The 57,671-nt window shown below is 57.3% G+C and carries 51 protein-coding genes and 1 tRNA gene (2 of these 52 cut by a window edge); 26 read left to right on the top strand and 26 right to left on the bottom strand.

What is annotated here, in order from left to right:
• Together tig and DX909_RS23430 are read right to left on the bottom strand one after the other, a co-directional pair.
• Positions 1 to 197, bottom strand: partial view of a trigger factor gene (gene tig, locus DX909_RS23425; RefSeq protein ID WP_128547667.1) — the 5' end (the start) only. 1,156 nt of this gene lie to the left of the window's left edge; only the first 197 of its 1,353 coding nucleotides appear in the window; it begins with the start codon at positions 195 to 197; the stop codon falls past the left edge of the window.
• Between the two features lie 108 nt (positions 198 to 305).
• Positions 306 to 387 (bottom strand) — tRNA-Leu (locus tag DX909_RS23430).
• A gap of 200 nt (positions 388 to 587) precedes the next feature.
• Here DX909_RS23430 and DX909_RS23435 point away from each other — a divergent pair.
• From DX909_RS23435 to DX909_RS23450, 4 genes are all read left to right on the top strand, one after another.
• Positions 588 to 2,834 (top strand): RelA/SpoT family protein, encoded by a 2,247-nt coding sequence (locus DX909_RS23435; RefSeq protein WP_128547668.1) that lies wholly within the window; start codon positions 588 to 590, stop codon positions 2,832 to 2,834.
• Positions 2,835 to 2,858: 24 nt separating this feature from the next.
• The gene (locus tag DX909_RS23440) at positions 2,859 to 3,377 is read left to right on the top strand and encodes a Fur family transcriptional regulator (RefSeq protein ID WP_128547669.1); all 519 of its coding nucleotides are present in this window, start codon (positions 2,859 to 2,861) and stop codon (positions 3,375 to 3,377) included.
• Positions 3,378 to 3,451: 74 nt separating this feature from the next.
• Complete coding sequence (locus DX909_RS23445) at positions 3,452 to 4,735, top strand: adenylosuccinate synthase (RefSeq protein WP_128547670.1); 1,284 nt, start codon at positions 3,452 to 3,454, stop codon at positions 4,733 to 4,735.
• 152 nt (positions 4,736 to 4,887) lie between these two features.
• Positions 4,888 to 6,123 carry a sulfite oxidase gene (locus DX909_RS23450; protein ID WP_128547671.1) on the top strand — a complete coding sequence of 412 codons (1,236 nt, stop codon included), beginning with the start codon at positions 4,888 to 4,890 and terminating at the stop codon, positions 6,121 to 6,123.
• On the opposite strand, the gene rodA is transcribed toward DX909_RS23450, so the two are convergent.
• The 3 genes from rodA to DX909_RS23465 all read right to left on the bottom strand — a co-directional run bounded on the left by rodA (position 6,124) and on the right by DX909_RS23465 (position 10,585).
• Positions 6,124 to 7,353: a rod shape-determining protein RodA gene (gene rodA, locus DX909_RS23455; RefSeq protein WP_128547738.1), complete on the bottom strand. Its 1,230-nt coding sequence runs from the start codon at positions 7,351 to 7,353 to the stop codon at positions 6,124 to 6,126. It lies immediately after the preceding gene.
• Positions 7,354 to 7,455: 102 nt separating this feature from the next.
• On the bottom strand, positions 7,456 to 9,420 hold the full coding sequence (gene mrdA / locus DX909_RS23460) for a penicillin-binding protein 2 (protein ID WP_128547672.1): 1,965 nt from the start codon (positions 9,418 to 9,420) through the stop codon (positions 7,456 to 7,458).
• Between the two features lie 136 nt (positions 9,421 to 9,556).
• Positions 9,557 to 10,585 carry an SMP-30/gluconolactonase/LRE family protein gene (locus DX909_RS23465; protein ID WP_128547673.1) on the bottom strand — a complete coding sequence of 343 codons (1,029 nt, stop codon included), beginning with the start codon at positions 10,583 to 10,585 and terminating at the stop codon, positions 9,557 to 9,559.
• A 123-nt stretch (positions 10,586 to 10,708) separates the two neighbouring features.
• Here DX909_RS23465 and DX909_RS23470 point away from each other — a divergent pair, with 123 nt between their 5' ends.
• A complete protein-coding gene (locus DX909_RS23470; RefSeq protein WP_128547674.1) occupies positions 10,709 to 11,359 on the top strand; it encodes an oxidoreductase in 651 nt (216 codons plus the stop codon).
• A 6-nt stretch (positions 11,360 to 11,365) separates the two neighbouring features.
• Entirely contained in the window at positions 11,366 to 13,276 is a 1,911-nt protein-coding gene (locus DX909_RS23475) for a D-apionate lactonase family protein (RefSeq protein ID WP_128547675.1), read from the top strand.
• Between the two features lie 226 nt (positions 13,277 to 13,502).
• Here the strand turns inward: DX909_RS23475 and DX909_RS23480 are convergent, their stop codons facing one another.
• Positions 13,503 to 16,013: a glutaminase family protein gene (locus tag DX909_RS23480; RefSeq protein ID WP_128547676.1), complete on the bottom strand. Its 2,511-nt coding sequence runs from the start codon at positions 16,011 to 16,013 to the stop codon at positions 13,503 to 13,505.
• A 53-nt stretch (positions 16,014 to 16,066) separates the two neighbouring features.
• On the bottom strand, positions 16,067 to 17,311 hold the full coding sequence (locus tag DX909_RS23485; RefSeq protein ID WP_128547677.1) for a DUF6786 family protein: 1,245 nt from the start codon (positions 17,309 to 17,311) through the stop codon (positions 16,067 to 16,069).
• A gap of 84 nt (positions 17,312 to 17,395) precedes the next feature.
• Here DX909_RS23485 and DX909_RS23490 point away from each other — a divergent pair, with 84 nt between their 5' ends.
• Positions 17,396 to 17,836 (top strand): GNAT family N-acetyltransferase, encoded by a 441-nt coding sequence (locus DX909_RS23490; protein WP_128547678.1) that lies wholly within the window; start codon positions 17,396 to 17,398, stop codon positions 17,834 to 17,836.
• Positions 17,837 to 17,877: 41 nt separating this feature from the next.
• Here the strand turns inward: DX909_RS23490 and DX909_RS23495 are convergent, their stop codons facing one another.
• From DX909_RS23495 to DX909_RS23525, 7 genes are all read right to left on the bottom strand, one after another.
• Positions 17,878 to 18,954, bottom strand: a complete 1,077-nt coding sequence (locus DX909_RS23495) for a CHC2 zinc finger domain-containing protein (protein WP_128547679.1) — start codon at positions 18,952 to 18,954, stop codon at positions 17,878 to 17,880.
• Between the two features lie 118 nt (positions 18,955 to 19,072).
• Positions 19,073 to 19,609, bottom strand: a complete 537-nt coding sequence (gene atpH / locus DX909_RS23500) for an ATP synthase F1 subunit delta (protein WP_128547680.1) — start codon at positions 19,607 to 19,609, stop codon at positions 19,073 to 19,075.
• A 4-nt stretch (positions 19,610 to 19,613) separates the two neighbouring features.
• Positions 19,614 to 20,108, bottom strand: a complete 495-nt coding sequence (atpF, locus tag DX909_RS23505; RefSeq protein ID WP_128547681.1) for a F0F1 ATP synthase subunit B — start codon at positions 20,106 to 20,108, stop codon at positions 19,614 to 19,616.
• 223 nt (positions 20,109 to 20,331) lie between these two features.
• On the bottom strand, positions 20,332 to 20,583 hold the full coding sequence (gene atpE, locus DX909_RS23510) for an ATP synthase F0 subunit C (RefSeq protein WP_128547682.1): 252 nt from the start codon (positions 20,581 to 20,583) through the stop codon (positions 20,332 to 20,334).
• Positions 20,584 to 20,622: 39 nt separating this feature from the next.
• Positions 20,623 to 21,714: a F0F1 ATP synthase subunit A gene (atpB, locus tag DX909_RS23515; protein WP_128547683.1), complete on the bottom strand. Its 1,092-nt coding sequence runs from the start codon at positions 21,712 to 21,714 to the stop codon at positions 20,623 to 20,625.
• A 19-nt stretch (positions 21,715 to 21,733) separates the two neighbouring features.
• Positions 21,734 to 21,997: a hypothetical protein gene (locus DX909_RS23520; RefSeq protein WP_229311163.1), complete on the bottom strand. Its 264-nt coding sequence runs from the start codon at positions 21,995 to 21,997 to the stop codon at positions 21,734 to 21,736.
• 131 nt (positions 21,998 to 22,128) lie between these two features.
• Complete coding sequence (locus DX909_RS23525; protein ID WP_128547685.1) at positions 22,129 to 22,383, bottom strand: AtpZ/AtpI family protein; 255 nt, start codon at positions 22,381 to 22,383, stop codon at positions 22,129 to 22,131.
• Positions 22,384 to 22,603: 220 nt separating this feature from the next.
• On the opposite strand from DX909_RS23525, the gene porW reads away from it, so the two are divergent.
• From porW to uvrC, 4 genes are all read left to right on the top strand, one after another.
• Positions 22,604 to 24,724: a type IX secretion system periplasmic lipoprotein PorW/SprE gene (gene porW / locus DX909_RS23530; RefSeq protein ID WP_128547739.1), complete on the top strand. Its 2,121-nt coding sequence runs from the start codon at positions 22,604 to 22,606 to the stop codon at positions 24,722 to 24,724.
• 74 nt (positions 24,725 to 24,798) lie between these two features.
• Entirely contained in the window at positions 24,799 to 27,150 is a 2,352-nt protein-coding gene (locus DX909_RS23535; protein WP_128547686.1) for a penicillin-binding protein 1A, read from the top strand.
• Between the two features lie 2 nt (positions 27,151 to 27,152).
• Complete coding sequence (locus DX909_RS23540) at positions 27,153 to 28,259, top strand: glycerate kinase (RefSeq protein ID WP_128547687.1); 1,107 nt, start codon at positions 27,153 to 27,155, stop codon at positions 28,257 to 28,259.
• A gap of 42 nt (positions 28,260 to 28,301) precedes the next feature.
• Positions 28,302 to 30,110 carry an excinuclease ABC subunit UvrC gene (uvrC, locus tag DX909_RS23545; protein ID WP_128547688.1) on the top strand — a complete coding sequence of 603 codons (1,809 nt, stop codon included), beginning with the start codon at positions 28,302 to 28,304 and terminating at the stop codon, positions 30,108 to 30,110.
• Between the two features lie 72 nt (positions 30,111 to 30,182).
• On the opposite strand, the gene porN is transcribed toward uvrC, so the two are convergent.
• From porN to sucD, 8 genes are all read right to left on the bottom strand, one after another.
• On the bottom strand, positions 30,183 to 31,250 hold the full coding sequence (gene porN, locus DX909_RS23550; RefSeq protein WP_128547689.1) for a type IX secretion system ring subunit PorN/GldN: 1,068 nt from the start codon (positions 31,248 to 31,250) through the stop codon (positions 30,183 to 30,185).
• Positions 31,251 to 31,311: 61 nt separating this feature from the next.
• On the bottom strand, positions 31,312 to 32,907 hold the full coding sequence (gene porM, locus DX909_RS23555) for a type IX secretion system motor protein PorM/GldM (RefSeq protein WP_128547690.1): 1,596 nt from the start codon (positions 32,905 to 32,907) through the stop codon (positions 31,312 to 31,314).
• Between the two features lie 120 nt (positions 32,908 to 33,027).
• On the bottom strand, positions 33,028 to 33,858 hold the full coding sequence (porL, locus tag DX909_RS23560) for a type IX secretion system motor protein PorL/GldL (protein ID WP_128547691.1): 831 nt from the start codon (positions 33,856 to 33,858) through the stop codon (positions 33,028 to 33,030).
• 49 nt (positions 33,859 to 33,907) lie between these two features.
• Entirely contained in the window at positions 33,908 to 34,957 is a 1,050-nt protein-coding gene (porK, locus tag DX909_RS23565; protein WP_374755875.1) for a T9SS ring complex lipoprotein PorK/GldK, read from the bottom strand.
• Positions 34,958 to 35,261: 304 nt separating this feature from the next.
• Positions 35,262 to 36,239 (bottom strand): PorP/SprF family type IX secretion system membrane protein, encoded by a 978-nt coding sequence (locus tag DX909_RS23570; protein ID WP_128547693.1) that lies wholly within the window; start codon positions 36,237 to 36,239, stop codon positions 35,262 to 35,264.
• Positions 36,240 to 36,440: 201 nt separating this feature from the next.
• On the bottom strand, positions 36,441 to 37,226 hold the full coding sequence (locus tag DX909_RS23575) for a uroporphyrinogen-III synthase (RefSeq protein WP_128547694.1): 786 nt from the start codon (positions 37,224 to 37,226) through the stop codon (positions 36,441 to 36,443).
• Positions 37,227 to 37,269: 43 nt separating this feature from the next.
• Complete coding sequence (locus DX909_RS23580) at positions 37,270 to 38,481, bottom strand: DUF4271 domain-containing protein (protein ID WP_128547695.1); 1,212 nt, start codon at positions 38,479 to 38,481, stop codon at positions 37,270 to 37,272.
• A gap of 50 nt (positions 38,482 to 38,531) precedes the next feature.
• A complete protein-coding gene (sucD, locus tag DX909_RS23585) occupies positions 38,532 to 39,410 on the bottom strand; it encodes a succinate--CoA ligase subunit alpha (RefSeq protein ID WP_128547696.1) in 879 nt (292 codons plus the stop codon).
• A 184-nt stretch (positions 39,411 to 39,594) separates the two neighbouring features.
• Here sucD and DX909_RS23590 point away from each other — a divergent pair, with 184 nt between their 5' ends.
• Both DX909_RS23590 and DX909_RS23595 read left to right on the top strand, forming a co-directional pair.
• Positions 39,595 to 40,188 (top strand): DUF6962 family protein, encoded by a 594-nt coding sequence (locus DX909_RS23590; protein ID WP_128547697.1) that lies wholly within the window; start codon positions 39,595 to 39,597, stop codon positions 40,186 to 40,188.
• Between the two features lie 53 nt (positions 40,189 to 40,241).
• Positions 40,242 to 42,107 carry a DNA polymerase III subunit gamma/tau gene (locus tag DX909_RS23595; protein WP_128547698.1) on the top strand — a complete coding sequence of 622 codons (1,866 nt, stop codon included), beginning with the start codon at positions 40,242 to 40,244 and terminating at the stop codon, positions 42,105 to 42,107.
• Here the strand turns inward: DX909_RS23595 and DX909_RS23600 are convergent.
• Together DX909_RS23600 and DX909_RS23605 are read right to left on the bottom strand one after the other, a co-directional pair.
• Complete coding sequence (locus tag DX909_RS23600; protein ID WP_128547699.1) at positions 42,104 to 43,093, bottom strand: phosphotriesterase family protein; 990 nt, start codon at positions 43,091 to 43,093, stop codon at positions 42,104 to 42,106. The genes DX909_RS23595 and DX909_RS23600 overlap by 4 nt on opposite strands.
• A gap of 13 nt (positions 43,094 to 43,106) precedes the next feature.
• The gene (locus tag DX909_RS23605; RefSeq protein WP_128547700.1) at positions 43,107 to 44,210 is read right to left on the bottom strand and encodes a tetratricopeptide repeat protein; all 1,104 of its coding nucleotides are present in this window, start codon (positions 44,208 to 44,210) and stop codon (positions 43,107 to 43,109) included.
• A 112-nt stretch (positions 44,211 to 44,322) separates the two neighbouring features.
• Here DX909_RS23605 and DX909_RS23610 point away from each other — a divergent pair, with 112 nt between their 5' ends.
• Genes DX909_RS23610 through DX909_RS23630 form a run of 5 tightly spaced genes read left to right on the top strand, consistent with a single transcriptional unit; the run spans position 44,323 to position 48,928 of the window.
• The gene (locus DX909_RS23610; protein ID WP_128547701.1) at positions 44,323 to 45,558 is read left to right on the top strand and encodes a M16 family metallopeptidase; all 1,236 of its coding nucleotides are present in this window, start codon (positions 44,323 to 44,325) and stop codon (positions 45,556 to 45,558) included.
• Positions 45,559 to 45,570: 12 nt separating this feature from the next.
• Positions 45,571 to 46,056, top strand: coding sequence for a 2-C-methyl-D-erythritol 2,4-cyclodiphosphate synthase (gene ispF / locus DX909_RS23615; protein ID WP_128547702.1), 486 nt, complete (start codon positions 45,571 to 45,573; stop codon positions 46,054 to 46,056).
• A gap of 19 nt (positions 46,057 to 46,075) precedes the next feature.
• On the top strand, positions 46,076 to 47,242 hold the full coding sequence (locus DX909_RS23620) for an amidohydrolase family protein (RefSeq protein ID WP_128547703.1): 1,167 nt from the start codon (positions 46,076 to 46,078) through the stop codon (positions 47,240 to 47,242).
• Positions 47,243 to 47,248: 6 nt separating this feature from the next.
• Positions 47,249 to 48,352, top strand: coding sequence for a mandelate racemase/muconate lactonizing enzyme family protein (locus tag DX909_RS23625; RefSeq protein WP_128547704.1), 1,104 nt, complete (start codon positions 47,249 to 47,251; stop codon positions 48,350 to 48,352).
• 3 nt (positions 48,353 to 48,355) lie between these two features.
• Positions 48,356 to 48,928 (top strand): GNAT family N-acetyltransferase, encoded by a 573-nt coding sequence (locus DX909_RS23630; protein WP_128547705.1) that lies wholly within the window; start codon positions 48,356 to 48,358, stop codon positions 48,926 to 48,928.
• Here DX909_RS23630 and DX909_RS23635 read toward each other — a convergent pair.
• Entirely contained in the window at positions 48,910 to 50,691 is a 1,782-nt protein-coding gene (locus tag DX909_RS23635; RefSeq protein WP_128547706.1) for an ABC transporter ATP-binding protein, read from the bottom strand. The genes DX909_RS23630 and DX909_RS23635 overlap by 19 nt on opposite strands.
• Positions 50,692 to 50,940: 249 nt before the next feature.
• Here DX909_RS23635 and nusB point away from each other — a divergent pair, with 249 nt between their 5' ends.
• The 7 genes from nusB (at position 50,941) to DX909_RS23670 (ending at position 56,446) form a co-directional block, all read left to right on the top strand.
• Positions 50,941 to 52,110: a transcription antitermination factor NusB gene (nusB, locus tag DX909_RS23640; RefSeq protein ID WP_229311164.1), complete on the top strand. Its 1,170-nt coding sequence runs from the start codon at positions 50,941 to 50,943 to the stop codon at positions 52,108 to 52,110.
• A 48-nt stretch (positions 52,111 to 52,158) separates the two neighbouring features.
• Positions 52,159 to 52,461, top strand: coding sequence for a YtxH domain-containing protein (locus DX909_RS23645; protein ID WP_128547707.1), 303 nt, complete (start codon positions 52,159 to 52,161; stop codon positions 52,459 to 52,461).
• 74 nt (positions 52,462 to 52,535) lie between these two features.
• Entirely contained in the window at positions 52,536 to 52,979 is a 444-nt protein-coding gene (locus tag DX909_RS23650) for a DUF1573 domain-containing protein (RefSeq protein WP_128547708.1), read from the top strand.
• 24 nt (positions 52,980 to 53,003) lie between these two features.
• Positions 53,004 to 53,321, top strand: coding sequence for a preprotein translocase subunit YajC (gene yajC / locus DX909_RS23655; protein WP_128547709.1), 318 nt, complete (start codon positions 53,004 to 53,006; stop codon positions 53,319 to 53,321).
• A 21-nt stretch (positions 53,322 to 53,342) separates the two neighbouring features.
• On the top strand, positions 53,343 to 54,092 hold the full coding sequence (locus tag DX909_RS23660; protein ID WP_229311165.1) for a YbbR-like domain-containing protein: 750 nt from the start codon (positions 53,343 to 53,345) through the stop codon (positions 54,090 to 54,092).
• Positions 54,089 to 54,721: a dephospho-CoA kinase gene (gene coaE / locus DX909_RS23665; protein ID WP_128547710.1), complete on the top strand. Its 633-nt coding sequence runs from the start codon at positions 54,089 to 54,091 to the stop codon at positions 54,719 to 54,721. Before DX909_RS23660 ends, coaE begins: the two co-directional genes overlap by 4 nt.
• Before the next feature lie 72 nt (positions 54,722 to 54,793).
• Positions 54,794 to 56,446, top strand: coding sequence for an amidase (locus tag DX909_RS23670; RefSeq protein WP_128547711.1), 1,653 nt, complete (start codon positions 54,794 to 54,796; stop codon positions 56,444 to 56,446).
• Between the two features lie 105 nt (positions 56,447 to 56,551).
• Here the strand turns inward: DX909_RS23670 and DX909_RS23675 are convergent, their stop codons facing one another.
• The gene (locus DX909_RS23675; protein WP_229311166.1) at positions 56,552 to 56,884 is read right to left on the bottom strand and encodes an endonuclease domain-containing protein; all 333 of its coding nucleotides are present in this window, start codon (positions 56,882 to 56,884) and stop codon (positions 56,552 to 56,554) included.
• Between the two features lie 231 nt (positions 56,885 to 57,115).
• Between DX909_RS23675 and DX909_RS23680 the strand changes: the two genes are divergently transcribed.
• A protein-coding gene (locus tag DX909_RS23680) for a S9 family peptidase (protein ID WP_128547713.1) crosses the window boundary here: on the top strand, positions 57,116 to 57,671 show its 5' portion. 1,661 nt of this gene lie beyond the right edge of the window; 556 of the gene's 2,217 nt are visible here — the first part of the coding sequence; it begins with the start codon at positions 57,116 to 57,118; the stop codon falls past the right edge of the window.

Genomic DNA, 57,671 nt, shown 5'->3' on the forward strand with positions numbered 1-57,671 from the left:
TCGTCCACCATGATGCTCTTTCCATACATTTTCTGGATCAGAGACGCAGGAACTTTGCCCGGGCGGAACCCTTTCAGACTGACCCGACGACCGTAATCTTTCAGCTTCTTATCGACTTCGGACTGGTAATCGTTCTTCGTGAGTCTGATTTTCAGCGAAGCATTGGTGTCGGTCGATTTTTCTAATGCAATTTCCACAAGTTCAAATTGTTATATGACAGATTTGCCGAATGATCGAACAGAAGAACCAGGCCGGCCCGCGAAGCCCATTCAATCATTCAGCAATTCCACAATTCATTTATTCCGTACGGGCGGAGGGACTCGAACCCCCATGCCTTGCGGCACCAGATCCTAAGTCTGGCACGTCTACCAATTTCGCCACGCCCGCGTAACTGTGACCATCTCCCGACGGTCAGTGACTCAATTCGGCCTGCAAAGGTACAAAGGTTTTTTTATCCTTCAAACCGGGCGCTGATCCTGCTTTAATTTTTAAAAGGAAACCTTTGTTTGACGACCCTGTTGTTCTATATTAGTAAAAAAGCGTAGCCTTCGAAGCTATAACGAGTACAACCGCAGAAGGACACCCCTATGAACACAACCGTAGAGCCGGTTATTGACCTGGAGCAGGAACGGAAGGAGATATTGAAGCGTTACCGCCGGTTATTGCGGGCCGCCAAGCCGATGCTGAAGGACAACGACGCCAAGCTGATCAAAAAGGCCTTCAATACTTCGCTCGAAGCCCACCAGAATATGCGCCGACGGTCGGGGGAACCGTATATCTATCACCCCCTCGCCGTGGCCCAGATTGCCGTCGAGGAAATCGGCCTCGGAACCACCTCCATCGTAGCCGCCCTCCTGCACGACGTCGTGGAGGATACGGAAATGACCATCGGGGACATCGACCGGCTGTTCGGTCCCAAAACGGCCCGGATCATCGACGGTCTGACCAAGATTTCCGGCAAGTTCGAGTACGGCACCTCCCAGCAGGCCGAGAACTTCCGCAAGATGCTGCTGACGCTGTCGGACGACGTGCGGGTGATTCTGATCAAACTCGCCGACCGGCTGCACAACATGCGGACGCTCGACTCGATGCCCCGCGACAAACAGCTCAAGATCGCTTCCGAAACCATCTACATCTATGCGCCCCTCGCCCACCGGCTGGGGCTGTACGCCATCAAGTCGGAACTGGAAGACCTGTATCTGAAATACGCCGAACCGGACGAGTACAAGGCCATTGCCCGCAAGCTGAGAGAGACCAAAACAACCCGCGACCGGTTCATCTCCCGCTTCATCGAGCCGATCGAGGACGATCTGAAGGAAATAGGCTATGAATACATCATCAAAGGCCGGCCCAAGTCGATCTATTCCATCTATAACAAGCTGAACAAACAGAAGAAGCCGTTCGAGGAAATCTATGACCTGTTTGCGGTCCGGATCATCATGAACGTACCGCCGGAAAGCGAAAAAGCCGCCTGCTGGCAGGCCTATTCCGTGGTGACGGATCATTATAAACCCAACCCCGACCGGCTCAAGGACTGGATCAGCACGCCCCGGGCCAACGGCTACGAGTCGCTGCACACGACGGTGATGAGCAAGGCCGGCCAGTGGGTCGAGGTGCAGATCCGGACCAACCGGATGGACGAAATTGCCGAAAAGGGCTATGCCGCCCACTGGAAATACAAGGGTGCCGAAACCCAGACCGGCCGGGGCATCGAGACCTGGATCAGCCAGGTCCGGGAGATGCTCGAATCGGCGAGCAACGAGAAAACGGCCGCCATCGAGTTCCTGGACGATTTCCGGAGCAACCTCTATAGCGAGGAGGTGTTCGTCTTCACCCCGAAAGGCGACCTGAAGGTGCTGCAGCGGGGAGCTACCGCCCTCGACTTCGCCTTCGACATTCACACGCAGATCGGCGCCCGCTGCATGGCCGCCAAGGTCAACTCGACGCTCGTACCGCTCAGCCACGTGCTGCACAACGGCGATCAGGTCGAGATCATTACGTCCAACAAGCAGAAACCCAGTGAAGACTGGCTGCGGTTCGTGGTCACCTCCAAGGCCAAGACCAAGATCAAGGACCTGATCAAGGAGGAAAACAAGCATCACATCACCGACGGCCGCGAAATGGTGCTCCGGAAGCTGAAAACCCTGCGGATCGAGATGACCAACGAGGTCGTGAACCAGCTGCGGGCCTATTTCGGCTCCAAAACGGTGAACGACTTCTTTTACCGGGTCGGGAAGGGCCACATCGACGTTCAGGAGCTGAAGAAGTTCAAGGCGGATAAGGAAGCGAAGGAAAACCGCCAGAACAAACTCAATACCGATACCCTTCAGGACGGCCGGCTGTTCGAGAAGGAACTGAAGAAAATCCACGGCGAACGGGCCGATGCGGACATGCTCCTGATCGGCGAGGACATGGACCGGATCGACTATACGCTCGCCAAATGCTGCAACCCGATTTCGGGCGACGACGTGTTCGGCTTCGTGACGGTCAACGAGGGCATCAAGATCCACCGCACCACCTGCCCGAACGCCGTCGAGCTGATGTCGAACCACGGAAACCGCATCATCAAGGCCAAATGGACCTCGCAGCGCGATCTGGCCTTTCTGGCCGGCTTACGGATTACGGGAACCGACCGGGTCGGGCTGGTCAACGACGTAACCAAAATCATCAGTAACGAACTGCATATCAACATCCGGTCGATCACCATCGACTCCCGGGATGGAATCTTTGAAGGCTCCCTGAAGTTGTACGTACATAACACCCATCACCTTGAAGAACTGATGAAAAAACTTGAAAAAGTCGATGGGGTCGTGAAAGTAGCACGGTTTGATTAATTTTGTAGAGTTAACGCGACGTTTATGCCGATAGCCAAACAAGCCAACCTGGAAGCCGCCAAGAAAATTTTCACGGCATATTTGGAAAACAAGGGGCTGAGGAAGACACCGGAACGCTTTGCGATTCTGGAGGAAATATATAATCGTGAGGATCATTTCGATGTGGACGAACTCTACATCTCGATGAAAAACAAGAAATACCAGGTGAGCCGGGCCACCGTCTACAACACGCTCGACGTGCTGGTGGAATGCGACCTGGTGACCAAACATCAGTTCGGGCGGAATCTGGCCCAGTATGAAAAATCGTACGGGTACAAACAGCACGACCACCTGATCTGTACCGACTGCCATCAGGTGATGGAGTTCTGCGACCCGCGGGTCCAGAACATCCAGAATATGGTGGGCGATCTGCTGAAGTTCAACGTGATGCACCACTCGCTGATTTTTTACGGAAGCTGCCAGCGCGACAACTGCGAAAACCGCGCCCGGGCCGGTCAGGAACGGGACCATCAGGAACACGGCGGCCGGCCGATTCTGGGATAAATCCAGGCAGGTAAGTTACCTGCCTGACTCATTTCATAGTGTTTAGTCAATCGCGTATATACAGTTCAGAACTAATGGTAGACGTATTACTCGGCCTTCAATGGGGTGACGAAGGCAAGGGAAAAATTGTGGACGTACTGGCCCCGCAGTATCAGGTGGTAGCCCGGTTTCAGGGCGGCCCGAACGCCGGCCATACGCTGGAATTCGACGGATATAAGCATGTGTTGCACCAGATTCCGTCCGGCATCTTCCGGGCCGACATCAAAAACATCATCGGGAACGGCGTCGTGCTGGACCCCATCGTTTTCCGGAAGGAAATCGACGGCCTGGGCAAATACAACCTCGACCTGAGCCGCAACCTGTTCATCTCCAAAAAGGCCTCCATCATCCTGCCGACGCACCGCCTGCTCGACGCGGCCTACGAACAGGCCAAGGGGGAAGCCAAGATCGGCTCCACCCTGCGCGGGATCGGTCCGGCCTATCAGGACAAGGTGGCCCGCCAGGGGCTGCGGGTCGGCGACATCCTCTCCCCGAACTTCCAGGCCAAATACCGGAAGCTGACCGAAGCTCACAAAACGATTCTGGAGCATCACCAGTTCGACTACCAGTCGACGCTGCCCCAGGCCGAGGAAGAATTCTTTGCCGCCGTCGAATTCATGAAGCAGTTCCGGCTGGTCGAGAGCGAATACGAAATCAACCGGGCGCTGGACACGCAGCAGAAGGTGCTGGCTGAAGGGGCGCAGGGTTCCCTCTTGGACATCGACTTCGGGTCGTATCCCTTCGTCACGAGTTCCAATACCATGACGGCCGGGGCCTGTACGGGTCTGGGCATCGCGCCCCGTCAGATCGGGGAGGTGTTCGGGATCTTCAAGGCCTACTGCACCCGGGTCGGCAGCGGCCCCTTCCCGACCGAACTGTCGGACGAAACCGGCGAACGGATGCGCCAGGAAGGCCGGGAGTTCGGCGCCACCACGGGCCGTCCGCGCCGGTGCGGCTGGCTCGACCTGCCCGCCCTGAAATACGCCATCATGATCAACGGGGTGACGCAGCTCATTATGATGAAGGTGGACGTCCTGAACATCTTCGATACCATCAGGATCTGTACTCATTACGAACTGCCCGACGGCACCCTGACCGAACAACTCCCCTATGACCTCTGCGACACGGCCGTCAAGCCGGTTTACAAGGAGTTCAAAGGCTGGAAAACCGGTCTGGCCGACTTCCACACCTACGAGGAGGTTCCTGCCGAACTGGCCGCCTACATCGATTTTCTGGAAGAAGCACTCGGCCTCCCCATCAGCTTTATCTCGACGGGGCCGGACCGGGAAGCCATCATTCACCGGGAAGCCGTCGTGTAATCTCATGGAACCGGTAATCGCCGGATAATGAACACCAAACCAGCAAAAGCCGGACGTCCGGCTTTTGCCGGTTACGGCCCGATCGCCTGAGTTCTTATAAAAACCGTCATCTTAAGGCCGGCCTGGGTTACCGCCCGGCCTGACCCTTCGTTATGAACCCTTCTCCGCTATTTAACCGTCGGGGTTTCCTGAAACGCAGTTCACTGGCCGCCATGGCCGGCCTGCTCGGCACCGAAATCGCCCTGGCCGACCGGCTGCCCCGGCATTACCTTCCGCTGGCGTTCCGCCTTGAACCGGACCCGATGACCGGCAAGCACAAGGACATGATCGTGCTCAACGACAAGCCCTGGAACATCGAAACGCCGGCTCACCTGCTCGACGACCCCGTCACCCCCGCCGAGAAGATGTTTATCCGCAACAACGGTCTGATACCGGACAGCATCGACGCGGCCGGCTGGACACTGACCATCAACGGCGAATCGGTCAATGCGCCGAAAACCTATACCCTGAACGACCTGAAAAAACGTTTCAAAACCTATACCTACCAGCTCGTGCTGGAATGTGCGGGCAACGGCCGGGCCAACTACAGCCCTCAGACAGCCGGTAACCAGTGGGGCGAGGGCGCCGTCAGCTGCGCCGAATGGACGGGCGTCCGGCTGAAGGACATCCTGGCCGACGTTGGGCTGAAGAACGATGCGGTATATATCGGGTATTTCGGCAAGGATCTGCACGTCAGCAAGGACCCTACCAAACCGGTCATTTCCCGCGGGGTGCCCATCCAAAAGGCTATGGAGGACGAAACCCTGATTGCCTGGGCCATGAACGGCAAGGACATTCCGGTGACGCATGGGTTTCCGCTGCGGCTGGTGGTGGGCGGCTGGCCGGCTTCCGTTTCGGGCAAATGGCTCCATACCCTCTCCGTCCGGAACAAGGTCCACGACGGTGCCAAGATGACCGGCAAAAGCTACAAAGTGCCGGTCAATCCGGTGGAGCCGGGCGTCGATCCGCCGGAGGATCAGTTCAAAATCATCGAATCGATGCCGGTCAAATCGGTGATCACATTTCCGAAAACCGGGGCCCTGATCGACCCGGACAAGCCGTTGACGCTCCGGGGCCAGGCCTGGGCGGGCGACCGGGCCGTGAAGCAGATGTTTGTTTCCTATGATTTTGGGGCCACCTGGCTGCCCTGCACGCTCAAAGCCCCCAGAAACCGCCTGGCCTGGCAGCAGTGGAGCACCGAGGTGAAACTGCCCCGCAAAGGGTATTACGAAATCTGGGCGCGCGCCGTCGACGACGCGGGAGTTTCCCAGCCGATGGTGATGCCGCAGTGGAACCCCGAGGGCTACTGCAACAACGCCTGCCACCGGATCGCCGTGAAAGGGGTGTAACTACCGGGTAAACATTCCCACCCGCCGGGAGTCGAGCTTCAGGAAGATGAACAGCAGAATCGAGAACGACCAGAGCGACGAACCGCCGTAGCTGAAAAAGGGCAGCGGAATCCCGATGACCGGCATGAGTCCGATGGTCATGCCGATGTTGATCATCACGTGGAAGAAGATGATGCCGGCGACCGCGTAGCCGTATACCCGGGCAAAGCGGGTCCGCTGTTTTTCGGCCAGGAGTACGATCCGGCAGAGCAGCATCACAAACAGCCCGACCACGATCAGGCTGCCCACAAAGCCGTGTTCCTCCCCGATGGTACAGAAAATGAAGTCGGTACTCTGTTCCGGCACGAAGTCGAATTTGGTTTGGGTACCCTCCAGAAAACCCTTGCCCGACATGCGCCCGGAGCCGATAGCGATCTTGGCCTGGGTCACGTTCCAGCCGGCCCCCAGCGGGTCGGCGGCCGGATTGATCAGCACCCGGATGCGGTTCTGCTGGTGCGGCTGAAGCACGTCGTTGACGAAGAAATCCACCCCGGCCACGATGGCGATCATGGCGACGGCCGACACCACGATGGCCAGCACGTTCTGGACCGACCGCTGATAATGGGGCGTCAGGAAAAAGGTAATGCCTCCCAGCGCCAGGATGGCGATGAACAGGTAGAGCTTCGGTACGATGAGTGTCAGAATGAACAGTGTCACCACCACGATGCCGATCAGCGGATAAATTCCCGGCAGACCTTCCCGGTACAGCATGATGATGAAACTGGCAAAGACGAGCATGGACCCGGTTTCGTTCGAGGCAATGATGAGCACGGCCGGCAGCGCAATGATCCCGGCACACCAGAGCTGATCCTTCAGCTTGTTCAGGTTGACGCCCGGATAGTCGATATAGCGGGCCAGGGCCAGGGCGGTGCCCAGCTTGGCGAACTCGGCGGGCTGGATGGAAAACGCCCCGAATTTAAACCACGACCGCGAGCCGTTGACGTTCGAACCGGCCACCAGAACCAGCAGAAGCGAAAGGATGGTCAGGCCGTAAATGACAAAGGCGAAAGTGTCCCAGAACCGGTAGTTGATCACCAGAATGGCGATGATCAGCAAAACCGTCGTTCCGATCCACATCAGCTGCTTCCCGGCATTGGTCGACATATCGAACAGGCTCGTCTGCGACTCGGGGCTGTAGACGGCCGCATAGACGTTCAGCCAGCCCATCAGCACACAGGCGATGTACAGCATGAGCGTCATCCAGTCGATATTCTGGGTAATTTGTGGTTCGCGCGTAACCAAGGCGATGGTAAGTTAAGACGTTCTGATTCCTGTGCGTACGGGTGGGGAGGCTTAATTTCCGGAGGTCTGACCCGGCTTCGGATTCAGCGGCTGCGGTTCGGTGCGGAGAACCGGCCGGGGCTGCGACCGGACGATCATGGGCTTCCGGGCGGTATCTTTCGGAGGTTCGGGCTTCTTCGGCGGAGCCGGCTTCTGGGGCGGCTCGATCACCGGAAGGAAACTTTTCGACTTGATGTATTCGTCGAGCCGTTTGTTGTCCACCCGGCGCTTCAGGTATCTCTCGATGATCAGCGAAGCCACCGGAGCCGCGGCCGACCCGCCCCACTTCCCGTTCTCGACAAAGACGGCAATGGCGATTTTGGGATTCTCACGGGGGGCAAAAGCCACGAAGATCGAGTGGTCGTCGCCCTTACGGTTCTGCGAGGTGCCGGTTTTTCCGCACATGACGATGCCGGGTATCCGGGCCAGGCCCATGACCGTTCCGTGTTCAACGGCCATCTGCATGCCTTCGACCACCGGCTCGAAATGCTTCGCGTCGATGCCGACCTCATGTTTCTCCAGGTATTTCGGATCGATGCCCTGGCCCGGCTTGCCGATACCGCTCACGAGGTGCGGGGTGTAAAACCAGCCCCGGTTCGCCATGATGGCGGCTACGTTCGCCATTTTCAGCGGGTTGATGAGCAGTTCGCCCTCGCCGATGCTCAGCGAGTAGATGGTGGAGAACTTCCAGCGTTTCTCTCCGTAAATCTTGTCGTAATAGTCGGCCCCCGGCAGGTTCCCTTTCAGCTCGCTGGGCAGGTCGACGCCGAGTTTCTGCCCGATGCCGAACTTCGACACCCTTTCGTGCCAGTCTTCCAGCCCCCGGGCGGAGGCCACGAAGGTGTTCCGCTCCTCGTTGTTGTAGAGCATCCGGCGGAAGACGTGGTAGAAATACGGGTTGCAGGAATACTGCACCGCCCCGTCGAGGTGAATCCCACCCGGGTGGCCGTGGCATTTCATCGGAACGCCCGCATGGGAGAAGGCCGAGGCCGGGCTGATGACGCCGTCCTGCAGGGCAATGACCGCCTGAATCAGCTTGAAGGTGGAACCGGGCCGGTAACTCGCACTCACCGGGCGGTTGATCAGCGGTTTGTAGGGGTTGCGGGCCAGCTTGGCGTAGTTCTTCGAAAAATACCGGCTGGAAAGGATATTGGGGTCGTAGGTCGGCGCCGACACCATGCAGAGAATCTGGCCCGTGGCCGGCTCGATGGCGACGACGCTCCCGACCTTGTTCTGCATCAGCGTATCGGCATACTGCTGAATTTCCACATCGATGCCGGTATAAAGATTGGCTCCGGCCACCGCCAGCGTGTCGAAAGCCCCGTTTTTCCAGGAGCCTTTCACCACCCCCCGAACGTTCTGCATCACGAATTTGATGCCCCGCCGACCCCGCAGCACCGATTCATACTGCTTTTCCAGACCACTCTGCCCAATATAATCCCCCTGCCGGTAATAGGGCGTCTCCTGCTCGTCGAGTTGTTTTTTGGACACCTCGCTCACGTAGCCCACCGCGTTGGCCATGGTGTGCGCCGGGTAGGTCCGCATGGAACTCGTCACGTGTTCGAAGCCCCGGTAATCGACAAGCGCATCCTGAATACGGGCAAAGTCCTCTTTGGAAAGCTGACGAAGAAAAAGTGACGGCTTGACGGGCGAGTAAGCTTTGGCGTTGGCCATGATGCTGTCGAACTCGGTGCGTTCGAGGTTCATCAGACGGCAGAAAGCGGCCGTATCGGGGATATATACTTTTTTCGGAGTGACGTAGAGATCGTAAACCGGCGTGTTAAAGACAATGAGCTTGCCGTTCCGGTCGTAAATCTGGCCGCGGTAAGGTATCTCGATAACCCGTTTGATGGAGTTACTCGACGATTCCAGCGAATAACTGTCATCCAGGATTTGCAGATAAAACAGACGCGAAAGATAAACCAGGCCAATCAGACAGAAAACGCTGATGATAATGTATTTTCTGTTCTCAATCATAGGGAACAATCCGGAAATTTCAACAACACGTTTTGTCCCGAATCAAGTACAAAATTAACGCTAAATGCCAAAAAACGGAGGGTCGGCAAATAAAAAAGCGGAGCCTGGTCAGGCTCCGCCGTTTGGGGCTTCCGGCTTAAAAGCCAGGTCCTTTGGCCAGGGTTTTTACCCGGCAGAGATACATATCGGCCGTAATGTACAGGGTAGACCCGTCGTCGCCCCAGGCACAGTTGGCGGTGGCCGCCCCGGTGCGGATGCGGCCCAGCAGCTTTCCCGGTCCGGCCGGCCGGTCGGGAGCCACGATGACGATACCGCCCGGGCCGCTCGACCACACGTTGCCGTTCCGGTCCACCTTCAGTCCGTCCGGGACGCCCCCCAGGTTCTGCCGCATTCCTTCCTTGCCGTCGTAAAAAATCCGTCCCGTCCCGACCGTTCCGTCGGCCTGCACCGGATAGGCCATGATGTAGGGTTTGTCCGGGTCCGACTGCCCGACGTACAGCGTTTTTTCATCGGGTGAAAAGGCGATTCCGTTCGGGCGGGTCAGGTCACCGACGATCAGCGTCACCCGGCCGTCCGGTGTCACCCGGTAGACGCCGTGAATATCCAGTTCGCGGGTCTTTTTGTCTTTTTCGCGCTCAGGCAGGCCGTACGGAGGATCGGTAAAATAAACGCTGCCGCCGGAGTGGACGGCCACGTCGTTCGGGCTGTTGAAGCGCTTGCCCTGGTAATTGTCGGCCAGGGTTTTCTTCCCCCCACCCCCATTCAGCGCCAACACCGAAATACGCCGGTCGCCGTGCTCGGCGGAAATCAGCCGGCCCTGCCGGTCGAGCGTCAGGCCGTTGCTGCCGGGCTCACCGCTGTAATGGGCCACGCCCGTATAACCGGAGGGTTTCAGGAAAGGCGTACAGCCTTCTTTCTCCGACCACCGGAAAACCGTATTCTGCGGCACGTCCGAGAAAAGCAGGTAACCGCCCTCCTTCACCCAGACCGGCCCCTCCGACCAGTCGAAGCCGGTGGCCAGCACCTCGATTTTAGCGTCTTTGGCCAGCAGCTGGTCCAGTTTCGGATCCAGACGTTCGATGGAGCCGATGGTCGGATACGTAACCTGCGCACAGGCCGAGTAGACCAGGGCGGAGAAAAAGAATGCGGAAAAGGTCGATTTCATGGGAGATTGGTTTTGGGCCCAAAGGAACGAAAGAAGTCACATTGAGTAGTTTTTCTGAATAAACTGGTAAAAAATAAAGAGTCGCTTATAAATTAGCAAGCCTAACAGAGAAAGGCCCCTGCGATGACCCAACCCAACCCCAGAACGGCGCTTGTCGTCGGAGCCACCGGACTGATCGGCAGCCTGCTGACCAACCGGCTGGTGGAATCGTCGGCGTACGAAAAGATCAAGGTGCTCGTTCGGCATTCGCTCGGGTGGCAACATCCCCGCCTTCAGGAGGTTCAGTATGATTTCGACCACCCGAACGGTTTACTGACCCAGGCCGACGACGTCTTCTGCTGCCTCGGCACGACTATGAAAAAGGCAGGCTCCAGAGAAGCATTCCGAAAAGTGGACTACCAGTATCCGCTCGACGTTGCCCGGCTGGCGCTCGCCAACGGTGCCCGCCAGTTTCTGCTGGTTTCGGCCATGGGAGCGGATTTCAATTCGCGGATTTTCTACAACCGGATCAAGGGCGAAGTCGAACGGGATATCGGTGCCCTCGCCTACCCCACCTGCCTCATATTCAGGCCCTCCCTCCTGCTCGGCGACCGCCGGGAATTCCGGCTGGGCGAACGAATCGGCGCCGGGCTGATGAAACTGCTCAACCCGCTGCTTCCGGCCCGTTACCGGGGCATCCGGGCCGACAGCGTGGCCAATGCCATGCTTGAAATGGCCCGGAAGGGTCTTTCCGGCCACCATATCTTCGAATCCGACCAATTGCAGGAATACTGATTTTCTATGTACTCACCCAACGTGATCCGCTACGGCCGGGAAGAACCCCTGCCCGTGGCGCACACCCTCCGCGCCGGTCCCCTGACGATGCTTTATGAGAACGGCTTCCTCCGCCGGATCCGGTTCGGCAGCCACGAGGTGCTGCGGATGATCTACCACGCCGTTCGCGACCATAACTGGGCGACGGCACCCTGTACCATCGAGGAAGAAACCATCGACCAACAGGAGGATTCATTCCGGATCCGGTATTCCTGCCGCTGCGCGACGGGTCCCATCGACTTTCGCTGGCACTGCGAGATCATCGGAGAGCCGGACGGAACGCTCCAGTTCAGCATCGACGGGCAGGCCCATTCGGAGTTCCGGCGGAACCGGGTCGGCTTCTGTGTGCTGCATCCGGTGCAGGAGTGCGCCGGGGAGCTTTGCCTGCTCACTCACCCGGACGGCAGCCGGTCACAGGCGGTTTTTCCGGTGACCATCAGCCCCCACCAGCCTTTCCTGAACATCCGCGAGATGGAGTGGCCGGTCGCCGTGGGCGGCTCGGCGGTCCTGTGGTTCGTCGGCGACGTCTTCGAAACCGAAGACCAGCGCAACTGGTCGGATGCTTCCTACAAAACCTACTGCACCCCGCTTTCGCGGCCCTTTCCGGTGACGCTGCAACCCGGTGATCGGGTTCAGCAGACGCTCGAACTGCGTCTGAAAATACCGGCAGCTCCTGGCTTATTTTCTGCGGAACCGGTTTCCGCGGTAACCATTGAAACCGGCTCGAAAGCCGTTCCGATACCACCCATCGGCCTGAGCGTCGGGCGGGAGCCGTTCGACGAGGATGCGGTTTTATTGCTGAAAAAAGCTCATATTCATCACCTACGCGTCGAGATCGACTTACGGGAGCCGAACTGGCCGGCCGATTTCCGGAAGGCCGTCGGAGAAGCCCGGGCCGTCGGTGCCGGACTGGAGCTGGTGCTGTTCTTCAACCAGCTGGCCAGCTTCGAATTATACGGCTTTCTGAAAGAAATCACCGACCACGATCTGATCTATTCCGTCCTGCTCCTGAGCAATTTTGCCAAAACCACCCCCGCTTCCCTGATCGAACAGGTGGAAGGGCCCTTGCGGCAGGCGCTGCCCCAGGCGCTGATCGGTGCGGGCACCAATGCGTTTTATACGGAACTCAACCGCTTTACTCCGCCCGCCGGCCGGCTCGACTTTTTCAGTTATTCCATCAACCCGCAGGCCCACGCTTTCGACAACCGAACGCTGGTGGAAAACCTCGAAGCCCAGGCCGACTCGGTGCGCGACACCCACGGCTGGATTTCGCGGGTTCATGTTTCGCCGGTGACCTTCCGCCCCCGTTTCAACCCGGACGCCACCGGCGACGACCCGGTTTCGGACCCGACCCGCATGCCGTTTGCCGTCGACCCGCGGCAGATGTCGCTGTTCGGGGCGGCCTGGACCGTGGGCAGCCTGAAACGCCTGATTCAGGCCGGGGCCGATTCCATCACGTATTTTGAAGCAGTCGGCGAAAAAGGAATTTTACAGGGCAGTTCGGCGAGCCGGTTTACCGGCCAGTTTCATGCCGCTGCGGGAACCGTATTCCCCGTATACTGGGTTCTGCGGGCGGTCAACGAATTTCGGAACGGCAGCTGCCTGCCCACCACGAGCAGCGACCCCCTGCGGGTGGAGAGCCTCCACCTGACCGACGGCCACCGTAACCGACTGATCCTCTGCAACCTGACAAGTGAACTGCAGACGGTCATCCGGCCGGTGCCTGGACCGGTGTCGGTGCGGGTGCTGGATGAAAGCGTTTCCGTCGAAGCGGGCCTGACGCCGGCCGTCTACGCGTACAAGGCCGGAAAGGAACTGGAGACCGGCGCAGAAACACTAACTCTGGAACCTTACGCCGTCTGGTTTCTGGATTTTTAAGGATTGACCACCCCCCAACCCCCTCCTTAACAAGGAGGGGGAGTGGCTTTGCAGGGGTTTGCCATCCCGACGCAGGAGGGATCTTGTGCCCGAATAACCGATCGCTTTAAGTGCTTACCCATAAGATCCCTCCTGCGTCGGGATGGCAAAACGCTTCCCCAAACAGCGTCTGAGAGGGCCGGGTCGCCGGAGCAAGGCTTCGCTTTGGCGGAATCAAAACCACCCTCTACTTATCGAGCAGTTTTATAAAGAACCCGCCGACCACGGACCGGGCCTGAAAGCCAACCTGCCGTCCGTTCGTGGTTTCGTGCCAGTCGCACAGGGGTACCCGGCTGGTCGTTTCATTGACGTACCTGTACAGAGGTTGAATGAAGGCGCCGAAATCCTTCTGGTTCTCGGTCAGGGTGGCGGTCCAGATGATCCAGTCGCCCTTCGTGTAGGTTTTCCGGCTGTCGAGCGGCAGGCCGTAGGTCTGTTGTTTCGTCAGGTAATATTTGATTTCCTTCCGGGCCACCTCTTTCGGGAAAATATCCGTTTTCAGAAGCTTGTCCCACACCAGGTTGTATTTCTGGCTCCAGCTGCCCTGCGGTTTGTCGAAGGTCAGGGCGTAATGATCCCCATCGGCGGCCATCTCCATCCACTTCTTCGCCAGGCTGCGGGCCTGGTTCAGGTTACGTTCGGCAATGTCGGCCTGCCCCAGCATGCCGGCCAGCTTTCCGTAGGCCGCAATGCCCATGATGGCTTTCACCGAGAGATTGGCGTTGCGCGCCAGATGACCGGCAAAGTCGTCGGTGCAGAGCTGGTTGGCCGGGTCGAAGCCTTCCTTCAGCAGAAAATCGACCCAGGTGGTCAGCGTCTGCCAGTGCTTGCGGGCGTATTCGGCGTTGCCCTCCGCCTGCGCAATCGCTGCCGTCAGAATCAGCATATTTCCCGATTCTTCCACCGGCATGTCTTCCCCGTAGGTCTGCCCGTTCGCCAGCGGGTACGTCCCGACATCGTGGGCCGCGAAGGGCTTCGTCCACTTGCCGGTTTCCGAATACTGGAAGATCGGTTCGAGCATCCCTTTCAGCAGGGTCGGATTGTACCGCAGGAACAGGGGCGCCGACGGATAGGTTACGTCCACCGTACCGATGGACCCGTTGCTGAAGTTTTCCTTGGAGAAAAACAGCACCTCGCCGTTCGGCCCTTCAACGGTTTTGTGGGCGGCAATGGCCTGCCGGTAAGCCAGCTGACAGAGTTCGGCATATTCCTTACCCCCGGCTTTCAGGGCTTCGTTGTACAGGTCCTGGTCGAACTGACGGCATTTTTCCATCAGCCGGCTATATTCCCGTTCCGCATCCTCCAGCATTTTCCCGGCGGTCATTTTCGGATCGCGACGCCACCAGGCCCGCAGGTTGCGTCCGAAATACTGGACCGAGTACAGATCGTCGTAACCGAGCGTGGTATGAACCGTCCGCGGCTGGCCGGAAACCGTTCCGAGGTCGTTTGAGAGGGCCATCATCTGATCGGAAGCCGGAGCGGCCGGGCGGGCCGGGAACGAAGTGCCGCCGACTTTTCCTCCCTGTGCAAACTGGCTGAGCAGATCGGATTCGGTGCCGAAAGCCGCTCCCGTCATCTGTGGGGAAGACAGAAGGGCATAACCCCAGTCGATCCGGACATCGTCGCCCTTGCGGCCCAGAATGTTCTGGGTGGTCGTACCCAATGACAGGGCCACCGATTTACGGGCGGCCGACGGGTCGCCCAGCACCAGCACTTTATCATCCACTTCCTGGTCAGGCTGATGGACGGCCAACAGGCCGGATGCGCCGGTCAGCAGCTGCACCTGATGCGGTTTGCCGTCGGCCGAACGAACCGTGTAGGTAAGGTAGGTGACCGGCCGCGTCAGGGTTTCCAGTTCATCGGGCAGCAGCGGGGTAGTGAACGTCACGGTCAGGCTGGCCGGCCCGGCTTTGAAGGTATAGGCCGATTGGGTTGCCGTGACGGTCAGAGACTGCTGCTCGGCTTTGGCGATGGCCTGGGGCAGTTTGACGATCTGCTCATCCACCAGCCCGACATCCACAAAGGAGTTTCCCTGCGGGTTTCTGCAATGCACCGCCAGCAGGTTCGGGCCCGGTTTCAGAGTAGCCAGCGCCACGGGGTTAATGGGCCGCACCTGGTAATCGCTGACACCGCCCTCGTTTTCATAGGCTTTGACGCCGTTCAGGTAGACCTCCACCCCGTCGTTGTTGCTGAGCAGCAGCTGCGGTTTTTCGAAGGAATTGCCGTTCAGCGTGAAGGTCCGGCGGAGCCAGACGTCGGTTTTCCACTCGGTTCGGGGGGTAGCCGGGTGCCGGTCGCTCTGATTGCCGAACGGGGCCTGACCGGCTTTCCAGGCGGCGGCATTAAAGTCCGGTTTTTCCCAGCCGTCCGCCGGTTTTTCCAGCACATAGGCGGCTTCGTAAGCCGTTTTCTGGGCCGTCGGTACGAGGGTGTTCAGCCGGGTGGCCGGGGCGCCCATGAACTGGTAGGTTTTGCCGTCGACCCGGATCAGGCCGTCGAGCGGTTGGGCACGGCCGGTCCAATGGCGGGTTGGGGAGTCGTTGAGCCGGTCGCTGAACGACCAGATGCTGGTATACGGATCAATCGTCACCAGCGGCACGGCGGGCGGCCGCTGGGCAAACGAGCTATGGATCAGACCTACGCAAAAAAGAAAGACGACGGCCTTTCGGTTACGTCGGGAAATGGCTGGAAAAATCATCGTGTCGGTTTAATTATCTATTGGTTAAAAGTAAGGGGAACATTCGGTTGAAATTAGGGAAAGGCACCCGTAATCTGGTCAAGCGGACTCCCGAGCCACTGTCGGGCAATGAGGTCGAGCTGGGTCGGATTGCCCTGAATATGCAGCGTCGTGTGGGTGTGGGTCAACCGCTCACCGGGACCGAGCGCGGCCGCCGGGGAGGAGCTTTCCAGTTCATAGAATCGGCCCATCTGCGGCTGGCCGGGTTTCATCGGCCCATCGTTGTAGGAGTTGACCACGTCCCCGCGATACGGCTGCTCCTGAATCTCCCAGGCCGAATTGACGTAGTCTCTTTTACCGGGATTGAACGTAAAGGTCACCAGCGTCAGCGTCCGGGTCGTCGGGTCGTAACTGCCGATCCAGTTTCTGGCCCGTTCCGGCGCTACCCCAATTTTACCCCGGTGGTTGGCGTCCGCCCGAAAAAAAGCCACGCTGTCCGTCACCACCAGTCGGTTCTGCGGGATTTTCCCAAAATAGGCATCGTTGATGGCCGGCCCGGCGCCGGGCCGAAACGGAATGACGACCGTGGTTTGGGGGGAAGCGTTGAACATCCCCAGAATCCAGATGGAAACGAGACCCTTCTCCTTCGTCCAGGCCGTTTTGCCCCGATTGAACAGGGTATTGACCGATTCGATCCCGACGATTTTCAGCGATTCGCTCATCGGAATACCGGACGCCCCCAGCGCCTGGTTGATCTGTTCAGGCCGCAGGAGTCGGATTTCCCGTTCCACGCCGAGGTCGAACACCGTCCCCGAATAGTTGGACACCCGGAAGTCCCGGCGGAAGCGGGCGGAACGCTGGTCTTTGGATTCGACGGTAAACGGTTCCGAGTCGATGGGCGCAGGCGTTTGCCAGTCGTCGCCGTTGAACGCTTTGCCTTTCTGGAAAAACAGGCCGAACTGCCCGCCTTCCGGCCCCAGCCAGAAGCGGTCTTCCCCGCCGAAGGCGTTCATGTGGGGCAGAAGTTTACCGGAACCGATCAGTTCATGGTTGATCCAGCCGTAACTCGTCTCGCCGTCGGCCGTGCTGGTCATCACCCGGCCCTGATAGGCCGGACAGATCAGCACCTGGGCGTCGCCGTCTTTCAGGGTGACCAGATCGGGATGAAATTTTTGCAGGAAAGCCGCATCGGCGGAGAAGGAATTCCTTCGGGTGGTATCGGTTTTGGCGGTCTTTTCCTGATCGGAAGAAGAGGTTTGGCAGGCAACGGCTCCCGCCAGCAACGGCAAAAAGGCAATTCTGCCTATTTTTTTCATCATCTGGTTTAGGATTCGTGATAAAATACCGAAATTTAACCACATCTTTTTCACATCCCGAAACCTTAAGCTAATCTTTATCCGGTTATGTCGCTCCCTGCCCATGTCCGACCGGCCACTCAGCAGGATGTCCGAACCCTGTATCGGTTCATCTGCGAACTGGAAGAAACGCAACTCGATGCGGTAGCATTCCGGGCCGTCTATCAGCGAAATCTCTCCGACCCGCGGGTCGTTTATTTTGTTGCCGAAGTGGAGGGAGAAGTGGTCGGGTTTGTCAGTTGCCATATCCAGTACCTGCTCCATCATGCCGGGAAAGTGGGTGAGATACAGGAGCTTTACGTATCGCCCGATTTTCGGAACCAGCACATCGGCCGTCAGCTGGTAGCTGCGCTGGAAGAGATGGCGCAGGAAAAGCAACTGGTAAATCTGGAGGTAACGGCCAACCAGAAACGGACGCATACGCACCGGTTTTACCAGCAGCTCACCTTCCGTCCCTCCCACTACAAGTTCGTCAAGGAGGTCCAATAACCTTTTCCCGACAATTTCCTGATTTTCAAAGGAGAGCGCAGTTACTGCCTATTTCGCCGGGTGTAATACTCATTGACGTCCTTGAAGCCTTCCTTGACGGTTCGGATCTGGGTGGAAATGCGGTGTCGAGTGAACAGCTCCGAGAATTCCTGAGCCGCCTTCTGTCCGGCCGTGTCGTTGTCGAAGATGAAGCAGACCTCGAACCGCTGGAACAGCTTGATCCACTCTTTCTTGAACATTGTGGCGCTGCCGAGGCTCACGGCGGGAATTCCCTCCTGCACCAGCGTCATGCAGTCGAACGCGCCCTCGGTCAGATAGACCATGCGGCCGGTTTTCAGCACGCTCAGGACGTCGGCATTGAACAGTTCGACCGGCACCCCGCTCAGGAACTGATACCGCGACACCTTTTCCGGCGGACTGCCGATCACCCGGCCCTGCAGGTAGACGATGCGCCCTTTGCGGTAATAGGGGATCAGGATCGGGTGGCGGTAAAAGATCAGGTTGCCCTTTTCGTTGAACAGGCCGCTCTCCTGAAGGTCGAGCAAACCATAGTTGTTGCGGAGATAAGCCTGGGCGGTGTCATATTCGTTGACCGTAAACAGGCGAAACTGGCGCAGGGTAATGTCTGAGAACCCGCGGCTCAGGAGGTACTCCCGGGCTTCCCGGCCTACCTCGTTGTCGGGTTGGCTGGAGCAAACGCGTTGAAAATCCTCATAAATATCGCTGTGGAGAGGCTTGTACACATAGGTTTTGGTGTCGGGCGGCAGGCCCTTCAGTTCGTTTCCGGCGGGTTTGAGCAGCGGCTTTTTCCGGGGGGCCGCCGGTCCGTCGGTACGCGGAAAGGGTCGCGGCTGATAGTCCGGCAGGTATTGGCCGGCCAGGTCGTGGAGGGCGGTCCGGTATTCCTGACCGGTTACTCCGGCGTAGAAGTTGACCACATCGCCGTGCCGTCCGCAGCCGAAGCAGTAGTATGAATTATTCTGCGGATACAGGACCAGCGAAGGCGTCTTTTCCGCATGGAAAGGGCAAAGAATCTTCCGGTGCTGATGGAGTTCATATCCGAGGTCGCGGATGACCTGCAGAATATCGATTCCCCGTACCTTCGTCAACAGGTCCATTCGATCGGCTCGACAGTTTGATTAAAGGTAACATTTTTAACCCGATCACGCACCTATCCTAAAAAAGCCGCCCCCCAAGCGGGAAGCGGCTTTTCCAATAGCTAACTTAGCTTTATACTTAATTCAGGAAATTCAATCGTAATTCGTTCAGCTGGCTCCGGATCGAGGCATCGACCTGACGGTCGCCGACTCGCAGGACATAGCCGCCAATCAGTTTGGGCTCTACTTTTTCTTCCAGTTCGACGCTTTTCCCGGTCGCTTTGGCAACGATGTCGATAAACTGCCTGCGAAGTTCGTCGGTCAGTGGAAGTGTCGTCGTGACCTGGGCTTTCTGAATGCCTTTCAGATCATTGTACTGCCGGATAAATTCGTCGGCAATGGAGTCCATGATTCCTTCCCGGTGCTTCTTCGTAATGATGTTAAAGATGGTGAAGGACAGCGGACTGACGCGCTCTTCAAAAATAGCGCGAAGGATATTCAGTTTCTTATCATGACGCAGGATCGGGCTTTTCAAAGCCAGCATCAGCTCCCGGTTTTTGTTGACCGTCTGCCTGAAGAAGGCCATGTCCTTATAGACTTCTTCGACCTTGTTTTTCTCCTGCGCCAGATCGATCAGGGATTTTGCGTATCGGAACGCTACTGTAGACTCGGCCATAACGTTAGTTCAGTCGGGCTTCCGCCACCATGTTCTTTACCAGTTCTTCCTGCGATTTCTTATCGCTCAGTTCTTTGCGCAGGACTTTCTCGGCAATTTCGAGCGAGAGGCCGACCACCTCCCGTTTCACCTGGGCGATCATGGCCGTCCGTTCCGACTGAAGCGCTTCGCGGGTTTGTTCCATGATGCGTTTTGCCTCTTCACCGGCTTTCACCTGGGCTTCACCGACGATCCGGTCACGGGTTTCGTTGGCACTGCGGATGATGGCGTCACGCTCGGCGCGGGCCTCCGCCAGCAATTTCTGGTTGTCGGACTGAAGTTTAGCCATCTCCGCCCGGGTCCGTTCGGCCATGTCGAGGGCGCTCTGGATATCGGCTTCGCGCTCTTTCAGGCTTTGGGTGATGGGTTTCCAGGCAAATTTGGTAAGGATGAAGAACAGCAGGCCGAAAACGACCACCATCCAGAATAATAAGCCAATATCAGGAATAAGCAGATCCATGAATTTTCAAATTATGATTTATGAATACTCTCGATAAACCAATGCTTCGACGCTCCGGAAACCGGCCGGTAAAGCCGGGGGAACGATACCGCCGGGGCGGTTTTAATTTCTTTTTGGAGGAACCCGCCGGACGACTATTTCGATCCGGCGGGCCTTTCCAAGGGGGTGGGTAGTGGGCCGGCGCCTAATGCAGCCGGCTACCCGAACGCTGGTGGTCGGCCGATTACCCGAGGGAAATCAGCAGACAGATAACAGCCGCGAACAGGGCCACGGCTTCGATCAGGGCCGCGATGATCAGCATGGCGGTTTGGATACGACCGGCAGCTTCCGGCTGGCGGGCGATCCCCTCCATGGCCGAACCACCGATGCGACCGATACCCAGACCGGCGCCGATAGCCGCCAGACCGGCGCCGATGGCAGCACCCATTACGTCAAAACCGTACTCGGCAACCGCCTGTAATAACAGAGCTAACATGATAAATTATAGTATAAAGTGAAACAAAAGAATGCGGAATCAGTGTGCTGCCGGGCCTTCGTAGCCAACCCCGTGGTCAGGCTCGTGGTGGTCTTCGATCGCGCTGCCGATGTACATCGACGAGAGCAGCGTGAAGATGAAGGCCTGCAGGAAGGCAACCAGCAACTCGATCAGGTTCATGAACAGAGAGAAAATCACAACCAGCCAGCTGACGCCCCAGCCCATGCCTTCACCGCCCAGGTTATTGGCAATGAAGATCAGCCCCAGAAGGCTCAGGATGATGATGTGACCGGCCGTAATGTTGGCAAACAACCGGACCATGAGCGAGAAAGGCTTCATGAACACCCCGACGATCTCGACCGGAATCATGATCGGAAGCAGCGCGACGGGTACGCCGGTCGGCTTGAAAAGGTGCGCCCAGTAGTGCTTGTTGCCGCTCAGGTTCACGATCAGGAAGGTGATCACCGCCAGCGTCATCGTGACGGCGATGTTCCCGGTCAGGTTGGCACCACCGGGCAGCAGGCCCAGCAGGTTGTTGACCAGAATGAAGAAAAACAGCGTCAGCAGGAAAGGCAGATACCGTTCGTACTTCGGACCGATGTTCGGCTTGGCCACCTCGTCGCGAACGAACAGGATGATGGGCTCCAGGAACGACTGAAGGCCCTTCGGTGCCTTGCCTTTGTTCTTCTCGTATCCGTTCCGAACCGAGAAAAATACCAGAAGCAGGATGACGGCGCTCAGGAGCAGGGAAGCTACGTTTTTGGTGATCGAGAAGTCGTACACCTTCACGCTCTTGTCCGGTTCTCCCCCGGCACCGGCCCGGTAAATATGGTTGTGTTCCTTTACGTACCCGTTGTAGGTGGATTCGTGGGCAAAACGGGAAGACGAGAACACCTCCAGACCGCGGTCCTGCGTGTACAGGATGACCGGCAGCGGCAGGGTCAGCCCGTGGGCAAATTCCCAGCCGTGATCGTCTTTGATGTGGTGCATGATCATTTCACCCACATTGAACTCTTTCTTCGCTTCGCCTTCGGCGTGTCCGTGTTCGTCGTGCTGGGCCGTAACCACAGCGAACGTACTCAGAAACAGCGCAATACTCAGGAAAATTTTATGAAACAGCGAACGTATCATATGACGTAAAGTGGCGGTCTTACAAATCGCGACGCAATTTACGACTCAAACCGTAGATTTCAAAGATTGTATAACATATATATAGTACAAGAAAATTAAGTATAAAGACTTTGCGGTCGGTGACGCCCCGAAACAGAAAGAAGCCGACAAAGGCCAGCCCCAGAATAAGCCGGGCCACGATGGAGGCCATATAAAACGGCACGAACTTTTCCCGATTGTTCTGAAAACCAGCTTCCATCAGCCGGTGGAGCAGGAAGGATACGCTCAGAAAAAAAACGAGCATACTCTTCCAGGAGGGATGCAGCCAGGGGGTCGGACCACTGCGTTCGGCTACAAAAAATCCAATTGCCAATAAGATGGTAAATACGACGCTTCGGATCATGGGCAAAAGCCGGTCGGATTCCGGCGCTTCGTTTATGGCTTGGGCAGACCCCGGATAAACAGATACAGGGAAGCGCCGATAGCCACCAGCGACAGGACAATGGTCCAGAGGGGCTTTTCATTCCCCTGCCATTCATCCAGTTTAACACCGCCCCACACGCCCAGGCCGATGGTGCCAAGCATCTGAAAACCAAGAGATGAGTATTGCGCGAAGGCGTTTGTCTTCCGGACCCCCTCGTCCAGTTTATTCCGGAATTCGGGGTCGTCTTTCGGGTTTTTATCTTCCATGGGTCAACCTATTTTCGTATTTTTGTTGATGTGGCACGCATTTCGATACGGATTTAATAACGGCTGCGTTAGTACTGTGTTGGTTCTGCGAAGGTAGAAAGCCTCCGGCCGGTTACCAAGTTTCTCTTTTTCGATAATGCAACGAAGGTTGTTCAACCGTTTTAGCCTCCCCCACCCTGCGGTTTCCTCCGGATTCGGCCGAATCGTGGCTTGTCTGGTCATGGCGGCTCTCACCGGCGGATGTTCTCAATATAGCACCAAAAAGCTCCCCGTTGCCTTCCATAACCTGACGGCCCGCTACAACGCCTACCTCATCGCCCGCGACCGCATTCGCGAACTGGAACGCTATCAGTTCAAAAAACGGCAGGAAAATTATAACCAGCCGCTGCCGATTCTGTTGCCTTTCGACTCTACGCAGATCGAACCGCTGCGAGCCCAGCTGGACGACGCCATCAAGAAGGCATCCATTGTTGCGGAACGGCACCAGAACAGTAAGTGGCTCGATAACAGCTACCTGCTTTTAGGAAAGGCCCGGCTTTTTCAGGAAGACTATGCCAATGCCATGGAGGTGTTCAAGTATGTGAATACCAAGGGGACCGGCGAGGATGAAAAACACGAAGCCCTGATCGGCCTGATGCGGACCTATATCGAGGTCGGCGATTACGCCAACGGCCTCAACGTGGCGGAATACCTGCGTGCCCAGCCGCTCAACAAAGACAACACCCGCGACTACTATCTGACCAAAGCCTATCTGCACCAGAAAAAGGGGGAATATGCCGTGGCGGCCGGCCTGCTCGATGCCACCTTCCCTTTCCTGAAAAAAGGGGAGCCGACGGCCCGCCTGCACCTGATCGCGGGGCAGCTGTATGACCTGATCAAAAAACCGGAAGCCGCCGTGGCCCACTATAAGTCGGTTTTACGGACCCGTCCTTCCTACGAACAGTCGTTCTTCGCGACCATCTACTCCATCCAGGGCGGCCGGGCCGGCAGTGAGCGGTTCAGCCAGATGCTGAACGACCGGAAGAACAACGACCTGAAAGACAAGATTTACTATACGATGGGGATCCTCGAAGCCCGGAACGGGCGGTATCCCAAAGCCATCGAATACTGGCGCAAATCCGTCAGGGAAACGACCACCAATACCAGCCAGATTCCTTACACCTACCAGGATATGGCGAAGGTCTACTTCGAAAACCTGCATGACTATCCCCGCGCCAAAGCTTACTACGACAGCGCCCTGGCCCTGCTGCCCCAGCAGTCGGCCGATTACAACAGCCTGCTGGGCCGGAAACGGACCCTGGACGAATTTGTGCAGTACCAGACGACCATCCGGACCGAAGACAGCCTCCAGAAGCTGGCGCAGCTGAATCCGGCCGCGCTGGATCGCCTGCTCGACGAGACCATCGACCGGCAGGTGAAAAAGGAGCAGGAAGAAGCCGCCCGGATGCAGGCCCTGGCCGCTCAGTCCGTGAAGATGCCGGCCACCAGCTCCGACATTCCGGCCGATCAGAAGTGGTATCTCTACAACCCTGTCAACATCACCCAGGGACGGGCCGAATTTGCCCAGCGCTGGGGTAACCGGACGCTGGAAGACAACTGGCGACGCAGCCAGAAGGAAACCTCCACCCAGACGGCGGTGGCCGATGCGCCCGCCCAGTCGGCGGCTACGCTGAATGCATCCGGCACCGACCAGGCCCGGCCGACGGCCCTCTCGAATGATGAACGGAAGGGCCGGAAAGAAGCTCTGTATGCGACCGTTCCGCTGACTCCCGATGCCCAGCGGCTATCGGAACAGCGGCTGGAGGAGGCTTATTACCACCTCGGCAAAATTTATAAATTCCAGTTCAATCAGCCGGAAGAGGCCATTTCCACCTTTGAAACGCTGCTGACCCGCTTCCCGACCACCCAGACCAAACCGGAGGTCTATTACCTCCTGTGGGTGTCCGGCGAACAACTGGGCCGGTCGACGGCCTGGAAAGATAAGCTGCTCGCCGAATTCCCGAATTCCTCCTACGCCCGGCAGATCGGCAAATCGTCGGAAACCAATACCAATGAGGCTCAGTCGCAGCGGACCTACGCAGAGATTTATGCGCTGTATAAAGCCGAAAACCTGACCGAAGCCCTCAGCCGGGCCGAAGCCGCCATGCCCGCCGTGACGGGCAGCCTGATCGAAGACAAGATGGCGCTCCTGCGGGTCATCCTGATCGGCAAGGTCAAAGGGGTGGAACCGTACCGCCAGGCGCTCAATGAATTCATTCGCGACTACCCCGCCAGCCAGCTGATTCCCCGGGTGCGGGATTTACAGGCTGCCGTTGAACAACCATCCGCCAAACGGAGATAGTGTTTTTGGGTAAAAAGTGTACATTTGGTAACAACGGGATCTTGTCTTATATATCGTAAATCTGTTAACCCCTTATGTTTGAGTTACAACCGGGTACGTACCGACGCCTGATTGCGAGACTCTGGAAACTTACCCTGGCAGGCCTACTCCTCCTGGTACTCTATATTCTGGCGGTTAGTTTTAATTTTCTCTGGCTTTTCGGCGGAATGCCCAGCCTGAAAGCCCTGGAGAATCCGCAGAGCCAGCTGGCCTCGGAAATTTATACGGAAGACGGCGTTCTGCTGGGTAAGTACTACCTCGAAAACCGGACGCCTATCGAAATATCGCAGGTTTCTCCCAATGTTATCTCGGCCCTTCTGGCGACGGAAGATGCCCGTTTCGTCAAGCACTCCGGCATCGACGCCCGCAGCATTTTCCGGGCCGTCAACGGGATTCTGACGGGCAGCTCCAGCTCCGGCGGGGGCAGTACGCTCACGCAGCAGGTGGCGAAGAACCTGTTCGAAACCCGGACCGAAAAGTTCAGGGGCCTGCTTGGCGGTATTCCCTATATCCGGGTTCTGATCGATAAGACGAAAGAATGGATTCTGGCCGTCCGGCTCGAACGGAACTATACCAAGCAGGAGATCATGATGATGTACCTGAACACGGTTTCGTTCGGGAATAACACGTATGGGATCAAAACGGCGGCCAAAACCTACTTCAACAAGGAACCCTGGCAGCTGAACGTCGAGGAAGGCGCCCTGCTGGTCGGGATGCTCCAGAACCCGTCCCGGTTCAATCCGCGCTCCTATGAGGAACGGACGCTCCAGCGCCGGAACGTGGTGCTTTCCCAGATGCGGAAATACGGGTTTCTGACCGATCAGCAGTTTGCCCTGTACAAGCAGAAACCCATCCGGCTGGACTTCAATATCGAGAATCAGAATACCGGCCCGGCGGCTTATTTCCGCTCCGTCATCCGCGATGAAATCCAGAAGTGGCTGGATGATTATAACGACTCCAATCCGGAAAACGAACTGGACCTGAATACCAGCGGATTGAAGATCTATACGACCATCGACTCCCGGATGCAGAAAGCCGCCGAAGAAGCGGTCTATGAGCACATGCGGGAGCAGCAGCGCAAGTTTTACGAACACTGGCGGGGCCGCAACCCCTGGACTCAGAAGGTGGGCGGGGCCTATCGCGAAATTCCGGGGTTTATCGAGCGGGTCGCCAAACGGACTCCCCGCTACATCGCCCTGAAGAAAGAGTACGGCGACGACGAAAAAGCCATCTGGCAGGAAATGCGGAAACCGGTCAAAATGAAGGTATTCGTATATGGGGGCCGTCGGAATGAGAAGGATACGATCATGAGCCCGCTCGATTCCATCAAATACTACAAGCGCTTCCTGAACGTCGGGTTCATGTCGATGGACCCGCGCAACGGTCACGTTAAGGCCTGGGTGGGCGGGGTCAACTTCAAATACCTGAAATTCGACCACGTCCGTCAGGCTAAACGGCAGCCGGGATCGACCTTCAAGCCGTTCGTGTACCTGACGGCCATCGACAAAAACTTCCTGACGCCCTGCGACCGGGTGACGGACCAGCCGGTCACCTTCGCGCCCTATGAAGATCATGGAGGGCCGAGGTCCTGGACACCCCAGAACTCGACGGGCCGCTACAGTTACCAGCAGCTGTCGCTCCGGCAGGCGCTGGGCCGCTCCGTCAATTCGGTGAGCGCCTACCTCATCAAACAGTCGAAAGCGGCTTCCGTGATCGAATACGCCCAGAAGCTGGGGGTGGAAAGTAAACTGACCGAAAACCCGACCCTCTGCCTCGGTACGAGCGACGTCTCGGTGTATGAGATGGTGGCGGCCTACTGCACCTTCGCCAACGGCGGCTACCGGGTCAAACCGCTCACCATCCTGAAGATTACGGACAAGAACGGCAACCTGCTGAAGGACTTCTTTGCCGAAAACAAGCTGGTGATCAACGCCAACACCGCCTATCAGATGCTGTATCTGATGCGGGGGGCCGTAGAGGACCCGGACGGCACTTCCCAGCGGCTTCGGACCCAGTACAAACTGCTGGAAGGCGGAAACGAGATTGCCGCCAAGACCGGTACGACTTCCAGCTACTCCGACGGCTGGTTCATGGGTATGACCCAGAACCTCGTTTCGGGACTTTGGGTAGGGGGCGACGACCGAAGCATCCACTTCCGGGATATGTCGCTGGGACAGGGCGCACGGGTTGCCATGCCGGCCTGGGCCATGTATATGCAGAAAGTCTACGCCGACCCGACCCTGAAGCGGTCGCACCCCCGCGAGCCGTTCCGGAAGCCGGACGGTTTCAACCTGTCACTCGACTGCGGCCGGTATTACATCGACTCGTCGCAACGGTATATTCCACCAAAAGTCGTGGAATCTGAAGAGGAGGAGATCCTGAACTGACCATGAAGGTTCTTCTGGCTCCGGATAAGTTCAAAGGCTCTCTGACCGCCCGGCAGGTCTGCGATGCCATGAGCGAAGGCATCCGGCTGGCCATTCCGGACGCGGAGATCATCGCCCTGCCGATGGCCGACGGGGGTGAGGGAACGGCCGAGGTGCTGACCCAGGCCACCGGCGGGCAGTGGATCAGGGTTCAGGTTCAGGACCCGCTCGGCAGGCCGGTAGAAGCCGACTACGGACTTTCCAACCGCACAGCCTTCATCGAAATGTCTCAGGCTTCCGGCCTGCGGCTCCTGCAAAGGGCCGAACTCGATCCGCTGAACACCCATACGTTCGGAACGGGCCAGTTGATCCGGGATGCCATGCTACGGGGTGCGAACCATATCGTCCTGGGAATCGGCGGAAGTGCTACCAACGATGCCGGAACCGGTATGGCCGCGGCCCTCGGCTGGCGGTTCCTGAACTCCGGGGGCGAAGAAATCGCCCCGAATGGCGGCAATCTTCATCAGATCCGGACCATCCTCCCCCCGGCCGAACCGCTGGCCGCAACCGTCGAGGTGGCCTGCGACGTCACTAATCCCCTGTACGGACCGGACGGAGCGGCCTTCATTTACGGCCCGCAGAAAGGGGCCGGGCCGAAAGAAGTCGAACACCTCGACCGGGGCCTCCGCCATTTCGCCGACATCATCCTTCGGCAGTTCGGCGTCGATCTGGCTCACCGGCCGGGAGCCGGTGCCGCGGGGGGGCTGGGTGCCGGTGCCCTGTTTTTCCTGCATGCTACCCTAAAGGAAGGCGTCCGGCTGGTCATGGAACAGACCGGCTTTTCAGCCCGTCTGACGGGGGTCGATCTGGTCCTGACGGGCGAAGGCAAAATCGACCGGCAGACGCTTCAGGGAAAGCTCATCAAGGGCGTCGCCCTGAACGCCAGCGAGGCAGGCATACCGGCCGTAGCCCTTTGCGGGACGCTGGAGGCCGAACCCGATGAAATAACCGCCCTGGGGCTTCGGGCGGCCTTCTCCGTTCTGAACCGCCCCCAGACGCTCGACGAAGCCCTTTCTTCGGCTTACGAGGCTGTGCGCCGGACAACTTTTAACGTCATCCGGTTGTTATAGAAACACCGGTTTTCCGGACAATGTATTCCTTCCCAATGTTTTATGGCCGAGTTTGACTATAAAAGTGAGTTAGCCAAAATACCGCACGAACCGGGCGTTTACCGGTATTTCGATGCCGGCGGAGAAGTGATCTACGTGGGTAAGGCCAAAGACCTGAAAAACCGTGTCAGCAGCTATTTCGTCAAGTCGAACCAGCACGACCGCAAAACCCAGCGGCTGGTCAGCCAGATCCGGAAAATCGAGTTCACCATCGTCAATACCGAATTCGATGCGCTGCTCCTCGAAAACCAGTTGATTAAGCGTTTTCAGCCGCGTTACAATATTCTTCTGCGCGACGACAAAACCTATCCGTTCATCTGCGTTACGAACGAGCATTTTCCGAGGGTGATCACTACCCGGCGGATCGACCGCAAGCTGGGCACCTTTTATGGCCCCTATGCCACGCTCAGGCCTATGTATACCCTGCTGGATCTGTTCAGCCAGCTGTTCACGATTCGGACCTGCAACCTGAATCTGGCTCCTGAAAACATTGGTGCCAAAAAATACAAGGTCTGCCTGGAATATCACATCGGCAACTGCAAAGGCCCCTGCGAAGGGCTGATCGACGAACCCGCCTATCTAAAGGACATTGATCAGGTGCATTCGATCCTGAAAGGGAATCTGGCGCCGGCGCAGGCTTATTTTAAGGAAAGAATGCTGGAATCGGCCAATACACTCGCCTTTGAGCAGGCGCAGTACTACAAGGAGAAACTGGACGTTCTGCAAAACTTTCAGAGCAAATCGACGGTCGTCAACCCGAAAATCGCCGATGCCGACGTGTTCACCATTGCTTCGGACGAGTCCTGTGCCTACATCAATTTCATGAAGGTCGTCAACGGCACCATCACCCAGACGAATACCATCGAAATCAAGAAGAAACTGGATGAGACGGATGCCGATCTGCTGGCGATGATCATTGTCGAGTTCCGGAACCAGTACGGCAGTGAAGCGAAAGAAATTATTACCAATATCCCGCTGGATGTAGACCTGAAGGCGGAAATTACGGTACCGCAGATCGGCGACAAGAAGAAACTGCTCGACATGTCGATGAAGAACGTCCTGTACTTCCGCCGGGAACGGGCCGAACGTCAGGCCGCCGAGTCGACGGCCAGCGCCAGCAAGAAAGACCGGGTGCTGATCCGGCTCAAGCAGGACCTCCAGCTGAAAGCGCTGCCTCGCCGGATCGAGTGTTTCGATAACTCCAATATCCAGGGCACCAACCCGGTTTCGGCGATGGTGTGCTTCATCGACGGCAAATCGTCTCCGAAGGATTACCGTCATTTCTCCATTAAAACCGTCGTCGGTCCGAACGACTTCGCGTCCATGCATGAGGTGGTGACGCGCCGGTATTCCCGGGTTCTCGACGAGCAGACCGGCCTTCCGGACCTGATTGTCATCGACGGGGGGAAAGGGCAACTGAGCGCGGCCTGCGACGCGCTGAAGGCGCTCGATCTGTATGGGAAGGTGCCGATCATCGGTATCGCCAAACGGCTGGAGGAGATCTACTTCCCGGAAGACAGTCTGCCGCTGTATATCGATAAAAAATCAGAATCCCTGAAGCTGATCCAGCGCATTCGTGATGAAGCGCACCGGTTTGCCATTACCTACCACCGCGACAAGCGGAGCCGGAACAGCCTGATTAGTGAGCTGGAGAACATCGAAGGCATCGGCAAAAAGACGGCGGCCAAGCTGCTGAAGTATTTCAAGGGCGTCAAAAAGATCAAGGAAGCGCCCATCGAGGATGTAGCTACCGTCGTCGGCAGTGATAAGGCGCAGAAAATCAAACAGTACTTCGAAACGATCGAGCAATAGGGCCCGGCAATACTAAAAAAGCAAAACCCGCTGAAAGACCTTCAGCGGGTTTTTATGTTTATCATCCCTGGATTAATATTCCCAGAGACCGTGTTCGGCTTCCATCAGTTCCTGCTCCGTCTGATACGATTTCATCAGACCTTCGCGCTCGCTGCCGTACAGACCGATCAGATCGCGGTCTTTCGGGTTGGAGACTTTATAGATTCTTCCGTAGAACAACCGCAGGTCGAAGGCGTCGGCCAGGTTTTTATGCTGCGCCTGGTTCTGGGCGTTGTACCAGATAAATTTCTTCGGGTCGCTGCGGAACAGCTTATCCAGATCTTTATACTTAAAGTAAGCCACCGGAACTTCCAGACCGGACGGGTTCTTGTCGGCCGGGATCACGATGCCTACGGTCTGAATGTCGTAGTACAGCCGTGAACGTTTGCGGTCGAACACCCAGTCTTCCTTGATGTCGAGTACGCTGAATTCGTCGGCAAGACGCTCGTTCCCATTGAAAGGCGAGGTCGTGGCTGCCACCGCCGTCGTATCTACCTTAGGCGGTTCGGGAGCCGGGGTCGTTTTGGCCCCTTTCTTACCTTTCGCATTTTTGGCGGTTGCGGTTTTCTTCTTCGGAGCCGGGGTTCCCCAGCCGTCGTCGGCCGGTTGTGCCTTGGCGGCATTTTTCGGTGCCGGAGCGCCCCAGCCGTCGTCGGCCGGTTTCTTGGCAGCCGCTTTTTTGTCTTTCGGCGCATCGCCCCAGCCGTCGGTAGCCGTCTTGGTTTCGTCACCGAAACCGGCCGCTTTTTCTTCGGCCGTCAGGGTAGTTCCCTGCTCGGGCGGAGCCAGCTTTTCGGCAAATTTTTCGATGGCCATCGGCGTGTTTACCGAATCATTCGGATAGGCGGTCAGAACGCCGGCTTTCACCGCATCAAGCAGATATTTGGTAATCTGATTGTTTTTCGAAAACATGGCCTGGTTCTGCTTCTCGTTCAGATCGACCCGACGCCACAATGTTTTCTTCATCATGATGTCGTTCTCATTGATCTCGCGAACCGACAGCGGATTGGCCTTGCTGTTCTCCTTTTCCTGCGCCTGAGCCGCCCCACCTGCCATTGCTGCCAGTATAGCAGCCAAAGCTACGCTTCCCACCTGTTTCATGACCTTGTGCTTTTGCGTTTTTCTCTTCACAATAACGAATTGCGATTACCTATTGATACGATTAATACAACGGTATCGTAAAATATTTTTGGGTCACGGGCACATCGCTCACTTCACCCCGGAAGTTCTGACGCTGAACGCCGTCTACTTCGATGACATACCGCATACCCGGCTGCGCTTCGGAAACCAGCGAACCGATGTTTCCACCGTTCGGTCCCAGCGTAACCGGACCGGCAATCCGGCGGCTACCCTGTGCCAGCGATACCGTAAATCCGGAAACCCGGAACTTGGCGTCCTCCGGCATGAAGTTCTTGAAGCTTTCATCCGGAATGGCCCGAACCTGAACATTCCGAACACTGGAGATCGGCATACCGCGACGTTCGTCGATTTCGGCTCCACCGGCAAAAACCTTCAGGGTCGGACGCGGCACCCGGTTAACCCGGAAGTTCTCCGTACCCAGAACACTGCCTGCGTTGCTTACGTTCAGGCTGACGCTGGCCGAACTGGGGACGATGGTGATTTTACCGCGCTCACCGCTGGTAAGGACAGCGGCCCCGTTCGCCGAGAACGAAGGATTCCAGAGGGCACCCAGCTGCGGGCTCTGAATGCTCAGCTTGTTCGCACAGCCGAGGTACAGGGGCGGCAGGGTAGCCGTTTCAATTTCGTAAGACGGTTTAGCCACAAAATACTCTTGGCTGAAACGAACCGTCGTGTCGCGGCCGCTGGGCGTTTTGAAGCTGATGGCGCCGGTCAGCGCCCGTTTGGCCAGACCGTTCTTGTCATAAGCTCCACCCTGCGCCGTAAACTCGATGACCCCGCGACCACCGTCGACCCGCACCGGAGCGCCGTTCAGGCTCATCCGGGGCGTGATTCCGCTGGAGGAAGCGGCCAGGAACATTTCACCTTTAAATTTCGTACCGGCAACCACCACTTTCGACTCCATGCTGAGCATCGCCAGAATCTTGTCGAACTTGATGTCCTGCGCACCGACCTTACTGGCCAGATTATCGAGCACTTCTCCTTCCATCCGTCGAATCTCCGACTGCTTCTGGCTTAGAACCGCCAGAGCGGCCGGCACCGGGGTTTGCTCGAAGTTCAGTTCGGCGAAGTCCTTGTTCTGCTGTTCCTTCGAACGGCTGGCAATCGGATCGTCTTTCGCGTCGACGGCCAGCGGGGTATATTTGGCGGTGGAATACCTGGAAAGCTGCTCGACATACCGGTTCATTTTCTGCTGCAGATCGTAGGCTTTTCCGTTTTTCTTGCCTCCGATCATCAGAATGCCGACTTTGTCTTCTTCACTGGGATTTTTGATATTTCCCTGCTCATCCACGCCACCGCCGGCTTCATTGATCAGCTGCTGCTTTACGGCATCGAGTTCCGTGATAATGGAAGACGTCAGGGTACGAACTTCTTCCGCCTGCTTTACGACGGCGAGGTCGGCGGCCCGGTTTCCTGATTTTTCAACGGTAGTCTTAATGGATTCGAAGGTTGCCTGGTTAATGCGGTTCGCCGAACCAGTAGAGGTTTCAAGGCTACTGTTCAGCAGGATAAATTTCTCCAGCAAGGCCGAGCTGACTTGTAAAGCCAGCATTGCGGTCAATACCAGATACATCATCCCGATCATTTTCTGACGGGGTGTCTCTTTTGCGCCTGCCATTATTGTATGGTAATGTAACTTGGAATGGTACTATGTTAGGTCTGGTGTTTAACGTTTAAGGTTAACGCTCCGGATCGAACGTTGACCCCGGGTTAACCTTAAACCGAAACGAATATCGTCTTATTTACCGTTACCGTTGCCCCGCATGGCGGTCAGCATGCTGCCATAGATATTGTTCAGCGAAGCGAGGTTGGTGGTCAGCTTGGACATCTCGTTTTTGAACTGCTGGGTATCCCGGCTGGCTTCCGTCATGTTTTCCATGGCGCTGGTCAGGTTGGCATAGAAAGCGTTCATGGCTTTCAGGTGCTTATTGGTATCCTGCAGCTCGAGTTCATAAACGGCGTTCAGGGCCCCCATGCTCTGGGTAATCTTCTGAAACTGGGTGCGATATTCCTTCGCATCCTGCGTGGCGTCGGCCATTGCGTTCATGGAAGTGACGGCCACCCCGTAGGATTTGTTCATCTCATTGATGGCACCGGCCGCCTGGCGGACGTTCTGCGTATATTCGTTGGTTGCGATGGTAGCGTCTGAAACGTCGCGCATTTTCCCGACCGTATCGGTGAAGCTGCGCAGGCCGGTTCCGAGCCGCTCAAAAATATCGGGCGTTACTTTAGCATCGGCCAGCATCTTGTCCATGTTGGCCGTCAGACCGTTGCTCTGCAATGCCGGACGGCGCTGCGGCAGTTCGCCTTCATAGTCGTCGGCCAGTTCGGGATACACCCGGCTCCAGTCCGGTTCGCGCTGGGCGGGCTGGGCAAACGTCTGCAATGCGTACAGGGCGAAGATGACGGCTTCTACGGTCAGACCGATGGTCAGCATCTGTCCTCCTCCTTCCCAGTGTTGAATCTTAAAAAGTGCACCCAAAACGACGACCGCTGCTCCTGCACTATAGGCAGTCGGAAGAACCTTATCAAAGAAAAAGTTTGAACCGTTACCGTTCTTTTTTGCCATGATCAATTCAAATAATTAATAAAAAGGTAGTATGTATTAAGTGTAGGAATTACCGGCCGGCAGTCACACGAGCGCCTTTGGAAGCCGTCCGACCCATCAGGTTGTCCATCACACAGCGGAAACCGATATACGAACGTTTTTCATTTTCGAGTTCATAATACCGGGTACCGGTTTCAAGGTAGTACGAGATATCTTTCCACGAACCGCCACGAACGACTTTCCGGGGTTCGTCGGCATTCTGGTTGTCGGGGTTCATATCCCAGACGATGGCGGATGCGTTTTCGGCATAGGCGTCGCGGGTCCATTCGGCTGCGTTACCGGCCATGTTGTAGAGACCGTATTCGTTGGGATTGTAGGCGTTGGCCGGAGCCGTATACGGGTAGCCGTCGGCATCATAGTTCCCGCGCTGCGGCTTGAAGTTCGCCAGGTAGCAGCCCTTGCCGTTGGCAACGTACGGGCCACCCCAGGGATACTTGGCCGAGTTGCGGCCACCGCGGGCGGCCCATTCCCATTCCGCTTCGGACGGCAACCGGAAACGGGGCGATACGAACTGCCCTTCCTTGGTCCGATAGTCGTTGTAGAGGTTGGTTCTCCAGTTACAGAAGTACTGCGCAGCCACCCAGCTTACGCCCACGACCGGGTATGTATCGAAGGCAGGGTGCGAATAGTAATACTCCAGCATCGGGTCGCCGTTATGGTAGGTGAAATCCCGCTTCCAGACCGTCGTATCAGGGTAGTATTTGGTCATGATTTCCTCTTCGCCCAGCACCGAGACCGAGTCGGTCAGGAGGGCATTGACGAACTGACGGTACTCATGATTGGTGATTTCGGTATCGTCCATGTAGAAGGAACTGATCGTCACCCGGCGGTTCATATTCACCTGGGTGGCCGCCAGATCCTCGTCGGCCTGCCCCATCATGAACGAGCCCGACGGAACCAGCACCATGCCGAACGGTGTGGTTTGTTTCCACCCCTTCCGGCCGGCAGCGGTGACTTCCCCGTTGGTTACGCCCACGTCCTGGCCCTTATCCTTTCCTCCGCCAAACTTCGATTTGATAAACCCGCAACCCTGCATCAGCAGAATCGTTGCCACTACCATCACCCCTCGGGCTGCGTTGCCGGTAAACCACTTGTTACTCATAGTTGTAGGGTACGTTAAAATCTGTTTCTCGTGCAAACCAGTCTTAGAACGAAAATTAAGCCTATTATTGTATACGTGTAAACGAATTGCCAAAACATGCCCGGTTTTACAAAAAGTACAAACTGATAGCCAATCAGTTATAACACAAAGCACGACAGACTTTCAAAATTATCATTTTGCCTCCAAACAGCCTAACAATAATTACGCCAATTTGTTGGTTTTGAGCCGCCGGCAGAAAGTCTTACCTCCGGCGGTTACATCATCAGTACCGGAAACGGGGAGACCGGACGATCGGCTTGCGACCGGAGCGCGGCTCGGGCAGCGAATACGAGAGCAAAACCTCGTGAGAGGTAGGGCTTTTCGCCGTTCGGTTGCTTACGACCAGATCGATCGAATACCCGAAACGAAGCGCATTGTTTCGCAGCAGACTGATCCCCAGCGTTGCGTTTACGGCGTCCCGCTGCCGGAAGCCGATGCCGGCCCAGTACCGCTTGTCGTACATGGCCAGCACATTCACTTCAAACGACGAACCGTCGAGGTTGAAATTCGTCGGATTGAATTTATACAGTACCGAGGGCATGAAGTCCAGGGCGTAATTCCATTCGTAACGGTAACCGGCCGTCAGGTAAGCGGTTCGGTAGAGCGGGTTGAGCGCCTGCTCGGAACCCAGCTTGAAACCCGGCTGGGTGAGGTGCTTCATACTGGCTCCGACGTAGTAACTGGCGGCATTGTAATACACCCCCGCGCTGAAATCCGGCTGGGCCTGATTGAACCGGCCGGCCTGAATCAAAGGATCTTCCGGGTCGTTGGGCCGAAACCGGTCGTAATTGATGGACCGGTTGTGGAGGCCTCCCTCCGCACCGATCGACAGGGTTCCTTTTTTCAGCTGCAACCGAAAGGCGTAGGCCACCTGGACTGCCTGAAACGACTGCGGTCCGAAGGTTTCGTTGAGGGCATACAGCCCCACCCCGCTCCGGATGCTGTTCAGGGGCATATTGAAGGAAAAAAGCTGAGTGCTGGGGGCACCGCCGTCGTCGAACGTTCCCTGATAACCCATGTACTGCGTCCGGTGAACCAGCTGAAACCGCGACACGCCTTCGGAACCGGCGGCTGCGGGGTTGTAATACACCGGATTAAACATGTACATACTGAACTGGGGATCAATGTCCTGTGCCTGAACATTCCGATCCGCCAGAATACCGGCTACAACCAGCAAAGCAACGTAAAACTTACGATTCATAAAAAGTCAGGGCATTCTTTCTTCAGGTTAATTCAGCGGGTCCTTTCCGGGCCGACCGGCCGGGCAGGCTTCTGATTCAAATGTGGCTTCGCCGGTGCCTAAGCGTTGTGGCATATTACCTATTAAACGGAGATTTCGCAAAATTATTGGTATAAAAAAGAGGCTGAACGGTGGGTTCAGCCTCTTTGTAACTTCGGTTTCTTAAAGATTGTTGGCTTTTTTGATATACAGTTCCAGCGCCCCGGCCATCGAGGGCGCATTGGGCAGGGGAGCCTCGATATCGAGAATAAACCCGGCTTCGGTCACGGCCCGGGCGGTCGTCGGTCCGAAAGCGGCCATCCGGATGCCGTTCTGCTTGAAATCCGGGAAGTTATGCAGCAGGGAGTTGACGCCCGACGGGCTGAAAAAGGCGATGATGTCGAAAGAGGTAACGTCCAGGCCGGAGAGGTCGGAAGGAACCGTTTCATACATGACTGCTTCGGACAGGTGCAGGCCGCTGGTGTCCATGAAATCCGGAATGTCGTTGCCGCGGATATTGGAACAGGGGAAGAGAAATTTCTCGCTCTTGTGTTTGCGGATCAGGTCGAACAGGTCGGCTGCGGTTTTGTTGCCCGTAAAGATTTTCCGCTTCCGGATCACGATGTATTTCTGGAGGTAATTGGCCGTCTGTTCGGTAACGCAGAAATACTTCATGTCGGCCGGCATTTCCAGCTTGGCTTCCTGACAGATCCGGAAGAAGTGATCGACGGCATTCCGGCTGGTGAAGATGATGGCCGTGTGATCGAGAATATTGATCTTTTGTTTCCGGAAGTCTTTATATGAAACGCCCTGAATCTCAATGAAGGGCCGGAACTCGATTTTCAGGCTGTACTTACCCGCAAAATCAAAATACGGCGAGTTGTTGTCGGCAGGTCGGGCTTGAGTCACTAAGATGCTTGCAACTTTCGTCAGCCGTTCCTGGTCATACTTAGCGGTAATCTCACTCATCGAATGTACCTCACGTTTGGTGTTTAAAACAATGTGCCGCAGGCTACAGAGCAAACCGTATCCCGATGATCAGCGGTATGAGTTCAACGATACAAAGGTAGGAAAATAAATACAGATTTTTGATAGCGGCCCGGTTTGCAATCACCGCGTAAAGCAGCGCCAGACGCCCTACGTAGAAACCCACCAGCGGGATCAGCAGCCAGGTGCTTTGCCAGGCACCCGTAATGGCCGCATTGGCCGCAATCGTCGCCACCCCGACGGCCCCGGCCGAAAAGAAGAGCAGCGACGACTGAATGACCTTGAAGAAGTGCAGGTTTACGATCTCCTCCAGTTTGTACAGCCCTCCGATGGCAAGCAGAAACACGTACTTCGACAGCAACATCAGAAAGGCCAGACCGCTGAGTTCAAAAAAGGTGGTGATCAGGTCGCCGAAGCCCTGCCCCTTCAGAAAAAGGGCCCGGGACGAAAAAATGTCGATGTTCTTACTTTGGATGAACAGGTACAGGTAGGCGATGATAAAGCTCAGGTTCAGCACGAAGAGCAGGTTCACCCGGCTGACCGGACGATTGATCATAAACAGCTCGTCGCGGGTGTTGACCGACAGTAGATCGGTGAGGCTGAAAAACCGCAGAAAGGCCCGGTGATGGAAATTGAACAGGAAAGCGTTTACGGCCACAATGAACAGCAGCACCAGCGTGAAGAAATCCGGATAAACCGACAGCCGGCGAGGGAGAATCGTCAACGGGGAGCTGGTGGTGACCACGGCCTTCTGGGCCGCCGTTTTCCGGTGGCCGACGTACACCATCTTATCCTCCACCCCCGGACTCCCATAGAGCGTGATGAAGAGTTCCGGCTTGCGGTAGACACGGTAGAGGCTGTCGAGGTTAATGACCTGCCAGGTGTCGGCGGGCAGCTTCCGGCGCAGAGCCGCGTCGATGAACAGATACCCGTCCTGCCGCGTCGAGATCAGCAGGCTGTAGCGCCGGTTGCTCTCGACGTCCAGAAAGAAGCTGACCGAAGTAACCGACTCGTGCAGTTCGTCGATGTAGGGAATGTAGGTTTTATAGGCCGCATCATAGACCATCCAGTCGTTGCGGAAGTCGTGGACCGGGAAGAATTGCTGGTCGGGACCGATGCCCTGGGCGGAACTTCGGACCGCCGGCAGGGTCAGGGCCAGAAGCAGGCTGAAAAGGGCGGGGACGCGCAAAACGGCTGAAAGGCTGAAGGGCTGCGTGTTCGATGGAAACAATTTCATGGTCACGACAGCCTTCCGGCCTTTCAGCCTTATCATTCTAATCAATTCGTTCAGTTTCTACCCAATGCCTTCAGCATCGTCTCACCGATCAGTGCCGGCGACTCGACCACGTGAATCCCGCATTCGGCCATGATCCGCATCTTGGCGGCCGCCGTGTCGTCGGCGCCCCCGATGATGGCGCCCGCATGGCCCATCCGGCGGCCTTTCGGGGCCGTCTGGCCGGCAATGAAACCGACGACGGGCTTGCGGTTACCGTCGGCCTTCACCCAGCGGGCGGCCTCGGCTTCCATGCCCCCGCCGATCTCACCGATCATGACGATGGCTTCGGTTTCGGGGTCGTTCATCAGCAGTTCGACGGCCTCTTTGGTGGTCGTCCCGATGATCGGGTCCCCGCCGATACCGATGGCGGTAGTCTGTCCAAGGCCCACTTTAGACAGCTGATCGACGGCTTCGTAGGTCAGCGTACCGGACTTGGAAACGATGCCGATGGTTCCCTTTTTGAAGATGAAACCGGGCATGATCCCGACCTTGCATTCTTCGGCGGTCATGACCCCTGGGCAGTTGGGACCGATCAGCCGGACGTCCTTTCCGGAAATATATTCTTTCGCAACCATCATGTCCTTGGTCGGGATGCCTTCGGTGATGCAGATAATCACTTTGATCCCGGCGTCGGCAGCTTCCATAATCGCATCAGAGGCAAAAGCGGGCGGCACGAAAATGATCGAAACGTCGGCACCGGCCTGTTCGACAGCCTCTTTCACCGTATTGAATACCGGCCGGTCGAGGTGGGACTGACCGCCTTTTCCCGGGGTAACACCGCCCACGACATTCGTGCCGTACTCAATCATTTGCTGGGCGTGGAAGGTACCCTCCGACCCCGTGAAGCCCTGTACGATGACTTTGGAATTCTTGTTTACTAATACGCTCATGATGATTGTAAAGCTGTGCTGCTATGCGTTTGAAAGAATATTCGTTTGGACCGGCGCAAAAGTAGAGCGAAATGGCTAAAGAACAAAATAGGCCCATTCCTGACGCTCCGGCCGAGGGGTCGGCCGGGTGGTTTGAAACCGGCGTTTATCTTGCCTTTTCCTCCGAAAAATTGTTATTTCCAGTATGAATGTATCAAATATGGTGTCGGATGCCGTGCTTGCCTTCACGGGTGTCTGGGTGTTTTGGCGGTATTTTCAGGGCCTGAGTTGGTATAATCGCTTGCTGTGGGGGTTTTTCCTTCTGACAATCTCGGTGACGGCGCTGGTGGGGGTGCTGAAGTTTGCGGGTATCGAAGCCGTCCGGCCCCTGCACCGTTCCCTCGAAATCCTGGCCGGTACGCTGGGGGTGGTCTGTGTGGTGGTGGGCGTCTGGGGCCTGGTCATGCGCCAGAAGATTTCACGTACCGGTTTCATGGTCACGGTCGCTCTGGGGCTGGCCCTGTTCGTGATCCTGCTCAATCCCCGGATCACGGCCTTCGATACGGTAGTATCTTCGCTGGCGATGGTCGTCATTCTCCTGATCGCTTTCCTCGGCGTTCTGCGCCGGGACCCCCGTTCCTCCTGGATCGTCTTTGCCGTCATGATTCTTGCGCTGGCCACCCGGCTGGTCAAACTGGAGAACCTGCCCATCCATCCCATTGATTTCTACCATTATACCCTTTCCCTATCGCTTCTCTGCTTCGGCAAGGCGGCCGAAAGCGTGGGGCAGCGGGCGTAGGCGAATGCGTTTTTCCGCACCGGCGTTCCAACTTTTTTGGCTAACTTGCAGACATGGAGAACTTCGTCGTCTCGGCCCGGAAATACCGTCCGGCAACCTTTGATACGGTCGTCGGGCAAGCCCATATCACCACCACCCTCAAGAACGCCATTCGGACTAATCATCTGGCGCAGGCCTTCCTTTTCTGCGGTCCCCGCGGAGTCGGAAAGACAACCTGTGCCCGGATTCTGGCCAAGACCATCAACTGCCGGAACCTGAGCCCGGAGGTAGAGCCGTGCAACGAGTGCGAATCCTGCGTCAGCTTCAATCAGAACTCCTCCTTCAATATCCACGAGCTGGATGCGGCCTCCAACAACTCCGTCGAAGACATTCGGAATCTGATCGATCAGGTGCGGTATCCGCCCCAGTCGGGAAAATACAAGATCTATATCATCGACGAGGTTCACATGCTGTCCCAGGCGGCTTTCAACGCCTTCCTGAAGACGCTGGAAGAGCCTCCCTCCTACGCCATCTTTATTCTGGCGACCACCGAAAAACATAAGATCCTGCCGACGATCCTGTCGCGCTGCCAGATTTTCGACTTCAACCGGATACAGCCGCGCGACATCGCCGACCACCTCGCCGGCATCGCCCGCAAAGAGAACATCCGGAGCGAATACGAAGCCCTCGAACTGATTGCCCAGAAGGCCGACGGCGGTCTGCGCGATGCCCTCTCGATGTTCGACCTGAACGTGACGTTCTCGACCGACCGCGCCGTTCGGTACCGGGAAGTTCTTGAAAATCTACATATTCTCGACTACGACTACTATTTCCGCCTGACCGACCTGCTGCTGGAAGGCAACCTGCCCCAGAGTCTGCTGCTGTTCGATGAAGTCCTCCGGAAGGGATTCGACGGGCATCAGTTCATCGTCGGGCTGTGCGAACATTTCCGGAACCTGATGGTCTGCAAGGATGCGGCCACGGTGCAGCTTCTTCAGGTGACCGAAACCGTCCAGCAAAAATACCTTCAGCAGGCCGCCGGAGCGCCCCTGAGCTTTCTGCTTTCGGCCCTGAGCGTCGGCAGCCAGTGCGACCTCAATTACAAGGCCGCCAAGAGCCAGCGGCTCCATGTCGAGGTCTGCCTGATGAAGCTCGCCCACCTGGCGAACGTCCTGGACCTTTCCGCCCTCCCCGTACCCCTGAACGGCCGGACGCAGAGCGAACCGGTCGAAAAAAAAAACGGCAGCTTAGTTCATAGCGACCCCGCCGGAGAACCGCGCCCGCCGTCCGCCCCGGCTCCTCAGCCGCCGGTGGAAAACCGACCCCCGCTGACTGCCGAGCCGGATCCCGTGTACGAGCCGGCCCAGCCCGAGCCGGTCGGTTCCAACGGAAGCGGGGCCGCCGTGGCGGTAAAAACCGCTCCGCCGGTCCGGACGATTCCGGAAATTCCCAAGCCGGTGAGTACCAAACTGCGTACCACGGCCAATCTGACCGATCTGGCCAAACCGGTTCCGGTCCGGAAAGCGAACGCCGAGGTGGATGTGGCGGAAGCGCCGGTAAACATCAAAGAAGACAAGGCTTTCATTTTCGAGCAGTTGCAGGCTTCGTGGCAGACCTTCACCCGGCTTCGTGAACAGCAGGGCGGCTCCAGCACCGAACAGATCATGCTTAACCGGGAGATCCATCTCGACGGAACCACCATTCATATTACCCTCGATAACTCCCTCCAGGTTGACCTCCTGAACGACCTGCGGCAGGACCTGCTCACCTACCTCCGCCGGCAGCTTCAGAACAGCCAGATTCAGTTGCAGCACAAAGTAGCGGCTCAGGAAAATCGCCGGATGATCTATACCCCCCAGGACAAATTCAACTATCTGGCCGAGAAAAACCCGGCCCTGCTCGAACTCCGGAAAACGCTGGGGCTGGACGTCGATTATTAGGAAAGAGCGAGAACCGTGGCGGGATTGGTTTCGAGGATCTGTTTCCAGTCGGCTTTGGTAAACCCACGCCCGTTAAGTTCGGGCATCAGCTTTTTGAACAATACCGTATAATCCCGGCCGACCGGCCCCCCGTCTGGTTGAGCAGGGTCATACCAGCCGGCATCATGGGAGAGCAGGGTCCGGTGCAGCAGCCGGTTTTCCTTCATCAGCAGCAGCGTCTCCGCATACTGAGCCACGTTCTTTTCGTCCAACCCGTCCAGACTGACCCAGGCTCCCTCCCGCACCGCCCGGGCGTAATGCACCATGTTCTGCCCCTGCGCGTGTACCCAGACGAAAGCATCCGGTTTCACCCCCTCCCGCTTCAGGACCTCGATCTGCTCGAAAGCCGGCACGTAGGGGCCGGTATGGGAGTAGATCGTCAGGCCGGTTTGCTTGTGCGCCCGGGCGGCCGCCGTGACGATTTTCCGGTGCAGGTCCGACAGGGGGCCGGGATTCACGCTGATCTTCATGAAACCGGGGCGGATGCCCGTACCGTCGATGCCCCCTTCAGCCTCGGCCACCCACCGGTTGGCCAGCTGATCGGCGGTTTCGGTAAAGGCGTGGCGGGGGAGGTATTTGTTGTCCGAAGCTCCGTAATAACCCGTATTGGTCAGAATCCGAATTCCGGACTGTTCCGACAAGTCCTTCAGTAACAGCGGGTCGCGGCCCAGATAAGCCGGCGTGCATTCGACCAGCGTCCGGACGCCCGACCGGTGCAGTGTTTCCAGATAGGGCAGCATTCTGGTTATTACCTTCGCCCGGTCCCACCGGTCGCGGGTGATCCGGTCGGCGCCGATGAAGTCCACCAGAAGGTGTTCGTGAATGAGGGTCAGACCCAGGTCCGACGGACGTACCGGCCCGGTGACGGTCTGTACGGTTTTCCGGGGCTTCAGAGAGGGTAACATTCCGGCGGCCAGGGCCGACCGGAGAAACGTACGACGCTGCATGGCAGAGCGGGTTTCAGGATTTCAGAAAATTCCGGGCCTCCCGGATCGTCGATTTATATTCCGCCAGATCGAGTACTTTTTTGTAATAAGTCTTCGCCTGGTTGCGGTTGCCGGAGCGGGCGGCCTGCCGGGCCAGACCGGCGTAGGCATGGGCTGAAAATTCTTTGGTAAATACGTCGTTGACCGGCAGTCGGATGGCCGCCTGATAATTCTCGGCGGCCTCCCTGAGGTCCCCGGCCTTTTCCTGGATCATGGCCTCCAGCACTTTCACCGGCAGCGCCAGAAATTTCTGGGGCATTTCTTTCAGCCGCGCAATATAAGGCAGGGCCTCCGATCCCCGGCCCGCCAGCACCAGCCCCTCGGCGCAATGCATGTTGAAGACCGGGTTCTGCGGGTATTTGTCGGCCAGCTGTCGGAACAGGGCGGCCCCTCTTGCAAACTGACTTTCGTGTTTCAGGTAAATCTGGCCGAGATACAGGCCGGTTTCCGTCCTCGTAAAAATACCGCGTTTTGCGCCGATTTCCATCTGTTTCAGGCCCAGCGGCATATCGCCGTCCTGAAAAAAGATCATGACCGGCTTGACGATGGGGTGATCCATCGGATACCGCTCGACGTAGTAATTATACAAACCCGTCGTAAAATAGAACTCCGGGTTCTTCTCCATCAGTTTAAAGCCGGCTTTCAGGTAGGAATACGCCTTCCGGGCCTCATTGACGGCTTTCATGTTCTCGTTGTCGTAGTGGTATTTCATGGCCAGATACCCGTGCGAGGCCATCGAGAAGAACACGCCTTCCGGGTCGTTTTCGTTCTTCTCCAGAATTTTATCCGAAAGCGCCACGCCCTGGTTGAGGTAGTTCATATACTGATTCATGGCGGTCCGGTTTTCCTTGATGGGCAGATACTGCCAGTACAGCTGGAGCGACTTCAGAACCGGAAGGACGGGATGATTGGGGTATTTGGCCCTCACCTGACGGACGATCGGGTCGATCTCGTCGAATTCGTAATTATAAATTTTGTCGGTAGCTTTCAGAATCAGTTGCTGGGTGGCGGTGTCGTCGATCAGCTGCGCCGATGCCGCCGGCGGCAGCAACCAAAGCAGCAGGAAGAATTTTTTCATGCGTGGATATGTTGGCCCTTCAGAGGAATGTTCTTTTTTGAAGAATACGGTCAGACCGCTACTTTTGTTATTCTCCGGACGCTTAACGGTCCTCTCTCCGAAAAAGTTTACTATGATTCGTTACGAGCATTTTGTGTTAAATAACGGCCTGAAGGTGTATGTCCACGAAGACCCGACAACCCCGATGGCCGCCGTCAATATTTTGTACAATGTCGGGTCGCGGGATGAGGATGCAAATAAAACCGGTTTTGCCCACCTGTTCGAGCATTTGATGTTCGGCGGTTCAAAACACATTCCGAGTTACGACGAACCCTTACAGAAGGTGGGTGGAGAGAACAACGCCTTCACTTCTCCCGACATTACCAATTATTACATCACGCTGCCCTCGGCCAACCTCGAAACCGCCTTCTGGCTCGAATCCGACCGGATGCTGGGCCTTTCCTTCGACCCGACGGTGCTGGACGTGCAGCAGAAGGTGGTCATCGAGGAGTTCAAACAGCGGTATCTCAACCAGCCCTACGGCGACGTCTGGCTGAAACTCCGGCCGCTGGCCTTCAAGGTTCACCCCTACCGCTGGGCCACGATCGGCAAGGACATCAGCCACATCGAAAACGCCACCATGGACGATGTGAAGGGCTTTTTCTATAAATATTATCTGCCCAACAACGCCATCCTGGTCGTGGCCGGGAACGTGACCGTCGAGCAGGTGAAACAGCTTTGCCGGAAATGGTTCGAGCCGATCCCGGCCGGAGCGCCCTACGTCCGAAATCTGCCGCAGGAGCCGGAGCAGACGGAAGCCCGGTTTCTGGAAACCGAAGCCGAGGTGCCGCTCAATGCCATTTATAAAGCCTTTCATATGCCGGGGCGGTTTACGGACGCCTATTACCGGGCCGACCTGCTGAGCGACGTGCTGGGCCGGGGCAAATCGTCCCGACTGTACCGGCGGCTACTGAAGGAGCAGCATCTGTTCACCAGCATTTCGGCCCACGTGCTTTCGTCGCTCGACCCCGGTTTGCTGATCGTCAGCGGTTCTCTGAATCAGGGCATTAGGCCGGAGGAAGCCGATGCCGCCATTGAGGAGGTGCTGAAGGAAGCGGTCGAGCAGTCCATCCCGGAGGAGGAAGTGTCCAAGGTAAAGAACCAGACCGAAGCCACGCTGGTCTTCTCGGAAGTCGAACTGCTGAACCGGGCCATGAATCTGGCGTTTGCCGCCAATGCCGGCGACGTCGGGAACGTCAACCGCGAAGCCGACCGCATCCAGGCCATCACCCCCGACGACCTCCAGGCCATCGCCCGGCAGGTGTTACGAAAAGAAAACAGCTCGACCCTGTACTACCGGGCCGCCTAACCGACAACCATGATGAAAATACGCGTTGGGCAGGGGTATGACGTACATCAGCTGGCGGAAGGACGGGACTTCTGGCTGGGCGGCATCAAAATACCGCATTCGCACGGGGCGCTGGGACACTCGGATGCCGATGTGGTCTGCCACGTCATCTGCGACGCGCTGCTGGGAGCCGCCGGCCTGCGAAACATCGGCTACCACTTTTCCGACCGGGATCCGCGCTGGAAAGGCATCGACAGCAAAATTCTGCTGACTGAGGTGATGCGGATGATCCGGGAAGCGAACTACGAAGTCTCCAATGTGGACGTGACCGTCGTGCTGCAGGAACCGAAACTAAACCCGCACATCCCGGCCATGAAAACCTGCCTGTCCGGGGTCATGAGCATCCCTGAAGAAGATATTTCCATCAAGGCCACCACCTCCGAACACATGGGTTTCGTGGGCCGGAAAGAAGGCATTGCCGCCCACTGTGTGGCCCTGATTTATTCTGAACCAAAATAATATTCCGACTCTTTTAACCATGACGCTTCCTTTCCCGCGATTCGACCTGACGACCCGGAAACCCATCGGCCTGCTGGTCGGGCTGGCCCTGCTGGCCGCTCCGGCCCTGGCCCAACCGAAAGTATCGACGCCCAGCGGCCCCATCGACTTCGAAGAATATGAGCCGGTATCGACCCTGAAGGTGCCGGAACACAAAGTAACCCGGTCGAAATATCCCTTTATCGACGTGCATAACCACCAGTTCGAGATGAACCGGGGCGACCTGCGCAAGCTCATCAGCCAGATGGACAGCCTGAACATGGGTCTCATGGTCAACCTGAGCGGCCGGGGCTTTACGTCCAATGCCGGCGAAAGCACGAAGTTTCTCGACGATGCCCTGAGCAACATCCGGCAGACCGACCCCAAACGGCTGGCGATCTTCACCAACATCAATTTCGAGAACGTGGGCGAACCGGGCTGGACGGAACAGGCCGTGAAGATGCTGGAAAGCGACGTGAAGAAAGGCGCCCGGGGACTTAAGATTTATAAAAGCCTCGGCTTCAACGTAAAAGACGTCAAGGGGCAGCGCGTACGGGTCGACGACCCCCGGCTGGACCCGATCTGGGCCAAGTGCGGAGAACTGGGCGTGCCGGTGCTGATCCACACCGCCGACCCCAAATCCTTCTGGGACCCGATGGACCGCTTCAACGAACGCTGGCTGGAACTCAAACTGCATCCGGGCCGCAAGCGCGCCGAAAACAACCCGGTTCCCTGGGAGCAGCTCATCGCCGAGCAGCACAACGTGTTCCGGAAACACCCGAAAACCACCTTTATCAACGCCCATATGGGCTGGTATCCGAACGATCTGGTGAAGCTCGACAGCCTGATGCAGGCCTTCCCGAACATGCTCGTAGAGATCGGGGCCGTGATCGCGGAACTGGGCCGGCAGCCGCGGGCTTCCCGGAAGTTTTTCGAGAAGTATCAGGACCGGATTCTGTTTGGCAAAGACAGTTGGGTACCCTCCGAATATTCGACCTATTTCCGGGTGCTCGAAACCGACGACGAATATTTTCCCTACCACAAAAAATACCACGCCTTCTGGCGGATGTACGGCATGGCGCTGCCCGACGAAGTGCTGAAGAAGGTGTATTACAAGAATGCGCTGCGGATCATCCCCGGCCTGGACAAGTCGCAGTTTCCGAATTAAGCCGGTATGCTCACAATCTCCCGCATCGAGGTATTCAAATACGACATCCCGCTGAAGGCCCCCATCGCCATTTCGCTGGGGGTGATCGAACACGCCCGAAACCTGCTCGTCCGGATGCATACGACCGACGGGCTGACCGGCTGGGGCGAAGGCTCACCCTTCTGGATGATCGTTGGAGAAACGCAGGAGACCGGCTTCGCGGCCGCCCGCGACCTGGCCCGGCTGCTCGTCGGACGGGATGCGCTCGACATCGAAGGGAACCTGCAGAAGCTGGACGCTTACCTGCCCGGCAATCCGACCGTCAAAAGCGCCTTCGACATGGCCCTGTATGACCTGGCCGCTCAGGCCGCCGGCCTGCCGCTGTATGCCTTTCTGGGCGGAGCGAAGCACCGGCTGGTGACGGACGAAACCATTTACCTGAACCCCCCCGAGCGCATGGTCGAGGATGCCCTCCGCATCCGGGAACAGGGCGGTATTGCCATTAAGGTCAAGCTGGGCACCCACGCGAAGGACGATATCCGGCGGGTCGAAGCCATCCGCGAAGCCGTAGGGGAAGCCATCCCGATCCGGACCGACGCCAACCAGGGCTGGGATTACGTCACGGCCGTTCAGGTGCTGAAAACCATTCAGGACTGGAACGTGCAGTACTGCGAACAACCCGTGAAGCATTGGGCGCTGCCGGACCTGAAGCGCATCCGCCGGCGGACGACGGTGCCGCTCATGGCCGACGAGTCCCTGTTCAGACCGCGCGACGGCCTCCGGCTGGTGCAGGAAGAAGCCGTCGATTATTTCAACATCAAGCTTTCCAAAAGCGGAGGCATTTATAACGCCCTCAAGATCAATGCGATTGCCGAGTCTGCCGGGATTCCCTGTATGATCGGCTGCATGTCGGAATCGCGGCTGGCGATTACGGCCAACGCCCACTTTGCCTCGGCCCGCCGGAACGTGATCTTCTACGACCTGGATGCGCCTTTCGAACACGCCGAAGACCCGGTTACCGGGGGAGTCACCTACCACGGTTACGAAATCGAACTGCCCGACACGCCCGGCATCGGGGCCGGATGCGATGAAACGTATCTGAAAGGGGCCGAAAAACTGGAAATCCGTTAAAAAATGGTCACCGTAACGACCGCCCGCTCCGAACAGGACCTGACGGGCATCCGGGAGCTTCAGCGCAGAAACCTGCGAACCGTCCTGACCGCCGACGCCATGGAAAGCCAGGGCTTCCTGACCATCGAGCATGACCTGTCGCTCCTGCAGCGCATGAACGCGGCTGAACCTGCCGTCATCGCGCGGGACGGGCAAACGGTGGCCGGCTATTGCCTGGCCATGCTTCCCTCCTTTCGGTACGAGATTCCGGGGCTGGTTCTGATGTTCGATATGCTGGACGGTCTGTCTTTCGATTCCCGGCCGCTCAGAGAACGGAATTACGTCGTCGTGGGGCAGGTCTGTGTGAGCGAAGAATACCGGGGCATGGGGCTTTTCGACCGGATGTACGCGCATTTCCGAGATACCTTACAACCTCGTTACGAACTGTCCGTCACGGAAATAGCCGTCCGGAACCGGCGGTCCCGGCGGGCACACGAGCGGGTGGGATTTCAGAAAATTCACACTTATTTCGACCCGGCCAACGGCGAAGACTGGGATGTAGTCGTCTGGGATTGGGGTCAGACCTCTTCGGTCTGAAGCTGTTTTTCGTACAGTTCGCGGTAGACGCCGTTGGCGGCCAGCAGTTCCTGATGCGTGCCTTCCTCCACGACGGCGCCCTCGTCCAGCACGATGATTTTATCGGCCAGCTTGACGGAAGAAACCCGGTGAGAGATTACCACCGAGGTCCGGTTTTCCATGATCCGGTGGAGGTTGTTCAGGATGATGTTTTCCGTGTTGGTATCGACCGCCGACAGACAGTCGTCCAGAATCAGGATTCTGGGGTCACGGGCAATGGCCCGGGCGATGGAAAGCCGCTGTTTCTGTCCACCGGACAGCGTAACGCCCCGTTCCCCGATGCGGGTATCGAAGCCCTCCGGGAATTCGGAGATGTTCTGATACAGGTCGGCGTCCTTCACGGCCTGCACCACCTTCTCCTGCGCCATTTCGGGCATCCCGAATTTAACGTTGTTGGTGATGGTTTCCGAGAACAGGAACACCTCCTGTGGCACGTACCCCATCTGCCGGCGGATGGAAGCCAGTTTGTAATCCCGGAGCGGTACGCCGTCGATCCGGATTTCGCCGGAAGTGGGGTCGTACATCCGCGTCAGCAGGTTGGCGAGCGTACTTTTCCCGGAGCCGGTCGTGCCGAGGATGGCGACGGTTTCTCCCGCTTTCACCTTCATGCTGAAATCCTTCAGCGCCACGATGCCCGAATCCGGATAAATGAAGCGTACGTTTCGGAATTCCAGGTCGCCCTGGATTTCGGTATCCAGATTTTTCTCGGAAACGATCTCGGTCCGGACGGACAGAAATTCGTTGATCCGCTGCTGCGAGGCCGCGGCCCGCTGGGTCTGGCTCGTGGTCCAGCCGAGGGCCATGACCGGCCAGGTCAGCATGTTGACATACAGAATGAACTCCGTGATATTGCCGGGAGTGAGCCGCCCGGCCAGGATTTCCTGCCCGCCCACATAGACGACCAGCACGTTGCTCAACCCGATGAGAAGCATGATCAGCGGGAAAAACAGGGCATCGACGCGGGTCAGATGGAGCGACTTCGCCTTATAAACATCGCTTTCGGCGGTGAAATTGGCGGCCGAGTCTCCCTCCCGCACGAAGGCTTTCAGCACCCGGATGCCCGAGAAGGCTTCCTGAACGTAAGTGGAAAGCCGCGACAGGCTCTGCTGAATTTCTTCCGACCGGCGGATGATGATGTTATTGACGATATAAATCGCGATGGAAAGCACCGGCAGCGGCAGCAGCACATACAGACTCAGCCGGGCGTTGATCGAAACCATGTAGGAAATGACCAGGATGAACAGGGTGATGAGGTTCAGGCCGTACATGATGGAAGGGCCAACATACATCCGCACCTTACTGACATCCTCCGAGATGCGGGCCATCAGGTCACCGGTATTGTTCTTGCGGTAGAAGCTGAGGGGCAGGGTCTGGTAGTGTTCGTAGATTTCGTTCTTCAGATCGTATTCGATGTGCCGCGACATGACGATGAGCGTCTGCCGGACCAGAAACAGAAAGAAGCCTTTCAGCAGGGCCATCACCAGGATCAGCACCCCGTACAGCAGAATACTGAAGGCGAAAACATCGTACAGATTACTCTGCAGCCCACTTCCGTTGTACAGAAAATAAACGTCGAGGGTTTCCTTGACGAGGTCGAGGGCATACCGCACCAGCTGGGCCGGAATGATTCCGAACAGGTTGGAAATTGCCGTAAAAACGGCACCCCAGATGAGGTACCATTTATATTTTACCAGGTATTTGTTCAGGTGAGCGAGAGCTTTCACAAATCAGAAGACGTCTTTCGATGGAACCAAAGCGGTAGCTACTGGCAGGGTAACAGAAAACGTTTCGGAATAGTTTGACGGCTTCCGGCCGTTCGTACAATTTCCCGCAGGGAAAGAAACCCGGACGGCGAACCCGCACCGGTAATCATAGTTCGGGACATTTTCCGTATTTTTGCCCCTGAATATACCATTTGAAATTGCCAAACTAAAGTTCTTTGTTTCTTGCCGAATCATCGGACACCGATCAGAATGCTAAACAGACGTTTGTTGCGGATCAAAGTGATGCAGGCATTGTATGCACTGCGACAGGCTGAGCTTTCGGCTCAGCAGCTGGCCGTCGATGCCATTGCCGAAACGTTTCAGCCGGACCTTAACTCCATGGAACCGCAGAACCTGCAGCAACTGGAGGGGTATCGCCGGCTGGCGACCGTGTTGTTTGAAGAGGGGTTGAAGGAAGGTCAGCCGAAAGACGAGGAAGATACTCCGCGCAAAGTCTGGAAAGCCGCCAACGACGCGCTGGCATTCTACCGGAATGCCCTGACCAAAGACCGCCAGCGGGCGCTTCAGATGATGCTGGAAGCCGTCCGGACTCTGGACGATTCCTACATCCGGCTGCTGACGCTGCTCATCGAGCTGGCGCATGTGGCCCGAATCGACCGGGAACGGCCCTACGAAAACCTGTCGAGCCGGGCCATCGCCCGGGAATCGGGCCTCGACCAGAATCGAATCGTTCGGGCGCTGGAAGAATACGAGCCGCTGCGCCGGGAAGCCCTCCGCCGGAAAATCAACTGGGAAGAAGAGGTGCCGCTGGTCCGGAAGATCTACAACGACGTTCTGAAGCAGGACGACACCTACCGGACTTATTGCGAAACCGCCCGTCATTCGGCCGACGAAGACCAGGAACTGGTGCAATACGTGCTGCGTACGCTGCTGCTCAAGCACGACCCGGCCAAAACCTGGTTTGAAGAAAATGACATTGCCTGGTCGGAGAACGCCGAACTCGTTCGCGGCATGACCATCAAAACGCTCAAGGCCGTGCAGTCCATGGAAGGCCTGAAACTGATGGACCTGAGCGACGACTGGGAGGAAGACCAGAACTTTCTGGAGACCTTATATAAAAAGTCGCTGGAAAACGACGAGGAATACGAAAAACTGCTGGCCGATCAACTCAAAAACTGGGACGTCGAGCGGGTAGCGCTGCTGGACCGGATCATTCTGAAGCTGGCCGTCTGCGAGCTTCTGAACTTCCCGAACATTCCGGTGAAAGTGACCATTAATGAATATATTGAGCTTGCCAAACTGTACAGTACGCCCAAAAGCGGTAAGTTTGTCAACGGAATTCTCGACAGTCTGTCCGAGAAACTGAAAGCATCCGGCCAGATGCGGAAAAGCGGCCGGGGCCTGCTGGATAACAAGTAGACCGGTTCGGCGCGGACGGGCCGGCACAAACCGAAAATTAAAAACAGTATGAGCAGAACCACCACAACCCTGATTGCTTTCCTGACCGGCTGCGCTACCGGCGCTACCCTGGGATTGCTCTATGCCCCTGAAAAAGGTGCCGTCACCCGCGACCGGCTGATGTACCGCCTGTCGAAATACCGGGAACAGCTCCGTCAGCTGATCGACGACATCCTGGATTCGGCCGACCTGCCCGACAGCTTCGCCAAGGCCGAAGGCCAGCGGGTCGTGAACGACGCCCGCGAAAAAGCCGAGCGGCTGCTCGAAGACGTCGACCGGCTGATGGCACAGATCAAACAGCAGGGCTCCTGACAGGTGGAGAGAACCGGGAGGCAGGCGTTTTCCGGCGCCTGACCCCCTTCATCGACTCTGGTTTATAACGACTTATGAAAAAAATAGGAATCGGTCTGTGGCTGCTTTTCGCCGTCACTGCCTGTAATCAGAACCGTCAGGACTCCACGAAGGAACTGGCGGGCAAAATGCCGAAAATCGTCTTTGCCGATAAAGGCGTGTACGATTTCGGGGACGTCACCGAAGGCGATACCGTCGAACGGAACTTTGCCTTCAAGAACGAGGGCGAGTTTCCGCTGATTATCAATAACATTCAGACCTCCTGCGGCTGCACGACCCCCGAATGGCCCAGGAAACCTATCGGTCCGGGTGAGAAATCGTCCATCCGGGTCCGGTTCAACAGCCAGGGCAAGCGGGGCGAGCAGAATAAGACCGTCACGGTGTATGCCAACACCGACCCGGCCTATACGGAACTTACCTTTCGGGTCATGGTCAATCCGCGGGCGGATTCGGCCCGTACGACCGCAGCAGCCCAGTAGTCCGACAATTTAACCATGCAAATCATGTCCTTTCTCTCTATTTTAGTGCAGGCCCCCGCCGGGCAATCGGGTCAGATGATCTGGAATATCGTCCTGTGGGTGGGCATTTTTATCGTGTTCTACTTCTTCATGATCCGTCCGCAGCAAAAGAAGCAGAAGGATCAGAAGAGTTTCGTCGATAACCTCAAGAAAGGGGACAGCGTCGTGACCATCGGCGGGCTGCACGGCAAGATTTATGCCGTCGAGGGCAATACCGTCACCCTCGAAGTAGACAAAGGATTGAAACTGACGTTCGAAAAGACGGCGATTTCCCGCGAAGCCACCGTTAAAGTGCAGTCCTAACGCCCTTCGGCCGCTACGATTTTGTCGCTGACCACTGCCCAATCCCGTCCGTTTCATGCGCCTACGCTGGTCTGGTGCCTGCTGGTCGCGGCCGTCATCTGGGTGCTGAAGTCACTGAACAAGGATAATTATACGGTCACGGTGCAGTATCCGATCCAGTTCTTTTACGACCGGACGGCCTACGTCCCGACCTCTCCCCTGCCGAAAACCGTTACCGTGAGCGTGACGGGCAACGGCTGGAACCTGCTCCGCAAAACCTGGCTGCCCTTCCGGTCGAAACCGATCATCTACCGCGTGGAGAGCCCCCTCCGGACGAAAGCCATCAATACGGCTTCACTGGCGGCTTCTCTCACCGATCATGCCAAGGACGTTCGGATCAACTTCATTTCCGGCGATACGCTGGCTCTGAATTTCGACCGGCTTTCGGTGCTGGAAGTTCCCGTCGTCATCGACAGTGCGGGCATCGACCTGGCCGACCGGATGGTCGTCGCCAGCCTGATCAACGTTTCGCCCCGAATCATCCGGTTCGAGGGACCGGCCCGCCTGCTGCGCGGGATGCCCGATACGCTGAAGGTAGCGATTCCCGCCCGGCGGCTTTCCGGCAATTTCGACGAGGAACTTCTCCTGAACATCCCCCGCCACCCGCTCATTCAGGCCAGCGCCGACCGCGTTATGGTCAGCTTCGAGGTCGCCGAACTGCTGCAGCCGCTGCCTGATCCGAAAGCCGCTACGAAACCTCTCCCGACCGTGAAAGCCGCTTCAAAAAAATGAAAACCGGCCCGAATCGCCCCCTTCTCATCGGCGTCACCGGCGGCATCGGCTCCGGAAAATCGACCGTCTGCCGGATCTTCGAAAGCCTGGGGGTTCCCGTTTACCTCGCCGACGAGCGGGCCAAATGGCTGACCGGCCACGACGCCATCCTCAAAGCCGACATTATCCGGCTGCTCGGCTCCGACGCCTACACCCCGACCGGACAGTATAACCGAAGCTGGGTGGCTGCCCAGGTATTCGGGCAGCCCGAACTGCTCGGGCAACTCAACGCCCTCATTCATCCCCGGGTGTATGCCGACACCGAAACCTGGGTGCGGAGCCATGCGGAGTTCGCCTATCTTATCAAGGAAGCCGCTCTGCTGCGGGCCGCCGGCGACGGTAACTCCCTCAACAAACTGGTGGTCATTCATGCACCGCCGGAACTGCGGGTCCAGCGCATCCGCAAACGAGACCCGCACCGGTCGGAGGAAGAAATCCGCAACATCATCAGCCGGCAGGTCAGTGACGAGGAACGGCTCGCGATGGCCAATTACGTCATCGAAAACGACGAAACCCGGATGCTGATTCCGCAGGTGCTGCGACTTCACGAAGAATTTGTCGGAATGAGCGGCCTGGATTTGACGGATTGAGCAGGTTTGCACGGAATTTTCCCTTAAATTGAAAACCGTGTCCATCCGAATTTTCGAGTTGCTGCCCTTTCCATGAAAAAACTTTTTCTCCCTGCCGCCTGCCTGCTCAGCTTTCTGGCGGGCGCCTTCATCACCGACGACGATATCCGTAAACCCCTGACCGGCGACCTGGCCGAAGCGGCCGCCCGGGTCATGGGGCTGGAGTTCAACCCGGCCGAGCGCGACTCGATGCTGGAAAACCTCAACCGCTTCCGGGAAGACTACGAGGCCATTCGGAAAATCGACCTGCCCAACGATCTGGCTCCGGCCTTGATTTTCAATCCTTTGCCTACCGGCTTCAAACTGCCGACCGGCCCCAGTTCGTTCAAGGCCGGTCCGGTGGGCACGGTGAAAGTCCCGGCCGACCGTAGTGAACTGGCCTTTTATACCGTCGCACAGCTGGGCCGGCTGATCCGGACCCGCCAGATCACCTCCGAAGAACTCACCCGGTTTTTTCTGGAACGGCTGAAGGCTTATAGTCCGAAACTGCTCTGCGTCGTCACGCTAACGGAAGACCTCGCCCTCCAGCAGGCCAGACGGGCGGACTCCGAAATTAAAGCGGGCAAATATCGGGGTCCGCTCCACGGCATCCCCTACGGCGCCAAAGACCTTTTTGCAAAAAAAGGCTATAAAACCACCTGGGGTTCAGTACCCTTCAAAAATCAGACGCTTGATTACGACGCCACCGTCATCCGCAGACTGGAGGAAGCCGGGGCCGTCCTCTGCGCCAAGCTGACCCTGGGCGAGTTGGCGATGGGCGACGTCTGGTTCGGCGGAATGACCCGCAACCCCTGGGACCCGACCACCGGTTCGAGCGGGTCGTCGGCGGGTTCGGGTTCCAGCGTGTCGGCGGGGCTGCTTCCCTTCGCCATCGGCACCGAAACCCGCGGCTCCATCGTTTCTCCTTCGACGGTCAACGGAGTCACGGGCCTGCGGCCGACGTTCGGTCGGGTCAGTCGCCACGGGGCCATGGCGCTGAGCTGGTCGATGGACAAGATCGGGCCGATGTGCCGGAGCGTCGAAGACTGCGCGCTCGTGTTCAACGCCATCTACGGCCCGGACGGAAACGACCCGACGGTGATCGCGGCCCCCTTTCGATATGCTCCGCTGACCTCCCTGAAAGGACTGAAAATCGGTTATCTGAGAAAGGCCTTCGACGCTGACTATGCCAGCAAAGCCAACGACGGGCAGACCCTGGAAACCCTCCGGAAGCTGGGCGCGGAACTGGTCCCGTTCGACCTGCCGGACCTGCCCGTCGGCCGGATCGGCTTTATCCTGACCGCCGAAGCCGCAGCGGCTTTCGACGAGCTGACCCGTTCGGGAAAGGACGACCAGATGGTGCAGCAGTCAAAATACGCCTGGCCGAACACCTTCCGTTCGTCGCGGTTCATCCCGGCCGTCGAGTACATCCAGGCCAACCGCATCCGGGCCCGGCTGATCGACGAGATGGAGCAGAAAATGAAGGCCGTCGATCTCTACATCACGCCCACTTTCGGCAACGCCAATCTGGCCCTGACCAACCTGACGGGCCATCCCTGCGTGGTGCTGCCGAACGGCTTCACGCCCAAAGGCCGCCCGACCAGCATCACCTTCATGGGCCGGCTTTTCGACGAAGGCCGGCTGCTGGCTGTCGCCAAGGCCTACCAGGACGCTACGGCCTGGCATACGAAACACCCGGCGCTTTGAGACCCCCCCCCGGCCCCCTCCTTGGTAAGGAGGGGGTGGCTCCGCAGGATTAAATAGTAGCAGCGCACTCCCCCTCCTTACCAAGGAGGGGCCTGGGGGGGTGGTTCATTTTCTGAAACAATTCCGAATCCTCTCCAGCACCTCGAAAACGTTTTCTGCAATTTCCTCATTCCGGACACGCAGCACCGTTATGTCAAGGGTGGCTAAAGCCCGGTCCCGTTCCTGGTCGTTTGCCTGGTTTTCCGGCGCGTCATGTATAAAACCATCCACCTCAATGGCAAGGCGTTCGGCCGGACAATAAAAATCAAGGATAAAATAGCCGATGCTGTGCTGCCGCCTGAATTTACGCCCATCCAGTTGACTCCTGCGTAACCGGAACCACAGCGCTTCTTCCGCAAAGGTTGATTCGTTCCGCAACTGCTGCCGGATCGGCTTCAATACATTAAGGTTATTCAGTTTCATTTTTAAGGTTTATCCCTTAAGACGGTATTCCGGTCCAAAAGCCACGCAAACCACCCCCCAGCCCCCTCCTTGGTAAGGAGGGGGAGTGCGCTGCTACTATTTAATCCTGCGGAGCCACCCCCTCCTTGGTAAGGAGGGGGCTGGGGGGTGGTAGACCCTGTCCGATTTTTCCGTATTTTTGATGATACTTCATCATATTGTGCATCTATGATTCGCAAGTCCATTTCCAGCGGGGTGCTGTTCCTGCTGCTGATTGCCGGTACCGCCTTTTCGCAGGAGAAGCAACGGTTTCGCGACCTCGGTCAGGCCCTCGGGGCCACCGGCCAGCTGACCGGTTCACAGGGACCGGCCAGCGTCAACTGGATTGACGGGGGCAACCGCTTCTCCTTCATCGCGCAGGGCAACGTGATCAAATCCTTCTCCCCGGCCGACCAGCGGGAGGAGGTGATTTTCGACGGGAGCCGGCTCCAGTTTCCCGGCACCGACCGACCGTTCGCGTACGAGTCGTTCCAGTGGTCGAAAGATTCAAGGAATCTGCTGTTCAAGACCAACTTCCGGCCCGTCTGGCGCCGGTCGGGGGTGTCGGATTATTACGTCTACTCCCTGGCCGGTAAAAACCTGAAGCTGGTGGCAAAGGATGCGCAGACCGCCGAACTGTCGCCCGACGGGTCGAAGATCGGGTATGAGCGGGGCGGCAACCTGTTCGTGTTCGACTTTGCTACCCAGAAAGAAACCCAGCTGACGCGCGATGCGGCTCCCTTCT

It is taken from the genome of Larkinella soli, from assembly GCF_003703975.1.
Taxonomy (GTDB): Bacteria; Bacteroidota; Bacteroidia; order Cytophagales; family Spirosomataceae; genus Larkinella; species Larkinella soli.

Bases quoted from the DNA above. Each gene is read 5' to 3' on its own strand.
- porK (WP_374755875.1), bottom strand. From the start codon at position 34,957: ATGGTAGTGGCAACGATTCTGCTGATGCAGGGTTGCGGGTTTATCAAA.
- DX909_RS23485 (WP_128547677.1), bottom strand. From the start codon at position 17,311: ATGATGAAAAAAATAGGCAGAATTGCCTTTTTGCCGTTGCTGGCGGGA.
- DX909_RS23570 (WP_128547693.1), bottom strand. From the start codon at position 36,239: ATGAATCGTAAGTTTTACGTTGCTTTGCTGGTTGTAGCCGGTATTCTG.
- yajC (WP_128547709.1), top strand. From the start codon at position 53,004: ATGTCCTTTCTCTCTATTTTAGTGCAGGCCCCCGCCGGGCAATCGGGT.
- atpH (WP_128547680.1), bottom strand. From the start codon at position 19,609: ATGGCCGAGTCTACAGTAGCGTTCCGATACGCAAAATCCCTGATCGAT.
- DX909_RS23645 (WP_128547707.1), top strand. From the start codon at position 52,159: ATGAGCAGAACCACCACAACCCTGATTGCTTTCCTGACCGGCTGCGCT.
- DX909_RS23520 (WP_229311163.1), bottom strand. From the start codon at position 21,997: ATGCTCGTTTTTTTTCTGAGCGTATCCTTCCTGCTCCACCGGCTGATG.
- DX909_RS23495 (WP_128547679.1), bottom strand. From the start codon at position 18,954: ATGGACCTGTTGACGAAGGTACGGGGAATCGATATTCTGCAGGTCATC.
- atpE (WP_128547682.1), bottom strand. From the start codon at position 20,583: ATGTTAGCTCTGTTATTACAGGCGGTTGCCGAGTACGGTTTTGACGTA.
- atpB (WP_128547683.1), bottom strand. From the start codon at position 21,714: ATGATACGTTCGCTGTTTCATAAAATTTTCCTGAGTATTGCGCTGTTT.
- DX909_RS23470 (WP_128547674.1), top strand. From the start codon at position 10,709: ATGACCCAACCCAACCCCAGAACGGCGCTTGTCGTCGGAGCCACCGGA.
- DX909_RS23525 (WP_128547685.1), bottom strand. From the start codon at position 22,383: ATGGAAGATAAAAACCCGAAAGACGACCCCGAATTCCGGAATAAACTG.
- porN (WP_128547689.1), bottom strand. From the start codon at position 31,250: ATGAAACAGGTGGGAAGCGTAGCTTTGGCTGCTATACTGGCAGCAATG.
- ispF (WP_128547702.1), top strand. From the start codon at position 45,571: ATGAAAATACGCGTTGGGCAGGGGTATGACGTACATCAGCTGGCGGAA.
- DX909_RS23650 (WP_128547708.1), top strand. From the start codon at position 52,536: ATGAAAAAAATAGGAATCGGTCTGTGGCTGCTTTTCGCCGTCACTGCC.
- sucD (WP_128547696.1), bottom strand. From the start codon at position 39,410: ATGAGCGTATTAGTAAACAAGAATTCCAAAGTCATCGTACAGGGCTTC.
- DX909_RS23575 (WP_128547694.1), bottom strand. From the start codon at position 37,226: ATGAGTGAGATTACCGCTAAGTATGACCAGGAACGGCTGACGAAAGTT.
- DX909_RS23490 (WP_128547678.1), top strand. From the start codon at position 17,396: ATGTCGCTCCCTGCCCATGTCCGACCGGCCACTCAGCAGGATGTCCGA.
- porW (WP_128547739.1), top strand. From the start codon at position 22,604: ATGGCGGCTCTCACCGGCGGATGTTCTCAATATAGCACCAAAAAGCTC.
- atpF (WP_128547681.1), bottom strand. From the start codon at position 20,108: ATGGATCTGCTTATTCCTGATATTGGCTTATTATTCTGGATGGTGGTC.
- DX909_RS23435 (WP_128547668.1), top strand. From the start codon at position 588: ATGAACACAACCGTAGAGCCGGTTATTGACCTGGAGCAGGAACGGAAG.
- DX909_RS23465 (WP_128547673.1), bottom strand. From the start codon at position 10,585: ATGAAATCGACCTTTTCCGCATTCTTTTTCTCCGCCCTGGTCTACTCG.
- DX909_RS23440 (WP_128547669.1), top strand. From the start codon at position 2,859: ATGCCGATAGCCAAACAAGCCAACCTGGAAGCCGCCAAGAAAATTTTC.
- DX909_RS23580 (WP_128547695.1), bottom strand. From the start codon at position 38,481: ATGAAATTGTTTCCATCGAACACGCAGCCCTTCAGCCTTTCAGCCGTT.
- porL (WP_128547691.1), bottom strand. From the start codon at position 33,858: ATGGCAAAAAAGAACGGTAACGGTTCAAACTTTTTCTTTGATAAGGTT.
- DX909_RS23480 (WP_128547676.1), bottom strand. From the start codon at position 16,013: ATGATTTTTCCAGCCATTTCCCGACGTAACCGAAAGGCCGTCGTCTTT.
- DX909_RS23620 (WP_128547703.1), top strand. From the start codon at position 46,076: ATGACGCTTCCTTTCCCGCGATTCGACCTGACGACCCGGAAACCCATC.
- DX909_RS23630 (WP_128547705.1), top strand. From the start codon at position 48,356: ATGGTCACCGTAACGACCGCCCGCTCCGAACAGGACCTGACGGGCATC.
- DX909_RS23670 (WP_128547711.1), top strand. From the start codon at position 54,794: ATGAAAAAACTTTTTCTCCCTGCCGCCTGCCTGCTCAGCTTTCTGGCG.
- DX909_RS23540 (WP_128547687.1), top strand. From the start codon at position 27,153: ATGAAGGTTCTTCTGGCTCCGGATAAGTTCAAAGGCTCTCTGACCGCC.
- DX909_RS23590 (WP_128547697.1), top strand. From the start codon at position 39,595: ATGAATGTATCAAATATGGTGTCGGATGCCGTGCTTGCCTTCACGGGT.
- DX909_RS23595 (WP_128547698.1), top strand. From the start codon at position 40,242: ATGGAGAACTTCGTCGTCTCGGCCCGGAAATACCGTCCGGCAACCTTT.
- DX909_RS23445 (WP_128547670.1), top strand. From the start codon at position 3,452: ATGGTAGACGTATTACTCGGCCTTCAATGGGGTGACGAAGGCAAGGGA.
- uvrC (WP_128547688.1), top strand. From the start codon at position 28,302: ATGGCCGAGTTTGACTATAAAAGTGAGTTAGCCAAAATACCGCACGAA.
- mrdA (WP_128547672.1), bottom strand. From the start codon at position 9,420: ATGATTGAGAACAGAAAATACATTATCATCAGCGTTTTCTGTCTGATT.
- DX909_RS23605 (WP_128547700.1), bottom strand. From the start codon at position 44,210: ATGAAAAAATTCTTCCTGCTGCTTTGGTTGCTGCCGCCGGCGGCATCG.
- DX909_RS23625 (WP_128547704.1), top strand. From the start codon at position 47,249: ATGCTCACAATCTCCCGCATCGAGGTATTCAAATACGACATCCCGCTG.
- DX909_RS23610 (WP_128547701.1), top strand. From the start codon at position 44,323: ATGATTCGTTACGAGCATTTTGTGTTAAATAACGGCCTGAAGGTGTAT.
- coaE (WP_128547710.1), top strand. From the start codon at position 54,089: ATGAAAACCGGCCCGAATCGCCCCCTTCTCATCGGCGTCACCGGCGGC.
- porM (WP_128547690.1), bottom strand. From the start codon at position 32,907: ATGGCAGGCGCAAAAGAGACACCCCGTCAGAAAATGATCGGGATGATG.
- DX909_RS23450 (WP_128547671.1), top strand. From the start codon at position 4,888: ATGAACCCTTCTCCGCTATTTAACCGTCGGGGTTTCCTGAAACGCAGT.
- rodA (WP_128547738.1), bottom strand. From the start codon at position 7,353: ATGCTGTACATCGCCTGTGTGCTGATGGGCTGGCTGAACGTCTATGCG.
- DX909_RS23600 (WP_128547699.1), bottom strand. From the start codon at position 43,093: ATGCAGCGTCGTACGTTTCTCCGGTCGGCCCTGGCCGCCGGAATGTTA.
- DX909_RS23535 (WP_128547686.1), top strand. From the start codon at position 24,799: ATGTTTGAGTTACAACCGGGTACGTACCGACGCCTGATTGCGAGACTC.
- DX909_RS23475 (WP_128547675.1), top strand. From the start codon at position 11,366: ATGTACTCACCCAACGTGATCCGCTACGGCCGGGAAGAACCCCTGCCC.
- nusB (WP_229311164.1), top strand. From the start codon at position 50,941: ATGCTAAACAGACGTTTGTTGCGGATCAAAGTGATGCAGGCATTGTAT.